Origin of the sequence: Micromonospora sp. NPDC053740 (assembly GCF_040677775.1) — a bacterium.
GTDB lineage: Bacteria > Actinomycetota > Actinomycetes > Mycobacteriales > Micromonosporaceae > Micromonospora > Micromonospora alfalfae.
In genome coordinates this window covers 150,408-206,015 of sequence record NZ_JBFASO010000014.1, presented here as the reverse complement: position 1 = coordinate 206,015, position 55,608 = coordinate 150,408, and the positions used below count along the sequence as shown (strand labels likewise).

54 protein-coding genes, 1 tRNA gene and 1 pseudogene (2 of these 56 running past the window's edge) are annotated in these 55,608 nt (G+C 71.4%); 23 read left to right on the top strand and 33 right to left on the bottom strand.

Annotated features, from left to right (window positions below; all coding sequences use genetic code 11):
• The 6 genes in view from AB0K35_RS31140 to AB0K35_RS31115 are tightly spaced (at most 23 nt apart) and all read right to left on the bottom strand, a layout consistent with a single transcriptional unit that may run on beyond the window.
• Nucleotides 1-187, bottom strand: the 5' end (the start) of a protein-coding gene (locus tag AB0K35_RS31140; RefSeq protein WP_238669050.1) for an acetaldehyde dehydrogenase (acetylating). It extends 749 nt beyond the left edge of the window; the window shows 187 of its 936 coding nt (coding positions 1-187); its start codon is at nucleotides 185-187; the stop codon falls past the left edge of the window.
• The gene (locus tag AB0K35_RS31135) at nucleotides 184-981 is read right to left on the bottom strand and encodes a fumarylacetoacetate hydrolase family protein (RefSeq protein WP_238669051.1); all 798 of its coding nucleotides are present in this window, start codon (nucleotides 979-981) and stop codon (nucleotides 184-186) included. Before AB0K35_RS31135 ends, AB0K35_RS31140 begins: the two co-directional genes overlap by 4 nt.
• A 20-nt stretch (nucleotides 982-1,001) precedes the next feature.
• Nucleotides 1,002-2,483: a 2-hydroxymuconic semialdehyde dehydrogenase gene (locus tag AB0K35_RS31130; protein WP_363889978.1), complete on the bottom strand. Its 1,482-nt coding sequence runs from the start codon at nucleotides 2,481-2,483 to the stop codon at nucleotides 1,002-1,004.
• Between the two features lie 23 nt (nucleotides 2,484-2,506).
• Nucleotides 2,507-3,844 carry an NAD(P)/FAD-dependent oxidoreductase gene (locus AB0K35_RS31125; protein WP_238669052.1) on the bottom strand — a complete coding sequence of 446 codons (1,338 nt, stop codon included), beginning with the start codon at nucleotides 3,842-3,844 and terminating at the stop codon, nucleotides 2,507-2,509.
• A complete protein-coding gene (gene kynU / locus AB0K35_RS31120) occupies nucleotides 3,841-5,238 on the bottom strand; it encodes a kynureninase (protein ID WP_363889919.1) in 1,398 nt (465 codons plus the stop codon). Before kynU ends, AB0K35_RS31125 begins: the two co-directional genes overlap by 4 nt.
• Before the next feature lie 20 nt (nucleotides 5,239-5,258).
• A complete protein-coding gene (locus AB0K35_RS31115; RefSeq protein ID WP_238669080.1) occupies nucleotides 5,259-6,161 on the bottom strand; it encodes a tryptophan 2,3-dioxygenase family protein in 903 nt (300 codons plus the stop codon).
• A 148-nt stretch (nucleotides 6,162-6,309) separates the two neighbouring features.
• Between AB0K35_RS31115 and AB0K35_RS31110 the strand changes: the two genes are divergently transcribed.
• From AB0K35_RS31110 to AB0K35_RS31100, 3 genes are all read left to right on the top strand, one after another.
• Nucleotides 6,310-6,774 carry an Lrp/AsnC family transcriptional regulator gene (locus AB0K35_RS31110; protein WP_238669054.1) on the top strand — a complete coding sequence of 155 codons (465 nt, stop codon included), beginning with the start codon at nucleotides 6,310-6,312 and terminating at the stop codon, nucleotides 6,772-6,774.
• 291 nt (nucleotides 6,775-7,065) lie between these two features.
• Complete coding sequence (locus tag AB0K35_RS31105; protein ID WP_363889917.1) at nucleotides 7,066-7,587, top strand: hypothetical protein; 522 nt, start codon at nucleotides 7,066-7,068, stop codon at nucleotides 7,585-7,587.
• 12 nt (nucleotides 7,588-7,599) lie between these two features.
• Nucleotides 7,600-8,436 (top strand): class F sortase, encoded by an 837-nt coding sequence (locus AB0K35_RS31100; protein ID WP_238669056.1) that lies wholly within the window; start codon nucleotides 7,600-7,602, stop codon nucleotides 8,434-8,436.
• A 23-nt stretch (nucleotides 8,437-8,459) separates the two neighbouring features.
• Here AB0K35_RS31100 and AB0K35_RS31095 read toward each other — a convergent pair whose 3' ends face one another.
• From AB0K35_RS31095 to AB0K35_RS31085, 3 genes are all read right to left on the bottom strand, one after another.
• Nucleotides 8,460-8,870 carry a type II toxin-antitoxin system VapC family toxin gene (locus tag AB0K35_RS31095; RefSeq protein WP_363889914.1) on the bottom strand — a complete coding sequence of 137 codons (411 nt, stop codon included), beginning with the start codon at nucleotides 8,868-8,870 and terminating at the stop codon, nucleotides 8,460-8,462.
• Entirely contained in the window at nucleotides 8,867-9,145 is a 279-nt protein-coding gene (locus AB0K35_RS31090; RefSeq protein ID WP_363889911.1) for a type II toxin-antitoxin system prevent-host-death family antitoxin, read from the bottom strand. The genes AB0K35_RS31095 and AB0K35_RS31090 overlap by 4 nt, the downstream gene beginning before the upstream one ends.
• 76 nt (nucleotides 9,146-9,221) lie before the next feature.
• The gene (locus tag AB0K35_RS31085) at nucleotides 9,222-9,995 is read right to left on the bottom strand and encodes a MerR family transcriptional regulator (RefSeq protein ID WP_363889909.1); all 774 of its coding nucleotides are present in this window, start codon (nucleotides 9,993-9,995) and stop codon (nucleotides 9,222-9,224) included.
• Between the two features lie 54 nt (nucleotides 9,996-10,049).
• On the opposite strand from AB0K35_RS31085, the gene AB0K35_RS31080 reads away from it, so the two are divergent.
• Entirely contained in the window at nucleotides 10,050-11,645 is a 1,596-nt protein-coding gene (locus AB0K35_RS31080) for a DUF6194 family protein (protein WP_363889906.1), read from the top strand.
• Between the two features lie 15 nt (nucleotides 11,646-11,660).
• Here AB0K35_RS31080 and AB0K35_RS31075 read toward each other — a convergent pair whose 3' ends face one another.
• Entirely contained in the window at nucleotides 11,661-12,197 is a 537-nt protein-coding gene (locus AB0K35_RS31075) for an HNH endonuclease (RefSeq protein WP_238669061.1), read from the bottom strand.
• Between the two features lie 370 nt (nucleotides 12,198-12,567).
• On the opposite strand from AB0K35_RS31075, the gene AB0K35_RS31070 reads away from it, so the two are divergent.
• The 4 genes from AB0K35_RS31070 (at nucleotide 12,568) to AB0K35_RS31055 (ending at nucleotide 16,597) form a co-directional block, all read left to right on the top strand.
• Nucleotides 12,568-13,290: a hypothetical protein gene (locus AB0K35_RS31070; RefSeq protein WP_363889903.1), complete on the top strand. Its 723-nt coding sequence runs from the start codon at nucleotides 12,568-12,570 to the stop codon at nucleotides 13,288-13,290.
• 125 nt (nucleotides 13,291-13,415) lie between these two features.
• Nucleotides 13,416-14,426: a mechanosensitive ion channel family protein gene (locus AB0K35_RS31065; protein ID WP_363889975.1), complete on the top strand. Its 1,011-nt coding sequence runs from the start codon at nucleotides 13,416-13,418 to the stop codon at nucleotides 14,424-14,426.
• Between the two features lie 233 nt (nucleotides 14,427-14,659).
• Nucleotides 14,660-16,045, top strand: a complete 1,386-nt coding sequence (locus tag AB0K35_RS31060) for an MFS transporter (protein WP_363889900.1) — start codon at nucleotides 14,660-14,662, stop codon at nucleotides 16,043-16,045.
• 162 nt (nucleotides 16,046-16,207) lie between these two features.
• The gene (locus AB0K35_RS31055; protein WP_357282046.1) at nucleotides 16,208-16,597 is read left to right on the top strand and encodes a globin; all 390 of its coding nucleotides are present in this window, start codon (nucleotides 16,208-16,210) and stop codon (nucleotides 16,595-16,597) included.
• Nucleotides 16,598-16,618: 21 nt separating this feature from the next.
• On the opposite strand, the gene AB0K35_RS31050 is transcribed toward AB0K35_RS31055, so the two are convergent.
• The 4 genes from AB0K35_RS31050 to ettA form a co-directional block, all read right to left on the bottom strand.
• Nucleotides 16,619-17,203 carry a YbjN domain-containing protein gene (locus AB0K35_RS31050; RefSeq protein ID WP_238669065.1) on the bottom strand — a complete coding sequence of 195 codons (585 nt, stop codon included), beginning with the start codon at nucleotides 17,201-17,203 and terminating at the stop codon, nucleotides 16,619-16,621.
• A 131-nt stretch (nucleotides 17,204-17,334) separates the two neighbouring features.
• On the bottom strand, nucleotides 17,335-18,072 hold the full coding sequence (locus AB0K35_RS31045) for a hypothetical protein (protein WP_363889896.1): 738 nt from the start codon (nucleotides 18,070-18,072) through the stop codon (nucleotides 17,335-17,337).
• Nucleotides 18,069-18,515 (bottom strand): thioesterase family protein, encoded by a 447-nt coding sequence (locus AB0K35_RS31040; RefSeq protein ID WP_112584127.1) that lies wholly within the window; start codon nucleotides 18,513-18,515, stop codon nucleotides 18,069-18,071. The genes AB0K35_RS31045 and AB0K35_RS31040 overlap by 4 nt, the downstream gene beginning before the upstream one ends.
• A 12-nt stretch (nucleotides 18,516-18,527) precedes the next feature.
• Nucleotides 18,528-20,204: an energy-dependent translational throttle protein EttA gene (ettA, locus tag AB0K35_RS31035; RefSeq protein ID WP_179783536.1), complete on the bottom strand. Its 1,677-nt coding sequence runs from the start codon at nucleotides 20,202-20,204 to the stop codon at nucleotides 18,528-18,530.
• A gap of 209 nt (nucleotides 20,205-20,413) precedes the next feature.
• Between ettA and AB0K35_RS31030 the strand changes: the two genes are divergently transcribed.
• The 4 genes from AB0K35_RS31030 (at nucleotide 20,414) to otsB (ending at nucleotide 25,236) form a co-directional block, all read left to right on the top strand.
• Entirely contained in the window at nucleotides 20,414-20,698 is a 285-nt protein-coding gene (locus tag AB0K35_RS31030; protein ID WP_363889893.1) for a hypothetical protein, read from the top strand.
• Between the two features lie 17 nt (nucleotides 20,699-20,715).
• A complete protein-coding gene (locus tag AB0K35_RS31025; RefSeq protein WP_363889890.1) occupies nucleotides 20,716-21,117 on the top strand; it encodes a hypothetical protein in 402 nt (133 codons plus the stop codon).
• A 112-nt stretch (nucleotides 21,118-21,229) separates the two neighbouring features.
• A complete protein-coding gene (locus AB0K35_RS31020; protein ID WP_030333449.1) occupies nucleotides 21,230-22,630 on the top strand; it encodes a trehalose-6-phosphate synthase in 1,401 nt (466 codons plus the stop codon).
• 41 nt (nucleotides 22,631-22,671) lie between these two features.
• Nucleotides 22,672-25,236, top strand: coding sequence for a trehalose-phosphatase (gene otsB, locus AB0K35_RS31015; RefSeq protein ID WP_238669082.1), 2,565 nt, complete (start codon nucleotides 22,672-22,674; stop codon nucleotides 25,234-25,236).
• A gap of 160 nt (nucleotides 25,237-25,396) precedes the next feature.
• Here the strand turns inward: otsB and cobA are convergent, their stop codons facing one another.
• Genes cobA through cobC form a run of 3 tightly spaced genes read right to left on the bottom strand, consistent with a single transcriptional unit; the run spans nucleotide 25,397 to nucleotide 28,849 of the window.
• A complete protein-coding gene (gene cobA / locus AB0K35_RS31010) occupies nucleotides 25,397-26,638 on the bottom strand; it encodes a uroporphyrinogen-III C-methyltransferase (protein ID WP_238669069.1) in 1,242 nt (413 codons plus the stop codon).
• Nucleotides 26,639-26,678: 40 nt separating this feature from the next.
• Nucleotides 26,679-27,764, bottom strand: coding sequence for a nicotinate-nucleotide--dimethylbenzimidazole phosphoribosyltransferase (gene cobT / locus AB0K35_RS31005; protein WP_363889973.1), 1,086 nt, complete (start codon nucleotides 27,762-27,764; stop codon nucleotides 26,679-26,681).
• Nucleotides 27,764-28,849, bottom strand: coding sequence for an Rv2231c family pyridoxal phosphate-dependent protein CobC (cobC, locus tag AB0K35_RS31000; RefSeq protein ID WP_238669070.1), 1,086 nt, complete (start codon nucleotides 28,847-28,849; stop codon nucleotides 27,764-27,766). Before cobC ends, cobT begins: the two co-directional genes overlap by 1 nt.
• A gap of 121 nt (nucleotides 28,850-28,970) precedes the next feature.
• On the opposite strand from cobC, the gene AB0K35_RS30995 reads away from it, so the two are divergent.
• Nucleotides 28,971-31,100, top strand: a complete 2,130-nt coding sequence (locus tag AB0K35_RS30995) for a transglycosylase domain-containing protein (protein WP_238669071.1) — start codon at nucleotides 28,971-28,973, stop codon at nucleotides 31,098-31,100.
• A gap of 12 nt (nucleotides 31,101-31,112) precedes the next feature.
• Here AB0K35_RS30995 and AB0K35_RS30990 read toward each other — a convergent pair whose 3' ends face one another.
• Nucleotides 31,113-31,682: a GNAT family protein gene (locus tag AB0K35_RS30990; protein ID WP_091405515.1), complete on the bottom strand. Its 570-nt coding sequence runs from the start codon at nucleotides 31,680-31,682 to the stop codon at nucleotides 31,113-31,115.
• Nucleotides 31,679-33,082 (bottom strand): cobyrinate a,c-diamide synthase, encoded by a 1,404-nt coding sequence (locus tag AB0K35_RS30985; protein ID WP_238669072.1) that lies wholly within the window; start codon nucleotides 33,080-33,082, stop codon nucleotides 31,679-31,681. Before AB0K35_RS30985 ends, AB0K35_RS30990 begins: the two co-directional genes overlap by 4 nt.
• 205 nt (nucleotides 33,083-33,287) lie before the next feature.
• Here AB0K35_RS30985 and AB0K35_RS30980 point away from each other — a divergent pair, with 205 nt between their 5' ends.
• Nucleotides 33,288-34,109 (top strand): SURF1 family protein, encoded by an 822-nt coding sequence (locus AB0K35_RS30980; RefSeq protein WP_238669073.1) that lies wholly within the window; start codon nucleotides 33,288-33,290, stop codon nucleotides 34,107-34,109.
• Between the two features lie 10 nt (nucleotides 34,110-34,119).
• On the opposite strand, the gene AB0K35_RS30975 is transcribed toward AB0K35_RS30980, so the two are convergent.
• From AB0K35_RS30975 to AB0K35_RS30955, 5 genes are all read right to left on the bottom strand, one after another.
• On the bottom strand, nucleotides 34,120-35,712 hold the full coding sequence (locus tag AB0K35_RS30975; protein WP_238669074.1) for an ATP-dependent DNA ligase: 1,593 nt from the start codon (nucleotides 35,710-35,712) through the stop codon (nucleotides 34,120-34,122).
• 69 nt (nucleotides 35,713-35,781) lie between these two features.
• Nucleotides 35,782-35,988, bottom strand: coding sequence for a hypothetical protein (locus AB0K35_RS30970; protein ID WP_030333429.1), 207 nt, complete (start codon nucleotides 35,986-35,988; stop codon nucleotides 35,782-35,784).
• A gap of 77 nt (nucleotides 35,989-36,065) precedes the next feature.
• On the bottom strand, nucleotides 36,066-37,409 hold the full coding sequence (locus tag AB0K35_RS30965; RefSeq protein WP_363889971.1) for a dipeptidase: 1,344 nt from the start codon (nucleotides 37,407-37,409) through the stop codon (nucleotides 36,066-36,068).
• A gap of 36 nt (nucleotides 37,410-37,445) precedes the next feature.
• Nucleotides 37,446-38,591 (bottom strand): M48 family metallopeptidase, encoded by a 1,146-nt coding sequence (locus AB0K35_RS30960; protein ID WP_363889884.1) that lies wholly within the window; start codon nucleotides 38,589-38,591, stop codon nucleotides 37,446-37,448.
• Between the two features lie 67 nt (nucleotides 38,592-38,658).
• On the bottom strand, nucleotides 38,659-39,300 hold the full coding sequence (locus AB0K35_RS30955; protein WP_363889968.1) for a hypothetical protein: 642 nt from the start codon (nucleotides 39,298-39,300) through the stop codon (nucleotides 38,659-38,661).
• A gap of 285 nt (nucleotides 39,301-39,585) precedes the next feature.
• Here AB0K35_RS30955 and AB0K35_RS30950 point away from each other — a divergent pair, with 285 nt between their 5' ends.
• Nucleotides 39,586-39,987, top strand: a complete 402-nt coding sequence (locus AB0K35_RS30950; RefSeq protein WP_363889965.1) for a rhodanese-like domain-containing protein — start codon at nucleotides 39,586-39,588, stop codon at nucleotides 39,985-39,987.
• 279 nt (nucleotides 39,988-40,266) lie between these two features.
• Here AB0K35_RS30950 and AB0K35_RS30945 read toward each other — a convergent pair whose 3' ends face one another.
• The 3 genes and pseudogenes from AB0K35_RS30945 to AB0K35_RS30935 form a co-directional block, all read right to left on the bottom strand.
• Nucleotides 40,267-41,805, bottom strand: a complete 1,539-nt coding sequence (locus tag AB0K35_RS30945; protein ID WP_363889883.1) for a cobyric acid synthase — start codon at nucleotides 41,803-41,805, stop codon at nucleotides 40,267-40,269.
• A gap of 191 nt (nucleotides 41,806-41,996) precedes the next feature.
• A pseudogene (locus tag AB0K35_RS30940) lies at nucleotides 41,997-42,935 on the bottom strand (cobalamin biosynthesis protein); the annotation flags it as partial.
• 345 nt (nucleotides 42,936-43,280) lie between these two features.
• Nucleotides 43,281-44,069: a single-stranded DNA-binding protein gene (locus tag AB0K35_RS30935; RefSeq protein ID WP_363889881.1), complete on the bottom strand. Its 789-nt coding sequence runs from the start codon at nucleotides 44,067-44,069 to the stop codon at nucleotides 43,281-43,283.
• 304 nt (nucleotides 44,070-44,373) lie between these two features.
• Between AB0K35_RS30935 and AB0K35_RS30930 the strand changes: the two genes are divergently transcribed.
• Nucleotides 44,374-44,793 (top strand): HPF/RaiA family ribosome-associated protein, encoded by a 420-nt coding sequence (locus tag AB0K35_RS30930; protein WP_238670420.1) that lies wholly within the window; start codon nucleotides 44,374-44,376, stop codon nucleotides 44,791-44,793.
• Nucleotides 44,794-44,966: 173 nt separating this feature from the next.
• The gene (locus AB0K35_RS30925; protein WP_238670577.1) at nucleotides 44,967-45,977 is read left to right on the top strand and encodes an alpha/beta hydrolase; all 1,011 of its coding nucleotides are present in this window, start codon (nucleotides 44,967-44,969) and stop codon (nucleotides 45,975-45,977) included.
• Nucleotides 45,978-45,998: 21 nt separating this feature from the next.
• Here AB0K35_RS30925 and AB0K35_RS30920 read toward each other — a convergent pair whose 3' ends face one another.
• A complete protein-coding gene (locus tag AB0K35_RS30920) occupies nucleotides 45,999-46,694 on the bottom strand; it encodes a hypothetical protein (protein WP_238670421.1) in 696 nt (231 codons plus the stop codon).
• A 160-nt stretch (nucleotides 46,695-46,854) separates the two neighbouring features.
• Here AB0K35_RS30920 and AB0K35_RS30915 point away from each other — a divergent pair.
• Nucleotides 46,855-46,927 (top strand) — tRNA-Arg (locus AB0K35_RS30915).
• 83 nt (nucleotides 46,928-47,010) lie between these two features.
• On the opposite strand, the gene AB0K35_RS30910 is transcribed toward AB0K35_RS30915, so the two are convergent.
• Nucleotides 47,011-47,217 (bottom strand): hypothetical protein, encoded by a 207-nt coding sequence (locus tag AB0K35_RS30910; protein WP_363889878.1) that lies wholly within the window; start codon nucleotides 47,215-47,217, stop codon nucleotides 47,011-47,013.
• 225 nt (nucleotides 47,218-47,442) lie between these two features.
• On the opposite strand from AB0K35_RS30910, the gene AB0K35_RS30905 reads away from it, so the two are divergent.
• Both AB0K35_RS30905 and AB0K35_RS30900 read left to right on the top strand, forming a co-directional pair.
• Nucleotides 47,443-48,177, top strand: a complete 735-nt coding sequence (locus tag AB0K35_RS30905) for an ALF repeat-containing protein (protein ID WP_238670423.1) — start codon at nucleotides 47,443-47,445, stop codon at nucleotides 48,175-48,177.
• 167 nt (nucleotides 48,178-48,344) lie between these two features.
• Nucleotides 48,345-48,725 carry a VOC family protein gene (locus AB0K35_RS30900; RefSeq protein WP_238670578.1) on the top strand — a complete coding sequence of 127 codons (381 nt, stop codon included), beginning with the start codon at nucleotides 48,345-48,347 and terminating at the stop codon, nucleotides 48,723-48,725.
• Between the two features lie 147 nt (nucleotides 48,726-48,872).
• On the opposite strand, the gene AB0K35_RS30895 is transcribed toward AB0K35_RS30900, so the two are convergent.
• A complete protein-coding gene (locus AB0K35_RS30895; protein WP_238670424.1) occupies nucleotides 48,873-49,175 on the bottom strand; it encodes a MerR family transcriptional regulator in 303 nt (100 codons plus the stop codon).
• An 819-nt stretch (nucleotides 49,176-49,994) separates the two neighbouring features.
• Between AB0K35_RS30895 and AB0K35_RS30890 the strand changes: the two genes are divergently transcribed.
• Both AB0K35_RS30890 and AB0K35_RS30885 read left to right on the top strand, forming a co-directional pair.
• Nucleotides 49,995-50,501 carry a SigE family RNA polymerase sigma factor gene (locus AB0K35_RS30890; RefSeq protein ID WP_238670425.1) on the top strand — a complete coding sequence of 169 codons (507 nt, stop codon included), beginning with the start codon at nucleotides 49,995-49,997 and terminating at the stop codon, nucleotides 50,499-50,501.
• A complete protein-coding gene (locus AB0K35_RS30885; protein ID WP_363889872.1) occupies nucleotides 50,491-51,534 on the top strand; it encodes a hypothetical protein in 1,044 nt (347 codons plus the stop codon). Before AB0K35_RS30890 ends, AB0K35_RS30885 begins: the two co-directional genes overlap by 11 nt.
• Nucleotides 51,535-51,573: 39 nt before the next feature.
• Here the strand turns inward: AB0K35_RS30885 and AB0K35_RS30880 are convergent, their stop codons facing one another.
• The 3 genes from AB0K35_RS30880 to AB0K35_RS30870 all read right to left on the bottom strand — a co-directional run bounded on the left by AB0K35_RS30880 (nucleotide 51,574) and on the right by AB0K35_RS30870 (nucleotide 54,246).
• Nucleotides 51,574-52,071, bottom strand: a complete 498-nt coding sequence (locus AB0K35_RS30880) for an STAS domain-containing protein (RefSeq protein ID WP_238670427.1) — start codon at nucleotides 52,069-52,071, stop codon at nucleotides 51,574-51,576.
• A gap of 177 nt (nucleotides 52,072-52,248) precedes the next feature.
• Nucleotides 52,249-52,995, bottom strand: a complete 747-nt coding sequence (locus tag AB0K35_RS30875; protein WP_238670428.1) for a GAF and ANTAR domain-containing protein — start codon at nucleotides 52,993-52,995, stop codon at nucleotides 52,249-52,251.
• Nucleotides 52,996-53,247: 252 nt separating this feature from the next.
• Nucleotides 53,248-54,246: a hypothetical protein gene (locus AB0K35_RS30870; RefSeq protein ID WP_363889869.1), complete on the bottom strand. Its 999-nt coding sequence runs from the start codon at nucleotides 54,244-54,246 to the stop codon at nucleotides 53,248-53,250.
• Nucleotides 54,247-54,563: 317 nt separating this feature from the next.
• Here AB0K35_RS30870 and AB0K35_RS30865 point away from each other — a divergent pair, with 317 nt between their 5' ends.
• On the top strand, nucleotides 54,564-55,608 hold the 5' portion of the coding sequence (locus tag AB0K35_RS30865; protein WP_308193538.1) for an ATP-binding protein. It continues 134 nt past the right edge of the window; only the first 1,045 of its 1,179 coding nucleotides appear in the window; the start codon lies at nucleotides 54,564-54,566; the stop codon falls past the right edge of the window.

Here is a 55,608-nt window from a genome sequence, read left to right as displayed (position 1 = left end):
CGACGAGCCCGTCCACTCCCTCGGCGGTGGTGGCGACGCCGAGCCGGCGAGCGCGCGCCAGGCCGTCGGAGGCCGGGTCGATGCCGGCCATCGCCACCATGCGCAGGCTGTCACTCAGCCGCAGCACCTTGATCATCAGGTCGGTGCCGATGTTTCCCGATCCCAGCACCGCCACGTTAGTGGTCACTGACCGCCCCTGTCGCTGAAGGATGTCCGTACCGAACCAAGACCGGAGATCCGGGCCTCGTACGCGGCACCCGGGGTGACCGGCACCATCGGACCGAGCGCCCCGGAGAGCACCACGTCCCCGGCGCGCAGCGGGTCACCGGCGCGGGCGAGGGTGCCGGCCAACCACTGCAGGGCGTGCAGCGGGTTGCCCAGGCAGGCGGCGCCCGCGCCCACCGAGACCGGCTCGCCGGCGTGCTCCAGCACCATCCCGCACAGCCGCAGGTCCACGTCGGCGAGCCGGCGCGGCGTGGTGCCAAGCACGAAGAGCCCGCTGGAGGCGTTGTCGGCAACGGTGTCCACTATGGAGATGTCCCAGGCGGCGATCCGGGAGTCGACGATCTCGATCGCCGGCAGCACGTGGTCGACCGCGCGGATCAGGTCGACGGTGGTGAGCTGGGGGTTCGGGAGATCCTTGTCGAGCACGAAGGCGATCTCCGCCTCCACGCGGGGCTGGAGCAGCCGGTCGATGGGAACCTCGACCCCGTCACCCACCGCCATGGCGTCGGTCAGCATGCCGAAGTCCGGTTGGAACACCCCGAAGGTCTCCTGCACGGCCCGGGAGGTCAACCCGATCTTTGCGCCGACCCGGCGTTCGCCGCGGCCCTGCCAGGCCCGCGACTGGAGTTGCTGCACCCGGTACGCGGCCTCGACGTCGCCCTCCGGCAAAAGCCGGCCCCGAAGCGGCGCGCACGGCTTACCGGTGCTGCGGGCATCGGCCAACTCCCGGTTGGCGGCCTCGATGTCAGCTTCCATGCCCGCTCCCTCGCTACGGCTCACGACAGGTCCACGCAGACGTTAGTGAGTTCGGAGTAGAAGTTCAGCGAGTGCACGCCGCCCTCGCGACCGATCCCGGACGCCTTCACCCCGCCGAACGGGGTCCGCAGGTCACGCAGGAACCACGTGTTGACCCAGACGATGCCGGCGTCGAGCCGAGCGCCGGCCCGGTGCGCGACGCCCACGTCCCGGGTCCACACGGTCGCCGCCAGGCCGTACTCGGTGCCGTTGGCGAGGGCGTACGCCTCGTCCTCGGTGTCGAAGGGCGCGATGTGCACCACCGGGCCGAAGATCTCCTCCCGATTGGTGCGGGCGTCCGGGCCGAGCCCGGTGAGGACCGTCGGCTGCACGTACGACCCGCCGTCGCGGGTGTCGCCGAAGGTGGGCGTGCCGCCGCCGGTGAGCACCTCGGCGCCCTCCGAGCGGGCCAGCTCGTACGCGCCGAGCACCTTCGCCCGGTGCTGGTGGGAGATCAGCGGCATGGTGGCGGTGGCCTCGTCGGTCGGCCAGCCGTACGCCAGCTCGCCGGCCCGCTTCGCCAGCCGGGCGGTGAACTCCTCGAAGACCGGACGCTGCACGTAGATGCGCTCGGTGCAGAGGCACACCTGCCCGCCGTTTGTGAAGCTGGACCGCACCGAGCCGGCCACCGCGGCGTCCAGGTCGGCGTCGGCGAAGACCAGGCCGGCGTTCTTGCCGCCGAGTTCGAAGCTCACCGCCTTCACCCCGTCGGCGGCAGCCCGCATGATCGCGCCGCCGGTGGCCGACTCGCCGGTGAAGGTGATCGCGTCGACGCCCGGGTGACGGGTGAGGAACTCACCCGCCGAGTCCGGCCCGAAGCCGTGCACCAGGTTGAACACCCCGGCCGGCACGCCAGCGGCGGCCATCACCTCGGCGAGCACCGTCGCCGAGGCGGGAGTCTCCTCGCTGGGCTTGACCACGACGGTGTTGCCGCAGGCCAGCGCCGGAGCCACCTTCCAGGTGAGCAGCAGCAGCGGCAGGTTCCACGGCACGATGACCGCGACCACGCCGACCGGCTTGCGCAGCGCGTAGTTGAGTGCCCGGCCGCCGGTCGGGGTGACAGTCGTGAACGACTCGGTGGGGGCGGTCGCCACGATCTCCGCGAACGCGCGGAAGTTCGCCGCGCCGCGCGGGATGTCCAGGGTGCGGGCCTGGGCGATGGACTTGCCGGTGTCGGCGACCTCGGCGGTGACCAGGTCGTCGAAGCGGCGCTCCAGCTCGTCGGCGACGCGCCGCAGCACCTCGGCGCGCTCGCGCTCCCCCATCCGGCCCCACGGCCCCCGCAGCGCCGCCCGGGCGGCGGCCACCGCGTCATCCACAGTGGACTGCGACGCCTCGTCCACCTCGAAGACCTGCTCCCCGGTGACCGGGCTGGCCTTGGCGAACGTGTCCCCGCCGTCGACGAACTCGCCGGCGACGAAGTTACGCAACCGCTGCGGGCCACTCGGCGCGTGGCCGGCCATCAGCAGCGGATCCCAGTTGCCGGTCATGCCCGCCCCCCTCGGCTCAGTGCCGCACCGACCGCGCCGACCAGCAGCAGCGCGGCCCCGCCGACGACCGCCCCGAGCACCCGGTGCTGTCGGCGCACCCGGCGGCGCACCTCCGCGTACGGGGTGGTGGAGAACGACACCAGCTCGTACTGGGAAACGTACCGGCCGGGCAGGGCCCGTTCCAGTGCGTGCTCCACCCGCCGCCGGGTCTGGAAGACCGGGGAGGCGACCTTGTCCCGCATCTCCACGAAGTTCGTCAGCGCCATCGTCGCGATGGCCTCGGCGTTCTCCTGTCGGCGCCGCTGGAACAGCGGCAGCGCCGCCAACCAGTCGTCGGCGCACTCGTCCAGGCAGCGGTCCAGCTCGACCACGTCCTCGAAGGCGCAGTTGGCGCCCTGGCCGTAGAACGGCACTATCGCGTGCGCCGCGTCGCCGAGCAGGCCGACCTTTCCGTTGACCTGCCACGGGGTGCAGCGCACAGTGCCGAGCACGCCCACCGGGTTGTGCTGGTAGTCGTCGACAAGGTTCGGGGCCAGCGGGACCACGTCCGGGTAGTGCTCGGTGAAGTGCCGTTCGATCTCCGCTGGGCTGGTCAGCGAGGCGAAGCTGCCGGCACCGTCGTTGGGCCAGAACAGCGTGCAGGTGAAGGAGCGGTCCGGGTTCGGCAGCGCGATCATCATCGAGGTGCCCCGGGGCCAGATGTGCAGCGCGTCCGGGTCCAGGGCGAAGTCCCCGCCCAGCGGCGGAATCGTCAGCTCCTTGTAGCCGTAGTCGAGGAAGTCCACGCTCTCGTCCAGCAGCCCGTACGCCAGCAGTTGCCCGCGCACCGCGGAGCCGGCGCCGTCGGCACCGAGCACTACCGACGCCTTCGCCGCGACCGTGCCCTGCGGGGTCTCGAAGCTCAGGGCGCCGTCGGTCGGGTCGAGCCCGACCAGCCGGTGGTCGAAGACGACCCGCACGCCCGGCAGCGCTGCGGCCTCGTCCAGCAGGGCGTTGTTCAGCGCACCCCGGCTGATCGAGTTGATCGCCCGGTCGCCGGCCGCGCTGTACGACTGGAACTGCTGCTCGCCCTCGACCGGGTGGATCATCCGGCCGCGCATCGGCAGCGCGTCGGTCATCACCTGCTCGGCCAGCCCGATGCGGCGCAACGCGTCCAGGCCGCGCTCGGAGAGCGCCAGGTTGATCGACCGACCGCGTTCGGCGGTGCCGACACGCGGGTCGGAGCGGCGCTCGTAGAGGGCCACCGGGTAGCCACGCCGGGCCAGGAAGCAGGCAGCCAGACAGCCGGCCAGCCCGGCACCGATGATCGCGATCTCGTCGCGCCGCGCTGTCATGAGGTCGCCCCCACCGTCGCGGCGAGCGCGGCAGCCGCACGCCAACAATCGAGATACGTGGAGTAGAGCGGCACCGGAGCGAACCGCACGACGTCGGGTTCGCGGGCGTCGGCGATGACCCCGTGTTCGTACCGCAGGCGTTTGGTCAGCTCGGCGGCGCTGCCCGAACCGATGCGCACGGAGAGCTGGCAGCCTCGGCGGGCCGGGTCGCGCGGGGTGACCACCCGCAGCGGCCGGCCGACTGTCACCTCGTCGAGCAGTGACTCCAGCCAGCCGGTGAGGCGCTGACTGCGCGCGCGAAGCGCGGTCATCCCCACCGCGTCGAACAGCTCCAGCGAGGTACGCACCGGGCCCATCGCGAAGATCGGCGGGTTGGAGATCTGCCAGGCCTCCACAGTGGCTGGTGGCCGGGACACCGGCGTCATCTCGAACCGGGTCGCCGCCGCGGTGCTCCACCACCCCTCGAACCGGGGCAGGTTCTCGTCGCCGAGGTGCCGCTCGTGCACGAAGACGCCCGCCAGCGCACCAGGGCCGGAGTTCAGGTACTTGTAGGAGCACCACGCGGCGAAATCGACGTCCCAGTCGTGCAGGGCCAGCGGCACGTTGCCCACCGCGTGGGCCAGGTCCCAACCGACCACCGCGCCGGCGGCCCGGCCGGCAGCCGTGATCGCCGGGATGTCCAGCAGCTCACCGGTGAGGTAGTTGACCCCGCCGAGCAGCAGCAACGCCACCCGGTCCCCCTCAGCGGCCAGGTAGTCGGTCACGTCCTCGGTACGCAGGGCGTCCTCACCCGCGCGCGGACGCAACCGGACCACTGCGTCGTCCGGGTCCAGGCCGTGGAACCGGGCCTGGCTGCGCACGGCGTAACTGTCCGAGGGGAACGCGGCGTCCTCGATGACGATGCGGGTGCGCGCGCCGGCCGGTCGGTAGAAACTCACCATCAGCAGGTGCAGGTTGACGGTGAGCGAGTTCATCACCACGGCCTCCGCGGGCCGGGCGCCGACCAGTCGCGCGGCCGGCCCGGTCAACAACTCGTGGTACGGCAGCCAGGGGCGCTCCGCCTCCAGGTGACCCTCCACGCCGAGCCGCCCCCACGCCTCCAGGTCGGCCAGAAGTTCGTCGCGGGTGGCCCGAGGTTGCAGGCCGAGCGAGTTGCCGGCCAGGTACGCCGACTCGCTGTGGTCGCCGCCGTCGGCCGGCGGCACGTGGAACAGGTGCCGGTGACCGGGGTCGGCCTCGTCACGGCGGCGCGCCTCCGCTTCGCCAACGGAAAGGCGGTGCGACTCGGCGTCGCCAGGGGCGAGGCGGTGCGACTCGGCGTCGCCAGGGGCGAGGCGGTGCGACTCGGCGTCGCCAGGGGCGAGGCGGTGCGACTCGGCTTCAGGGGTAGTCATTGCTTGTTCTCGCTCTCCGGTCACATCGCGGTGCGGGCCGACCACAGCTCCGGGAAGACCACCCGGGCCATGCTGCGTTGCAACCACGCCAGGCCGGCGGAGCCTCCGCTGCCGACCTTGGCGCCCATCGTCCGCTGCACCGCCTTGACGTGGTTCCAGCGCCAGTCGCCGAACTCCTCGGCGACAGCGCTCAGCGCCTCGCCGAGCAGCCGCAGGTGATTATCCGGGCTCGCGTCGTCGTAGATCCGTACCCAGGCCGCCTCGACCAACGGGTGCGGGTCGTGTTCGACGGCCACGTCCCGGTCGAGCAGGTCGGCGGGGAGGTCGAAGCCGCGCCGGGCGAGCAGCGCGAGCACGTCGTCCCAGAGGCTCGGGGTGGACAGCGCGGCGCTCAGCTCGGCATGCACCTCGGCCTGCCGGCGGAACGGACGGATCAACGTCGGGTCACGCAGGCCGAGCAGGAACTCCAACTGCCGGTACATCGCCGACTGGAAGCCGGAGGCTTCACCGAGCAGGTTGCGGAACCGGTTGAAGTCGGCCGGGCTCATCCAGCGCAGGCCCTGCCAGGCGGCGTTGAGCCCCTCCAGGTGCAGCTTGGCTCGGCCCAGCGGGGCCAACGCCTCCCAGATCTGATCGGCGCGGATCAGCCGCTGGGTCTCCCGCAGCTCGTGGCAGGTCAGCCCGAAGTACAGCTCCATGATCTGGCTGACCATCAGGAAGGACATCTCGCCCGGATCGCTGCTGAGCGGGTGCTGCATCTTGTGCAGGGCGCTGGCCTGCACGTACGCGTCGTACGGCACCATGTCGGCGAACTCCAGGGTCGGCTCACCGCCGGTGCGCTCCGCCTGCGCGACGCGCTGTCCGGGGGTCACCGGCTGCACCGTGGCACGGCGGTTCGGCGCCCGCCGCTCCGTCTGATCCACCATCTCGTCTCCCTCCCCCGGACTAGCCGACGTCATGATCTCGCGGTCGGATCGGCCTGCGGAATGCCGAATCAACGGCTCTCGCCGCCTTCTCCTGGCAAACCAAAGGCAACTAGGCGAAGTCGGTTCACGAAAGTAAGGTCTGAGCGTGGACGACATGGACTGGGCGCTGCTGCGCGAGTTGCAGGCCGACGCGCGGCTCTCCTTCAGCGAGTTGTCCCGCCGGGTGCACCTGTCGCCACCGTCCGTCGCGGAGCGGGTCCGCCGGCTGGAGGAGGCCGGGATCATCACCGGCTACCACGCCCACGTCGACCTGGCCCGCGCCGGCCGTACCGTTGTCGCGCTGATCCGAATGTCCTGCTACGGCGCGCGGTGCATCCTGCACGACCCGGCGGTGGCCGACTGGCCGGAGATCCTGGAGATCCACCGGATCACCGGGGACGCATGCAGCGTGCTGAAGGTGGCGGCCGGCTCGATCGGCGCGTTCGAGGGAGTCATCGACCGCCTGGCCCCGTACGGCCAACCGTCGAGCACGATGGTCCTCTCCTCCCCACTGAACTGGCATCCCGTCACCCCCCTGCCCACCACCGGACCAATCCCCCGCCCCCGCTAACCCCACCCCGCCCCCACCCCACCCCACCGCCCCCACCCCACCCCCCCCCCCCCCCGCCCCCGCCCCCGCCCCCGCCCCCGCCCCCGCGATCTTGCAGTTTCTGTTGGCGAAATGTCGTCTAAGAGACGCTTCGTCGGCGCAGAAAGTGCAAGATCGCGAGCGTGGGTGGGGCGAGGGGCGAGGGGCGAGGGGTGGGGTGGGGGTGGGGCGGGTTTGCCTCCGGGCCAGCGGGAAAGCAGCGCGCGTGCCCAGGGGAGGGTTCCGGCGGTCGTCGCCGGTTGGGGGGAAATCATGCAGGCAATCCGCACGATCAACCGCGCGCTCTCGTCCGCACTGACACTGGTGGGGCTGGTCGGGGCGTTCGTCCTGTTGTCGGTCGCGCCGGCACGAGCTGGCGAGAACGTCTTCGTCGAGGTGACACCGAACAGCGCCCAGGCAGGCAGCCGGGTCAACATCAAGGCGAGCTGCGACAACGACAACAACCGGCAGTCCAACGTGCACTCCGACGCGTTCGGGCACGTGATGCTCAAACCCGACAAGGGCTTCCTGACCGGGCAGGTAACCATTCCGAGCGACAAGGCGGCCGGTGACTACCCGGTCGACCTGCAATGCGAGAACGGCCAGACGGCCTCGACCACGTTGACAGTGTTGAACATGGCCTCACCCAGCAAGGGCCCGGCGACCGGCGGCGGTGGGATGGCCGGCGGGCGTGGCACCGGCTCGCTGCTGGTGCTCGGTGGCGTGGCGTTGGTGGCCACCGCGATAGTGCTCGGGATGGCCGGCGGCCGACGTCGACCGGGAGCCGGCTCCTGAGCCGGATCACCAATGACCCGCAGATCCGCGCGTGCGCGGCGGGACCGCCGCGCCCGCCTCCGGGCCGGGCCGGCGCTACGCGCGTCCGGCCGGCTGGTGGCCCGCGTCTCCGGGCGGCTGCGCCGGGTCGCCGGGCAGGCCGTGTCGGCCAGCGTCACCACCACCGATCCGGCCGCCGGCCCGCTGCCGCCGCAGCGTCCGGCCGGGCCGTCGTCGGCCCGACACCGGTTCGGTACGAGCCCCGGTTTCCCGGTGCTGGCCATCGCCGCGCTGATGGTGCTGATCGTGGCGATGCTCGGCGTCGAGCAGGTGACCGGAATGAGCCTGCTGCCGGACCGGCTCAGCGCCGGCCTGCGACCGCCTCCGAAGAAGTTCCCGGTACTGCCGGCCAGCCATCCCACCAGCCTCACCATCGAGAAGATCGACGTGCAGGCGCCTGTACACGACGTGGGCATCGCCCCGGACGGCACGATCGCCGTGCCGGACGCGGCCCGCGCCCAGGAGGCCGGCTGGTACGACCAGGGGCCCACCCCGGGCCAGTACGGCCCAGCCGTGATCGTCGGGCACGTCGACACCACCAGCGGGCCGGCGGTCTTCCACAAACTCCGCGAGCTGCGCTCCGGTGACGAGATCGAGGTCACCCGCACCGATCAGCGCGTGGCGGTCTTCGAGGTCAACTCGGTGGAGAAGTTCGACAAGGGCGGGCTGCCGGTGGACGAGGTGTACGGCGACTTCAGTCGCCCGAGCCTCCGACTGATCACCTGCGGCGGCCAGTGGGTAGGCGGCGAGACCGGCTACGCGGACAACGTGGTGGTCTTCGCCTCGCTGGTCAAGGCGCGTGGTGGTTGAGGCAGTCAGATCGGGACTACGAGTCAGTTCTGGCCCGGACTGGCCACAGGCAACCCGACGGCCTTGGCACAGTCGAGCAGTCGCCGGTCGTAGCTGACGAAGGCGACAAGTGCCACCCCGGACTCGTTTGTCAGGACCTGGGCAGTGGCAAGGTGGATGGCGTCGAGGCTGCGTAGCGTCGGCTCGGCGAACGCGGCGGCGGTCGCGCGGATAGTGCCGTCGATCTCCAGCCGGAAGAGGCGCCCGACAGTTGCCGGCACTCCGATCAACGCTTGCGGGGCTGACCGGCGCAACGCTCTGGGCACCTCAACCTCGACGAGAGCTGAGGAGACCAGCGGAACGTCGCCCTGAGCGTTGATCCAGGAAACAAGGTCAGCGCTGCACGCCTCCTGCCGAACCAACTTCACGACGGCGGCGGAGTCGAGGTAGATCACCAGCGCTCCTCGTCCCGCATCTCGGCGAGCGCGGCAGCCACGTCCACGTCCTCGGCACCGAGCGTTGGCGGAAGCGGGACAGGACCGCTCCCGGTTGGCGGAACGGCCCGCCCTGCCACTACGAGCTTGGCCAGCATCGACCTGTCGTCAGTGACCGGAACCAGTCGGGCGATGGGACGCCCACGATCGGTGATCTCGACGGTCTCGCCACCACTCACCCGAGCCAGGACCTGACTCGTGTTCTGGTTCAGCTCCCGGACCCCGATACGCTCCATGGGACAGAGTGTAGAACTAAATGTTCTACAGTGCGATCCAGCTCGGCATGTATCGAAAAGACGGCAGCGAGACCGGCTACGCGGACAACGTGGTGGTCTTCGCCTCGCTGGTCAATTCGGGTTCAGGCGGCTGACCGGCGTCGACGTACTCGGCGAGCCGGGCGGCCCCGGTGAGCATGGCCCGGCCTCGCTCGGTGAGCCGTTGCCGCCACTGGCGCAGCGACGCGGCGAGCGGTTCGGCACCGCCAGCCTCGCGCACTCGACGCAGCACGCCGGCGATGTGGTCGAGCCGGTACCCGCCGCGGCGCAACAGGTGCGCCAGTTCGGCGTCCCGGACGTCGTCGGGACGGTAGAGCCGGTAGTGGGTCACCGGATCACGTACCGGTCGCAGCACCCCGGCCCGCTCCCATTTGCGCAGCGTGGCCGGTTGGAGACCGAGCCGGTGGGCCAGCACGCTGATCGGCACGGCTTTCTGGCTCTGCGGCTGCGGTCTCGTTCCGGTGAGCGTCGCCACCGCCGTCTCGACCGCGTCCAGGGTTTCCCGATCGCGCTGGAGCAGGGCATGGCCCTCGTCGATGACGCGCAACGCCGTGTCGATCTCACCCCGGTTGACGGCCCGCATGATCTCGCCACTGGCCGCATAGCCGTGGCCCGTGATCAACGCGAGGTAGGCACGCAATGCCTTGGCGTGCTGCTCGGTGAAGCGACGGTAGCCGTTCGGGGTGCGCTGGGCCGGCGGCAGGACGCCGTCTCGTTCGTAGTTGCGTACTGCCTGCGCGGAGAGACCGTGGGCGCGCGCGAGGTCGACCGGCCTGCGTACCCCCGTGTTTGAAGGTTTTGTGGCTGTCACCGCGCTCCAAGGCTCGTGAGTTTCAAACGCTGGTTCAACGATACGGTTCATGGAATGCCACAATTTCTCGACCTGCTGGCGGTATCCCCGGACCTGCTCGCGCTCGGCGAACCGACGCACGGTGAGTCCGCCTTCCTCCAGCTCCGCAACGAGGCCTTTCTGTCACTGGCGGAGCACGGTTACCGCTCGATCGCCGTGGAGAGCGACCGGGCGGCCGGGCTGATCGCCGACGACTTCGTGCAGGGCGTCGCCGCCGTGACGCTCGACCGGGCGCTCGCCGAAGGGTTCAGCCACGGATTCGGTGCGGCCCCGGCCAACCGCGACCTCCTGCTGAGGATGCGGGAGTGGAACGCCGGACGGCCGGTCGCCGAGCGCCTGACGTTCCACGGCTTCGACGCCCCGGTGGAGTTGGAGAGCGCCCCGAGCCCGCGCCGTCACCTCTCCCAGGTCTGCCAGTTCCTGAACCTGGACCGGGCTACCGAGATCGACGACCTGATCGGGGACGACGCGCGGTGGAGCGACACGGCCGCGATCTGGGAACCGGGCCGATCGGTCGGGCGCTCGGCCGACGCCCAGCGACTGCGGGTGCTCGCCGACGACCTGCTGACCGAGCTGTATTTGCGGGCGCCGTGGAGGTCAGCGGGCTGGCCGGCGGCGTTCGTGCACGCCACGGCCGCTGTCGCGTTGCTGCGTTACCACGCCGCAGCCGCCGCACCACTGGCCCAGGAGGAACGCTTCGCCCGCCTGGCCGCGGTCCGGGACGCGCTGATGGCCGAGAACCTGCTCGCGATCCGATCGGCCGAGGCACACCGCGGGCCCACGCTTGTCTTCGCGCACAACACGCACCTGCAGCGACACCTGAGCACTATGACGCTCGCCGACACCCAGGTGTCCTGGGCCGGCGCCGGCGCGATCGTCGCGTCGCTGCTGGGCGACCGGTACGCGGTGATCGCCGGCAGCCTCGGCGCGAGCCCGGCGCTCGGCATCGGACCACCCGCCGCCTCGACCTACGAGGGCCGACTCCAGCAGGAGACCAACCTTCCCCGGTACCTGCCGACGTCCGACATCGCAGCGGCCGAGCAGCGGACGCACGACTACCGCTACTTCCCGCTGGACCAGGCCGCCATCGAACACGCCGACGTGGTCCTGCACGTGCCGACCGGTGTCGACCCGGCAGTGCTCGCCGATCGGATCGTCGCGCTGGGCGGCGTCGAGCAGTTGGTGGCGAGCGAGGAGAACGGATCACCCGAGCCGGCCTGGGGCGACCGGTTCTTCTTCGTCGGCCCGGACCGCCGCCAGCCGTTCGCCACCATCGTCGAGCATGACGTGCCCGGCTTCGACGAGGCCGCACAGCTTGACCGCCCCGGCGTCTTCCGCCTCAACCTGGACGTGGGCCGGGCCGAGTTCGAGCGGCTGTTCGGCTTCCCGCCCAAGGCATTCGATGAGCACCGGCACGAGTTCGACTTCGCCCGACTGGACACCCTCGTACCGCACCCGGGCTACGCACAGTACGGCTTCGCCAGCATCGTCATGCCCGGTCCGCAACTGCTGCCCGAGATCGACCGGCTACTCGATATCGCGTACCGCCGAGCGGTCGACCGCCACGAACGCGCAGCGCGCCGGGCGATCCGCCCCCAATCCGGAACCTGACGAAGCCGTGCGGGGTCAGGCGGCTGCCTCGGGCTCCCGCAGGTCCAGCCAGTCGGCCCAGCGGGGGTCGGGGGCCCGGTGGCCCAGCACCCGCCAGGCGGTGCCCTTCGGGGCGGTCGGCAACGCGTGTAACCGCCACCCCATCTCGGCAGGGGTCTTGTCGCCCTTCGTGTGGTTGCACCTGGCACACGCGGCGACCACGTTCTCCCAGGCGTGCCGGCCACCCCGGCTGCGCGGAAAGACGTGGTCGATGGTCTCGGCCGGGCCTCGGCAGTAGGCGCACCGCCACCCGTCCCGCGCGAAGATCGCCCGGCGGGACAGCCCGACATGCGTTCGGTACGGCACCCGGACAAAGCGCGTCAGCCGGACCACCGATGGCACCGGGAGCGCGTCCCGGGCGCTGTGCAGGATGCCGTCACCGTCGGCGACGCAGACCGCCTTGGCGGTGAGGACGAGAATCGCGGCGCGACGCACCGACACGACACACAGCGGCTCGTAGGTGGCGTTGAGGACCAACGCGCCGGAGCCCACAGTGGGTCGTATGTCAGGCATCGCGCTCACCCTCCCGGTTCAGCGGCTGCTGGGGACCGCCGCCGACCGGGGCCGGGCACAAGGGCCCACACGGTCGACGCCGGGCCGATCACCGACGTCCGTTGCGCCAATAGTCCCTGATCGGACCCCGGATTGCACGTACTAATCTCTCTTCTGGTAAGCGGATCACCCACGCCGGGACGGGCAACTGCTCCAGCCTGGGCGGACGCTGACGTGTGACACCCCCGCCGCCGGTCCCACCGGTGCCGGGCCTGCACCGGCCGCCTGATCGCCACCGGTCTCACCAGCCACCTCGGTACGACGCTCCAGTGCTCAGCCTCGACCGATCGGCCGACAGGTCCAGCAGCCATCCACCCCTATGGTCAGCGGCATGATCGACAAGCTTGCCGACGCGATAGTGCGCCACCGGCACGTCGTCCTGGCACTTGGGCTTCTCCTGGTCGGCGTGAACGCCGTAGCCTCGGGGGCCGCCTCCGTCGTGGGGCAGCGCCTGTTGATCCTCATCTCCCTGGCGGCGCTGATCCTGGCGATCGTCATCATGGGGGTCCGTCCGGCCTACTTCGTGGTGTGGCCGCAGATCCCGGCCTTCGCCACACCCGGGCCCGCCTGGACGGTGCTCTTCGCCCTGGGTTACCTCGGGCCCGCGTCCACCCGCGTCGACGCACTGCTGCGCTCGTCCAGACAGGGCACCCTGTCGACGTTCGACGTGGTTCTCGATGTTCTCTGGATCGTCCTGGCCGCGCTGCTGGTGACATGGGCGTGGCGGGGTCACGGGGTGCGGCTGCATCCGTCCGGGGTACGGCAGACCTGGCCGCTGGGCTCGCTCACCGTGCCGTGGGAGGCCCTCCTGGCCCCGCACATCCCCCCGGCTGCTGACCGCCGCCAGTGGCTCCCGATGAGGATCACAGAACCCCGGCTGGTTCGGCGACGCGGCATTCCGCGGAGCCGGGGGGCGTTGCGGACGGACATCGTCGACGCGGGGTTCCTCGCCGCGGTCATCGGGCACTACGTCGCGCACCCCGAACACCGGGCGGCGATCGGTAGTCAGGCCGAGTACGAACGGTTGCGCGCCGCGTTGCCCGGGAGAGGGTGAGCAACAGGCAGCGGACATCCTGCCCTCGGCGGGAGGTCTCACCCGGCCGGTGGGTCGGCGGCGGGCGCTCGGGCCCCTTGCGGTACGAAGACAGGGTGAGTGCCCCCAGCGTGACGCCCCTAGCCCTGTCCGACGCCGTCTCGGTGAGCTGCCAGGGCAGCACCTCCTGCGAGTGGATCTACCGGATCACCGGGTCGGCCTGGTTCGCCGAGGGAAGCTACTGGATCCTGCTCAAACCGCTTCGGGTGCTGCTGATCCTGGCACTGGCGATGGTGGCCCGCTGGGCGCTGCACCGGACGATCGACCGGTTGGTTCGAACGACCACCGACGGTGCGGTGCCGACGATGCTGCGGCCGCTGCGCGAGCGGGTACCCACCGCCGCTGTCGACCCGGCCGAGTTCGTGCCCGAGCGACGGAGGCAGCGGGCCGAGGCGATCGGGTCGGTGCTGCGCAGCCTGACCACCGCGTTCGTCTTCGGCATCGCGCTGCTGATGATCCTGCGGGAGTTCAGCTTCGACCTGGCTCCGCTGCTGGCCAGCGCGGGGATCGCCGGCGTCGCGCTGGGCTTCGGCGCGCAGAGCCTGGTGAAGGACCTGATCGCCGGCCTGTTCATGCTGATCGAGGACCAGTACGGCGTAGGTGACAACGTCGACCTGGGTGAGGCGATGGGCGTGGTCGAGTCGGTCGGCCTGCGGGTCACCAATGTGCGCGACGGCCGCGGCGTGCTCTGGTACATCCGCAACGGCGAGATCATCCGGGTGGGTAACAAGAGCCAGGGTTGGGCCCTCGTGGTGGTGGACCTGCCCATCGGTTTCAACAGCACCGAGGAGGCCACGGCGGTGCTACGGACAGCGGCCGCCTCGGTCGCAATGGACCCGGAGCTGTCACCGGAGATCGTGGAGGCGCCCGAGGTGCTGGGTGTCGAGCAGGTGACGGTGGACGGCGCGGTCATCCGCACGGTGGTGAAGACGACAGCGGACGGACAGTTCGCGGTGGGCCGGGAACTGCGTCGGCGTCTCGCCGAGGCGCTGGAAAACTCGGGGATCACCGCGCAGATCGCTGCGGCCCGCATCTATCCCGGTCTGTCGACCCGGCCGTTGTCCGAGGGCGAGACCGGTCAGGGCGGCGCCACCTGACACCGTCGACAATGTCCGGCAATTCAGGGGTCGCGGGCCGGCCGGCCCCTCGGGTATCGTCCGTTCGTTCAGTCGGGGAGGCGACGAACGGCCCGTTCGACCTAGCTAGTTGTCAGACGATCGGGCAGAATCCGGAGCACGCGTTCCCACCAAAGCGTGATCACATCCTCGCTGATCCGTAGATCTGACGAGCGCTTCCGGCCGGGCTGCCACGAGCGGCTGAGCCGGGGCCGATGGAGGCGACGGTGCCTGACGAGCGACCTTCTGCGGAAGGCCCCGCCACATTCCGCGAAGTCTTCGCCCAGCACGAGTTTCGTGCTGTGTTCGTGGCTGGCGCTCTCTCCTGGATCGGCGACTATGTCGCGAAGGCCGCCGTCACCCTGCTCGTCTATCAGCAGACCCGGTCCGTCGCGCTGTCCGCGGCTGCCTTCGCGGTCAGCTTCCTGCCCTGGCTGCTCGGCGGTCCCGTGCTCGCCGCACTCGCTGAGCGGTACCCGTTCCGTCGGGTGATGGTGGCGTGCGACCTCATCCGGATGGCGCTGATGCTGCTCATCGCCATTCCGGGCCTGCCGTACCAGGCGGTGCTGGTGCTCATCTTCGCCGCCACGCTCGCGAACCCGCCAAGCCAGGCGGCGAAGTCCGCGCTGATCCCGCAGTTGCTCACCGGGGACCGACTGGTGCTGGGGCTGTCGCTGAACAGCAGCGTCGGGCAGGCCGCCCAGGTCGTGGGGTACGTCTTCGGCGCCGCTGTCGCCGCTGTCGACCCGGAGGCGGCGCTGCTGTTCAACGCGGTCACGTTCGGTCTCTCGGCTCTGCTGGTTCGCCTCGGTGTGCGCCACCGCCCGCCGGTGATGCACCCGGAGCACCGCAGCCACCTGCTGCAGGAGACTCGGCAGGGGTTCGGCATCGTGTTCCGCACACCGGTGCTGCGGGCCATCGCGGTGCTGGTGTTCAGTTCGATGCTCTTCTCGATCGTTCCCGAGGGCCTGGCCGCAGCCTGGGCCAACGAGGAGGGCCGTGGCGCGGTGAGCGCGGGCACCGCACAAGCGGCGATCATGGTGGCCAACCCGATCGGCTTCATCCTCGGTGGGTTGCTGGTGAGTCGGCTGTTCGGGCCGGCTCGCCGGCTGAAGCTGATGCGGCCGCTCGCGGTGCTCGCCCCGCTGGTGCTCGTGCCGGTGCTACTCGACCCCCCGCCGCTGGTGGTCGCGCTGCTCGCCGCGCTCTGCGGGTTCGCTGTCGCCGGCATGATGCCGATGGCCAACGGATTGTTCGTCCAGGCGCTGCCCAACGGCTTCCGCGCTCGCGCCTTCGGGGTGATGGCCACTGGCATACAGGTCATCCAGGGCCTCTCGGTGCTGGTCACCGGGCTGCTCGCCGAACGGTTCCCCATTCCGATCGTGGTGGGGGTCTGGAGCGCAGCCGGGGTGGTGCTGATGGCGGTGGCCACGCTGCGTTGGCCGGATCGGCAGACGGTGGACGACGCGATCACTGCCGCCGCGTTGGCCAACGCCGACCCGCCGCCTTCCGGGCTCGGCGACCCGGCCGGCGGGCGCCCGGTGGCGGGCGCGTCCGACCCGCGTGCCGGTGACGGCCACCGCCGGCACGCTGTCACCTGAGCGTCGAACCGACCGCCAGCCGTGCAGGCCGGGTGACCGATATTCGGGGTCGTCGACGCGGCGTGATCCGACGCACGTCGTGCGGGTCGGGTCGGCGCCTGACGCACCTGGCAGGATGGAACTGTGACTTCCGCAGGTGAATCCGACCGTCCCGGTGCGTCGATGACCCTCTTCGAAGCGGTCGGCGGCGAACCCACCTTCCGCAAGCTGGTCGACGAGTTCTACGCCGGCATCGCGAACGACCCCCTGCTGCGACCCATGTACCCGGAGGAGGACCTGGGCCCGGCCGCGGACCGGATGACCCTGTTCCTGATGCAGTACTGGGGCGGGCCGAACACGTACTCCGCTCAGCGCGGGCACCCACGGCTGCGGATGCGCCACGCGCCGTTCCGGATCGGCGCGGCCGAACGGGACGCCTGGCTGCGGAACATGCGCCGCGCCGTGGACCGGCTCGACCTTGAGCCGGAGATCGCAGGCACCCTCTGGGACTACCTGGAGCGGGCCGCGTACTTCATGGTCAACGTCGAGGACGACCCGGCCAACGGCGGCTGACCCAGCCCACCCGGAGCGGCGTCAGAGCAGCGCGCCCTCGTCGTGCAGCCAGTCCACGAAGCTGGTGGCTACCGCCGCGCCGCAGTCGAGCATCTCGACCAGGAGCGCGTCGTGGGTGCCGGCGCCCAGGGGCACCTGAAGCTCGGCGTAGATCGGTAGCTGACCGCGTTCGGTCGGGTCACCGATGTACGCCTTGCAGAACCGGCGGGTGTGGTTCCACTCGTTGACCACCCGGTACGCCCGGTCGGCCCAGTCCGGCGGGACCGTGGCGTGCGGGCGTGCCCGCATGACCAGGATCTCGTCCTCCGGCCCTTCGAGGGTGACCAGCACCGCGTGCCGCTCCCACATCGCCAGCAGGTTGCCGTCGCCGTCGGCCAGGTAACGCACGTCGAGCAGATCGAGCGCGTCACAGACCCGGCGCAGACTCACCGGCTCGACGGTGGCGGGCATCTCGGTCAGCACGGGCCGCTCGTTGGACGGGCAGTCGTCCCCCGGCTGACGAGGGCTGGGCGGCCCGATCCGGACCGCGCTATCGACTGTGACCCCGCTTCGGGTTTCCGGATCGCCGCCGTCGGCGGGACCGGGGCGCCATGACCACCACGGCATCGCTCGCGCACCTCACTCCCCAGCGGATCCAGTCGCCTACGGTGCGTTGGATCCGAGGATGGACGGTACCCGGACAGCCGGGTTGAAGCACCCCCCCAACGACCGCCCCTGACCAGAAGAATGATCCGGGGTCATCCGTTCGGACGAGCGCTCAGGGGTGTCACGGCAAGATCCGTGGCCTTCTGCAACCACGCCGCTCCGTGCGGTCCCACCAGGCCGACCCAACGACCGGCCACCCGCACCTGAACGGCGTTTCCGCCCTCGCCAGCCGACGAGCCGTGGGGGGCACCGAGGAAGCCCATCCGGACCACCCCCTGCACGAGCCGCTGCGGCACCTCGACCGGCGCGGCGGGCGTCCCGTCCGGGGTGATCAGCACCGCCACGTGGTCGAGCAGCGCGTCGCGCAAGACCCGCTGGCCCACGGCACGGCCGGCCACACCCTGCTCGCTCGCCGTCCGCAGAGTGCCCGCCGCCGCGTCGGCGATCCGCCGCAACTCGGCGACGGGCAGCGCCTCCACCTGGCGGCTCCCCGTCGGCGGCAGCGGCCACCGCCACTGGGCGTCCCGGCGGGTCGGCAGGCTCGCGCCGCCCCGCTCCAGCTCGCCGAGCAGCTCCGAGGCGGCCACCGTGACGTCCTCAGCGACGCCGTCGGTCGGCCCACCGGCAACAGTGCGGACCACCAGGACCTGCCACGGCAGCCGGGCCCACAGGGCGACCCGGCCCGGTGCGCCGGCCGGCCGCAGCCGGACCAGCGCGACCGGATCCAACCGGACCAGCCGGGCCAGGAAGGCGCCCGCGTCCGCCACCCCGGCGACACCGTGGGTGGACGCCGCCGTCCGGCCCGGCTCGGCGGTGCCCGGCCGGGTCACGCCACACCACCCTGCGGCGCGTACGTGAGCAGGAAGTCGCGTTCCTCGGTGGTGATCCGCCGGGGCACCTGGCGGGTCAGGTCGAACGGCACCAGCACCGAGCGGGCCCGGCTGGCCAGCACCTCACCGTCGTACAACTCGTAGGCGACGGTGAACCGGGAGGCCCGGATCTCCTCCACCCACAGCTCGATCCGCACTGTGGGTGCCGCCTCCGCGGTGGCGCGGCCGAGCGCGTAGTCGACCGGGCGCAGGTAGTCGACCTCGTGCCGGCGGATCACCACCCCGTCGGCGAACGAGCCGACGCCCCAGGCCCGGCCACCGGCGAACATCAACGCCACCCGCGCCTCCTCGTACAGGGTGAGGAAGCGCGAGTTGTTGACGTGGCCGTACGCGTCCAGGTCGGACCAGCGCAGGGTGCAGTGGTAGACGAAGCGGTCAGACACCTTCTCGGCCGGTCAGTCGCGGGTCAGCTTGCGGTAGGTCACCCGGTGCGGCCGGGCAGCCTCCGCGCCGAGGCGGTCGATCTTGTTCTTCTCGTACGCCTCGAAGTTGCCCTCGAACCAGAACCACCGGGACGGGTCCTGGTCGTCGCCCTCCCAGGCCAGGATGTGCGTGGCGACCCGGTCCAGGAACATCCGGTCGTGCGAGATGACCACGGCGCAGCCGGGGAACTCCAGCAGCGCGTTCTCCAAGCTGGACAGCGTCTCCACGTCCAGGTCGTTCGTCGGCTCGTCGAGCAGGATGACGTTGCCGCCGATCTTCAGGGTCAGCGCCAGGTTGAGCCGGTTGCGCTCACCGCCGGAGAGCACCTTCGTCGGCTTCTGCTGGTCCGGTCCCTTGAAGCCGAACGCGGCGATGTACGCCCGCGACGGCATCTCGACCTTGCCCACCATCAGGTAGTCCAGCCCGTCGGAGACGACCTCCCAGACGGTCTTGTCGCCGTTGAGGCCTTCGCGGTTCTGGTCGACGTACGACAGCGAGACGGTGGGGCCGACCCGGACCTGGCCGCCGGTCGGCTCTTCCAGCCCGACGATGGTCTTGAACAGGGTGGTCTTGCCGACGCCGTTGGGGCCGATGATGCCGACGATGCCGTTGCGCGGCAGCGAGAACGACAGGTTGTCGATCAACAGCCGGTCGCCGAAGCCCTTGCTGAGGTTGACCGCCTCGATCACAGTGCTGCCCAGGCGCGGGCCCGGCGGGATCTGGATCTCCTCGAAGTCGAGCTTGCGGGTCTTCTCCGCCTCGTTGGCCATCTCGTCGTACCGGTCCAGGCGGGCCTTGGACTTGGTCTGCCGGGCCTTGGCGTTGGAGCGGACCCACTCCAGTTCCTCGGTGAGGCGCTTCTTCATCTTGGCGTCGCGGCGACCCTCGACGGCCAGCCGGGCGGCCTTCTTCTCCAGGTAGGTGGAGTAGTTGCCCTCGTAGCCGATGGCCCGGCCGCGGTCGAGCTCCAGGATCCAGCCGGCCACGTTGTCGAGGAAGTACCGGTCGTGGGTGATCGCCATGACGGTGCCGGCGTACTTCGCCAGGTGCTGCTCCAGCCAGGAGACGCTCTCCGCGTCCAGGTGGTTGGTCGGCTCGTCGAGCAGCAGCAGGTCGGGCGCCTCCAGCAGCAGCTTGCAGAGCGCGACCCGGCGACGCTCACCGCCGGAGAGCTGGGTCACGTCGGCGTCCGGAGGCGGGCAGCGCAGCGCGTCCATGGCCAGTTCGAGCTTGGAGTCGACGTCCCAGGCGTCGAGGTGGTCGAGCTCCTCCTGGAGCTTGCCCATCTCCTCCATCAGCTCGTCGGAGTAGTCGGTGGCCATCTGCTCGGCGATCTTGTTGAACCGCTCCAGCTTGGCCTTGGTCTCGGCGACCGCCTCCTCGACGTTGCCGAGCACGGTCTTGGCCTCGTTGAGCGGGGGCTCCTGGGCGAGCATGCCGACGGTGTAGCCGGGCATGAGTCGGGCCTCGCCGTTGCTCGGCTTGTCCAGCCCTGCCATGATCTTGAGCAGGCTGGACTTACCGGCGCCGTTCGGACCGAGCACACCGATCTTGGCTCCCGGCAGGAAGCTCAACGTGACGTTGTCGAGCACGACCTTGTCGCCGTGCGCTTTGCGCGCCTTTTCCAGAACGTAGATGTACTGGGCCACGGTGCGGGCTACCTCCGTCGGTTGCTGTCGCTGATCGGCGGCGCGGCGCGGGCTGCGAGGACCGCCCGCCGCCGCCGGCCGGGAGCCGGCCGCGCGCACGCCATCGTCAATCCTGACAGGTACGACGCGCTTCGCCCACATCACCCCGCCCCAGGAGTACGCGGGCGAGCCTCCTTACCAGAGCCGGTAAGGCAAATTACGGTTTCGGTATGACCAAGAAGATCACCATCAGCCTGCCCGATGATCTTGCAGATCGGCTGACTGACGAGCCGAACGCCTCTGCCTATGTCGCCGAGTCTCTCCGACGGCGGGTGGCCGGGGAGAAGACGCGCGAAATCCTTCGGCAGGTCGGTTTCGAGATCACTGATGAGGGTGTAGCGCGGGTTCACGCCGAGATGGAGCAGTTGAGGGCCAGCATCACCCCCGAACTGCGCGAACAGGCGGCCCAACTCCAGGCCGAGGTCTTGGCAGCACGCGCGAGAGCCAACCGGTGACGGGCTACGGCTTGGCGTTGGACGCGACCGCCCTGCTGGCCTATTCGTCGTCGGAACGGGATGTCGGTCACCGCATCGCGGAGGCCGCCGACTATGGCGTTCACGTGCTGGTGCCGGCACTCTGCCTCGTCCGCGCGCAGCAGGAGGCCACTCCCGGCCAGTGGGAAATGCTCGAAGTGCTCGCCGCGTTGCCGCACATCCGGGTAACCCCGGTCGAGCCGAACATGTGCTCGCTTCTCGGCGGATGGTCACGCCGAATGGCCGGGCACACGGACCTGGCCCAGCTGGCGATGGACGCCGCCGCCCACCCCCTCGTACCGATCATGACGGATCGGCGGGAGCTGCTCGGCGAGGTACTGCCGAAGGAATGGCCGATCATCGACCTCTGGCCGGCGAGCTGTCGACAAGATCACCTTTAGGATTCGGTCGCGCCGAGGCGGGTAGGAGACTCCGGCACGGGGCACAAGACGCCGCAGCTACGCTCAGTACGCTCATCGCGGTGGACCCGTCAGTACCCGGAGGTAGCCGATCGTGACCGTCCGTAGCTCCTTTGTCGTAGTGGCGAACCGTCTGCCGGTCGACGAGGTGAGCACACCCGAGGGTCGGCAGTGGCGACGCAGCCCTGGCGGGCTGGTCACCGCGCTGCATCCCGTACTCGCCGAACACAAGGGCACCTGGGTCGGCTGGGCCGGTGGCACCGGCGCGGCCCCCGAGCCGTTCGACCTGGAGGGGATCCGGCTGCACCCGGTCCCGCTCAGCGCCGAGGAGTTGGAGCGCTACTACGAGGGCCAGTCCAACGCCACGATCTGGCCGCTCTACCACGACGCTGTGGAGACGCCGGCCTACAAGCGCCGGTGGCGGGAGGCGTACCGCCTGGTCAACGCCCGGTTCGCGGAGGCCGCAGCCGATGTGGCGGCCGAGGGCGCGACGGTCTGGGTCCAGGACTACCAGCTCCAGTTGGTGCCGGCGATGCTCCGCGAGCTTCGTCCGGACCTGCGGATCGGGTTCTTCCTGCACATCCCGTTCCCGCCGATCGAGCTGTTCATGCAGATGCCGTTCCGTACCGAGATCCTGCGCGGTCTGCTCGGCGCCGACCTTGTCGGTTTCCAGCAGCGGCTGGCCGCGCAGAACTTCGTCCGGCTGGCCCGGCACCTGCTCGGGCTGCGCTACGAGGGGCAGATGATCCAGGTCGACGGTCGACAGGTGAAGGCGGGCGCCTTCCCCATCTCGATCGACACCCAGGAGATGGAACGGATGGCCGCCGATCCGGCGATCCAGGCCCGGGCCAAGCAGATTCGCGCCGAGTTGGGCGACCCGAAGACGATAATCCTGGGCGTCGACCGGCTGGACTACACAAAGGGCATCGAGTTGCGACTCAAGGCCTTCCGGGAGCTGCTGGCTGACGGAAAGTTGACAGTTCCCGACGCGGTCATGGTTCAGGTCGCCACACCCAGCCGCGAGCGCGTGGAGCACTACCAGGCACTACGGGTGAAGGTGGAGCGCGAGGTCGGTCGGATCAACGGCGAGTTCGGCAGGGTCGGCGTGCCGGCGGTCCATTACCTCCATCAGTCGTACAGTCGCAGTGAGCTGGCGGCGATGTACGTTGCTGCCGACGTGATGATGGTGACCCCGCTGCGAGACGGAATGAACCTCGTGGCGAAGGAATACGTAGCATCACGTGCCGACCAGGGTGGCGCGCTCGTACTCAGTGAGTTCGCCGGTGCCGCCACCGAGCTTCGCCAGGCATTTTTGTGTAACCCGCACGACCCGGACGCGGTCAAGGACGCCCTCCTCCGGGCAGTGCACGTGGAGAAAACCGAGGCACGCCGCCGGATGCGGACAATGCAACGTCACCTGCGTACCCACGACGTGGGCCACTGGGCCAAGTCTTTCCTCTCGGAGCTCGGAGTTCCCGAGGCGGAGGCCGAGTGAACACGTCCGTCAATGATGGGGCGGCAAACGCCACCGGGGTCATGGACCCTGAGTTGCGTTCCGCCATCGGCCGGATCGCCCGGGTCCCCCAGCTCCTGGTCGCCTGCGACTATGACGGCACCCTGGCGCCGATCGTGGAAGACCCGAGCACTGCCGTCCCGCTACCCGAGTCGGTGGCAGCGGTCCGCGCGCTCGCCGCGCTGCCGCAGACCACAGTGGCTGTGGTTTCCGGTCGGGCGCTGCGCGACCTGGCCGCGCTCTCGCGGCTGCCCAGCGAGGTGCACCTCGTCGGCAGCCACGGCTCCGAGTTCGACATCGGCTTCGTCGAGCGACTCTCCCCCGAGCTGGTCGCCGTGCGGACCCAGGTCCGCAACGCGCTGCGTGAGATCGCCGCCCAGCACCCGGGCATCAGGCTGGAACGCAAACCGGCGAGCGTCGCGATGCACACCCGTGGGGTCGACCCGCAGATCGCCGCCGCCGCCATCGAGGCGGTCCGCAACGGTCCGGCCACCTTCGACGGCGTCACGGTGACCCAGGGCAAGGAGGTCATCGAACTCTCCGTGGTGGCCACCCACAAGGGCACCGCGCTCGACCAGCTGCGGACCCAGCTCGCCTCCAGCGCGGTGCTGTTCATCGGCGACGACATCACCGACGAGAACGGGTTCGCTCACCTGCACGGCCCCGACCTCGGCATCAAGATCGGCCCCGGCGACACCCAGGCCAGCTACCGGGTGGCCGACCCGCTGGAGGCCGCCCGCGCGCTGGCGCTGCTCCTGGAGACACGGCGGCACTGGCTGTTCGGTGAGCGGGCGGTGCCGATCGAACGGCACTCCATGCTGGCCAACGGTCGTACCGTCGCGCTGCTCACCCCCGAGGCCAAGGTGAGCTGGCTCTGCCACCCCAAGCCGGACTCGGCGGCGATCTTCGCCGACCTGGTCGGTGGCAGCCCGGCCGGCCACTTCAGCGTCGCACCGGAACGTGGCGGCATCCCGCTGGGCCAGCGCTACCGCTCCGGCACGATGACAGTGGAGACCCGCTGGTCCGGGCTCACCGTCACCGACTGGCTGGACAAGCCCGCCCGGGAGACCACCCCGGACGACAGCCCGGCGGTCATCACCGGCGACTCGACACTGGTCCGGGTGCTCACCGGCAGCGGCAAGGCCAAGGTGGAGTTCGCGCCGAGGCCCGAGTTCGGCCAGGTGGCCGTCCAGTTGCAGCCGCTCGGCGACGGTCTGCTGGTGCTCGGCTCCAACGAACCGGTGGCGCTCTACGCCCCCGGTGTGCAGTGGGAGGTCGGCAACGACGGAGGGTACGAGACCGCCAAGGCGATCGTCGACCTCTCCGCCGCCGGTGGGCAGGTCGTGCTGGAGCTGCGCTTCGGCACGCACAGCCTGGAGCACCACCGGGTGCCGATCCACGAGCGGCAGGCCGCCGCCGAGCAGCCGTGGAAGGACTGGGTCGCCTCGCTGCGGCTGCCGTCCACCGCCCGTGACCTGGTCGCGCGCAGCGCCCTCACCCTGCGCGGGCTCTGCCACGAAGCCACCGGTTCGATCCTGGCCGCAGCGACCACCTCGCTCCCCGAGGAGCTGGGCGGCGTCCGCAACTGGGACTACCGCTACTGCTGGCTGCGCGACGCGGCGCTGACCGCCCGCGCACTTGTCGACCTGGGTTCCGTCGAGGAGGCCGAGGCGCTGCTGCGCTGGGTGGACGGCTGCATCGAGCGCACCGGCGGGCACCCGGAGCGTCTGCACCCGCTCTACACCATCGACGGCTACGAGCTGGGCGCCGAGGCGGTCATCGACACGCTGCCCGGGTACGCCGGCTCCCGGCCGGTCCGGGTCGGCAACCTCGCCAACCACCAGTTGCAGCTGGACGTCTTCGGCCCGATCGCCGACCTGATCGCGGCCGTCGCCGACGCTCGCGGTTCGGTCCGCGACGACGAGTGGCGGGTCCTGGAGAACATGGTCGAGGCGGTCCGCCGCCGCTGGCACGAGCCCGACCACGGCATCTGGGAGGCCCGGCTGCCACCTCGGCACCACGTCTTCTCCAAGGTGATGTGCTGGATGACGGTCGACCGCGCGCTGCACGTGATGCGCGAGCACGGCGGCGAGGACCGGCCCGAGTGGAAGGACCTGCGCGACCGGATCGGCGCCAACGTGCTGGAGCACGGCTGGCACTCCGACGTCGAGGCGTACAGCGTCGCGTACGGGGACGAGGACATGGACGCCTCGTCGCTCTGGATCGGCCTCTCCGGCCTGCTCCCGGGCGACGACCCGCGCTTCCTGTCCACCGTCCTGCGGATCGAGGCGGACCTGCGCAGCGGCCCGGTCGTCTACCGCTACCACTGGGACGACGGCCTGCCCGGCCGCGAGGGCGGTTTCCACATCTGCACGGCGTGGCTGATCGAGGCGTACCTGCGCACCGGCCGCCGCACCGACGCCGAGGAGCTGTTCGCGCAGATGGTGCTGACCGCCGGCCCGACCGGGCTGCTCCCCGAGCAGTACGACCCGCTCGCGGAGCGCGGCCTCGGCAACCACCCGCAGGCGTACAGCCACCTCGGGCTGATCCGCTGTGCCCTGCTGCTGGACAACATGCTCAAGCAGTAGTCGACGGACAGACCACGACGGGCCGGAGCAGCGCTGCTCCGGCCCGTCGTCTGTGCCGGCACCTCTAGGCGGTTTCGGGGACACCGACCCGCTTCCTCGGGCCACACCGCCAATGTTCTGACCGGCGCGTCGCCGGAGTTCACCGCCGCGCTCCGTCGCCTCAGCCGTCGAGCGCGCCCACCACGTCGCCCACCACCACGACGGCGGGCGGGCGCAGGTCGGCCGTGAGCGCGTCGGCGGCCACCTCGCCCAGCGTGGAGCGCAGCACCCGCTGGGTGCCCGTCGTGGCTTCCTGGACGACGGCGGCCGGTGTCTGCGGCGACCGACCGTGGGCGATCAGGGTGGCAGTGATGGCGGCCAGGTTCTTCAACCCCATCAGGATCACCAGGGTGCCGTGCAGACCGGCGAGGGCGTCCCAGCGCACCAGCGAAGCTGGAGCGTCGGGTGCCAGGTGCCCGGAGACCACAGTGAACTCGTGCGCCACCCCCCGATGGGTGACCGGGATGCCGGCCGCGGCCGGCGCGGCGATCGAGCTGGTCACGCCGGGCACCACTGTCACCGGCACTCCGGCGGCGGCGCAGGCCAGCAACTCCTCACCGCCGCGCCCGAAGACGTACGGGTCACCGCCCTTGAGCCGCACCACGAAGGCGCCGGCGAGGGCCCGGTCGACAAGGATCTGGTTGATCTCCTCCTGGGCCCGGGACGGGCCGTAGGGAATCTTCGAGGCATCCACCAGCTCGACGTCCGGGCGCAGCTCGTCGAGGAGCAGCCCGGGTACCAGCCGGTCGGCGACCACCACGTCGGCCTCGGTGAGCAGCCGCCAGCCCTTCACTGTGATCAGTTCCGGGTCCCCCGGCCCCGCCCCGACCAGCGCCACCCGCCCGGCCTGCCGTCCGCCGGTCGTCCCGGTGGAAGCGTCGGGCCGGCCAGCGATCCCGTCCGGTGCCACGCGCACGGCGAGGAGGTCGCGGATGGCGTCGCGGACCGTCATCGCCCGGCGCGGGTCGCCGCCGCCGAGCACCGCCACGGTGACCGGGCCGTGCCGGGTCACGGCCGGGGTCCAGGCGGTGGCGGCCGTCCGGTCGTCGGCCCGGACGCAGAAGATCCGCCGCTCGGCGGCGACGGCGCTCACCGAGGCCGCCGCCATCGGGTCGTCGACAGCGACCTGGACCAGCCAGGCGCCGTCCAGGTCCTCGGGCACGAACCGGCGCGGCACCCAGTGCAGCCGACCCGCGTCGGCCCGGGCGCGCAACGCCGGAGTCAGCTCCGGGGCCACCAGCAGGACGTCCGCACCGGCGTCCAGCAGCGCGGGTACGCGCCGGGTGGCGACCGCGCCGCCACCCACCACGACCACCCGCCGCCCGTGCAGCCGCAAACCCAGGGGGTACGGATTGGAGCTCACGCCGCACCACCGAGGCGCACGGCTCGTTCGCTGCACGTGCTCACTTCTCGACCACCCCGGCCGAGTCGAAGGTGGCCACCTCGTGCAGCACCCGGACCGCGCCGGTGACCACTGGCAACGCCAGCAGCGCGCCGGTGCCCTCGCCGAGGCGCAGCCCCAGGTCGATCAGCGGGTCGAGGCCGAGGTGGCGCAGCGCGACGGTGGCACCGGGCTCGGCCGAGCGGTGGCCGGCGACCATGGCACAGACCGCTTCCGGGGCGAACGCGGCGGCGGCGAGCGCTGCCGAGACCGCGATCACGCCGTCCAGCAGCACCGGCGTGCGGCGTGCGGCAGCCCCCAGGATCAGCCCGGCCAGGGCGGCGTGCTCCAGACCACCGACGGCGGCCAGCACGCCCAGCGGGTCGGCCGGGTCGGGGGTGTGCCGGGCCAGCGCGGCCCGCACCACGGCCACCTTGCGCGCGTACGTCGGGTCGTCGATCCCGGTGCCCCGACCGGTGGTGTCGAGCGGGTCGGCGCCGGTGAACGCGGCGATCAGCACGGCGGCCGGGGTGGTGTTGCCGATGCCCATGTCCCCGGTGAGCAGGATGCCGGCGCCGGCGTCGATCAGCTCGTCGGCGATCCGGATGCCGGTCTGCACCGCCGCCAGCGCCTCGTCCCGGGTCAGCGCGGCGGTCGCGGTGAGGTCGCGGGTGCCCCGGCGGACGGACGCGGCAACCAGCCGAGGCACGGCCGGGTCGCGCACCGCCGGCTCGGCGGCAGGTTCGGTGGGCAGCGGGGTGGCCACGCCGACGTCGACCACTGTCACCGAGGCGCCGGCCTGTCGGGCGAACGCGTTGACCACCGCTCCACCGGCCAGGAAGTTGCCGATCATCTGCGCGGTGACCTCCTGCGGCCAGGGGCTCACCCCCTGGGCGTGCACGCCATGGTCGCCGGCGAAGATCGCCACTGCGGCCGGTTCGGGCAGCGGTGGTGGGCAGACCCCGGCCAGGCCGGCGAGGCGTACCGAAAGCTCCTCCAGCGCGCCCAGCGATCCCGCCGGCTTGGTCAGCCGGCCGTGCAGCTCCCGGGCGGCGGCCATGGCCGCTTCGTCGGCCGGGCGGATCGCCGCGACAGTGGTCTCCAGCATCATGCCTCCATGGTCTCGCGCAGCACGTCGATGAACGCGTCGGTGGTGTTTCGGTCGCGTACCGCCACCCGCAGCCAGTCCGGGCCGAGGCCGGGGAACGTGTCGCCTCGGCGCACCGCCCAGCCGCGCTCGCGCAGGGCGGCCCGGATCGCTGTCGCGCCCGGCAGGTGCAGCAGGACGAACGCGCTGGCGGGCCGGCCGACGACGCGTACACCGGGCAGTTCGGCGAGGCGCGCGACCAGGTGCTCGCGGTCGGCGGCAAGGTCGGCGGCGATCGCGCGTTCGGCCTGGACCGCGACGGCGCTGGCGCAGGCCGACGCTGCCGCCAGCGCGGGCGTGGAGACGGCCCAGAGCGGTTGGACGGCGGCCAGCCGGGACAGCAGCTCCGCGTCGCCGAGCAGGTAGCCGATCCGCAGCCCGGCCAGGCCCCACGTCTTGGTGAGGCTGCGCACCACGAGCAGCCCGGGCAGGTCGCGGCGTTCGGCCAGCGACTCCGGTTCGCCGGGTTGCCCGGAGGCGATTGTGGTGTCGGCGAACGCCTCGTCGACCACCAGCACCCGGCCGGGGCGGGCCAGCGCGGCCACCGTCTGGGCGGGATGCAGCACCGACGTCGGATTCGTCGGGTTGCCGATCATCACGAGGTCGGCGTCGGCGGGCACCCGGGACGGGTCGAGCCGGAAGTCGTCGGCGGCGTCGAGCAGGACCCGCTCGACCGGGTGTCCGGCGGCCCGCAGCGCCGCCTCCGGCTCGGTGAACTGAGGGTGCACCACAACGGGGCGACGAACGCCGCGCAGCGCCTGGGCGATCAGCACGAACCCCTCGGCGGCGCCGGCGGTGAGCAGCACCTCGTTCGGGTGACGGCGGTGCCGGGCGGCGACCGCCGCCCGGGCCGGTGCCGGGTCCGGATAGCGGGCCAGGTCGGTCAGGGTCGCGGCGATCGGGTCGGCCAGCCAGGCGGGCGGTCGCGCCCGACGGACATTGACGGCGAGGTCGATCAGACCGGCTGTCGCCTCCGCGTCGCCGTGGTGGGCGAGGTCCGGATCGCCCTCAGCGGGTGGGGCGACAGCGCTCGGCTGATCAGACATGTCCGCGATCCTGCCGGGAAGGTGGCCGGCGGGACAGTCCATCCCAGCGTAAGCCGCGTCACCACTCGCCGGTTTAAGAGTTCTTCTCATGTACGAATCGGAAATGTCATAACTTGACCAGGTGAGCAACCGACCCCTTGCTGCCGCTGGTCGACTCGTCCCTCTCCTCCGCGCCGGACTGATCGCCGGAATCGTGATCGCCGCCGCCGCCTATCCACTGGTCGCCCTCACCGGGCTCGGCGCGAAGGCCACCGCGCACGCCGTGGACCAGAAGACCCGGGTGCTGAAGACCGCCCTGCCCGCCGAGACCTCGTACGTCTACGGCCCGGACGGCAAGACCGTGCTGACCATGTTCTACGAGGAGTACCGGCAGTACACCAAGCTGTCGGACATGTCGCCGAACATCCAGCAGGCGATCGTCGCCGCCGAGGACTCCCGCTTCTACCAGCACCACGGCGTCGACCCGAAGGGCGTGGCCCGGGCCTTCGTCTCCAACGCCCGCTCCGGCGGCTCCCAGGGCGCCTCGACGCTGACCATGCAGTACGTCCGGATGGCCCTGCGGGACAGCGCGACCACGCCCAAGGAGGTCCAGGAAGCCACCCAGCAGACCAGCCTGCGCAAGGTCAAGGAGATGCGGATGGCGCTGGACCTGGAGAAGGAGATCAGCAAGGAACAGATCATGGAGCGCTACCTGAACTCGGCGTACTTCGGGCACCGGGCGTACGGCATCTACGCCGCCAGCGAGATCTTCTTCTCCAAGACCCCGAAGGACCTCACCCCGGTCGAGGCCGCCACCCTCGCCGGACTGGTCAAGTCCCCCTCGGAGTACGACCCGGCCGACTCCGACCAGAAGGAGGCCACCGGGCGGCGCAACTACGTGCTGGACCGGATGAGCCAACTCGGCTATCTCTCCCCCGACTCGGCCGCCGCCGCCAAGTCCGAACCGATCCGGCTCAAGCTGACCACCCCACCGCACGACTGCGCCGCAGTGGCGGAAAAGTACAACAGCTGGGGCTTCGCCTGCGACTACCTGAAGAACTGGTGGAGCGCGCAGCCCGCGTTCGGGGCGAACCGGCTGGAACGGATGGACAACCTGCGCCGGGGCGGCTACCGCATCGTGCTCAGCCTCGACCCGAAGATCCAGGAGGCCGCGGAGAAGAGCGTGGGCGCCAAGGAGGCCACCGGCAGCCCGTTCGCCAACGGCATCGTGGTGTCCGAGCCGGGCACCGGGCGGGTGAAGGCCATGGCGGTGAACCGGACATACTCGCTGGACCTGGCCGAGAACCCGCAGAGCTCCAACCCGGAGGCCGGGCCGAAGGTGAAGGCCAACTACCCGAACACCGTGGCACCACTGCTCGGCGGCGGTGACCTGGCCGGCTACCAGGCCGGGTCGACGTTCAAGATGTTCCCGATGCTGGCCGCGCTGGACTCGGGGATGACCCTCTCCACCTCGTTCAACGCCCCATACCGCTACCGCTCCGAGGTCTACGACGGCTGGGCGCCCTCCAACGCCAGCGGCGCCATGACCGGTCAGCAGACCATGTGGTCCGGCTTCGGCAAATCGGTGAACACGTACTTCGTCTGGCTGGAGGAGAAGGTCGGCGCGGACCGGGCGGTCCGGTTGGCCGAACAGCTCGGGCTGCGGTGGCGCACCGACGTCGACCGGGACCACGCCTCCCCGGACAAGGCGAAGAAGTGGGGTGCCTTCACCCTGGGCGTCTCTGACGCCACCCCACTGGAGATGGCGAACGCGTACGCCGCCATCGCCGCCGACGGGCGCTACTGCGAGTCCATCCCCGTACAAGCGATCATGAACCGGGACGGCACGCCCGCCACCTACGCCACCCCGGGCGGCCTGCACCGTGAGGTGGCCAAGCCACGCTGCCGGCAGGTGGTGAGCGCGGACGCAGCACGGGCGGCCACCGACGCGGCCCGCTGCCCGACCGGAGACACCCCGGCGCGCGGCAGCTGCGGCGGCTGGTCCACCGCCGACAGCGTGCGGGGCACCGTCGGACGCCCGGTGGCCGGCAAGACCGGTACGACCGACAGCACCCGGTCGGCCTGGTTCGTGGGCTACACCCCGGAGTTGGCAGCGGCGAGCTTCATCTCCGACCCGGACAACCCGTTCAACGCTGTCGGTGACGGGCAGTCCCAGATCCCGATCAAGGCGGTTTCGGAGACCCTGCGCGACGGCCTGAAAGGCACCCCGACCCGCCAGTTCACCCCACCGTCGGACGCCATCGTCGGCTGACCGGCGCAGGGCTCAGCGCAGGTCGGCCGCGACGAACGACCACAGCTCCAGATCCACCCGGCCGCCACTGACGAACCCGGCGTTGCGCAGCAGACCCTCGTAGCTGAACCCGGCCTTCTCGGCGACCCTGCGCGAGGCCAGGTTGCCGGGAGCCACCCGCAACTCGACCCGCTGGAAGCCGTGCTCCAGGATCAGCGCGATGGCCACCGCGTCGACCGCCTCGGCGGCGAAGCCGAAGCCCCGCGCGTGCGCCGCCATCGCGTAGGAGATCTCGGTGAGGCGGGCGCCCCAGTCGGTGCGCCGGGTCCACAGCGAGCCCACCACCTGGTCGTCCTCCCGCCGGAGCACCGCGTAGTGGTCACCCTCCCCACTGTCGCGCCGCTGCCGGGCCAGATCGGTGCACCAGGCCAGCCCGTCGATCGGGCCGGAGTCGTCGGGCAGCGGCAGCCACCGCCGGGTCAGCTTGTCGGCGAAGATCTCCCCGGCCGCCGCCGCGTCAGCCGCCGTGAGCTGACGCACCTCGGTACGCGGAGTGGAGACGGTCAACGCCGGGAATCGGCGCACCGCCACCTGACCGATCACACCGACACCTCGCCCGACTGCGCGGGCACCACCTCGCTCGTCGGGTCGGCCGCCGCGGCGGCGACCAACCGAGCCGCCGTCTCCGGATGGCTCGCCCAGTGCAGTGTGAGCTGCGAGGCGTGCACGTTGCGCCAGACGAAGCCCTCCGGCGCGCCGCCGTCCCAGCTCCAGGCCGGGCGCTGACCGGCGCGGGGAGTGAGCACCGCACGGTGTGCCTTGTGCCCGACCAGCACCGTGCCGGTGGCGGCGACCACGCTGTCGGTCTGGGCGGTCGCCTCCCGGTAGCCGGCCACCACACCGTCGCGGCTGACGCCGACAGCGTCCAGGACACCGCACATCGGCAGCCCGTCCAACTCCCGGGCCAGCCAGAGCAACCCGGCGCCCTCGGCGATCACCGGACGCCCGGTCCGCGCCAACTCGGCCACCGCGATGCAGAGCCGCCGGTTGGCAGACAACTGCTCGGCGTATGCCTCGGGCAGCGCGCCGCCGACGACCAGCGCGCGGGTGCCGACCGGCAGCGCCTCGTCGCGCAGCGGGTCGACGACGACGACCTCGGCGCCGGCGGCCCGGAGCAACTCGGTGGTCTCCGGGTGGCTGAAGCTGCCGCCCGGCCCACCGGCCACCGCCACCAGTGGGCGGTTCGCCGGGGGTGTGAACGTGCCGAGGGCCTCCTCGGGAGACCAGGCCGGCGTCGGCAGCGGCGGGGCGGAGCGGGCCAGCCCGAGCAGCCGTTCCAGGTCGACAGTGGCAGCGACGGCCTCGCCCAGCCGGCGGACCGCACGGACGGCGTCGGCCGAGTCGTCGACCACCGGCGCCACCCCGTGGCGCCGCGACGGCAGCACAGCTGGCAAATCCTGTCGACGCAGCGCGCCGTAGACCGGCACCCCCACGTCGTCCAGCGCCTCGCGCAGCATCCCCTCGTGCCGCGACGACGCCACCCGGTTGAGGATCACCCCGCCGAGCCACAACTGCTCGTCGTACGAGCGGAAACCGTGCACCAGGGCCGCCACCGACTGACCCATCGCGGCCACGTCGACAACGAGCACCACAGGGCTGCGCAGCGCGGCGGCCGCAGCGGCGGTGGACTCCTGCTCGGGGCGGCCACCGACCGAGTCGTACAACCCCATGCTGCCCTGCACCACTGCCAGCCCGGCACCGGCGGCACCGTGCGCCACCAGCGGGGCGAGCCGGTCGAGGCCGACCAGTCGGGGGTCGATCACCCGACCCGGCCGACCGGAGGCGAGACCGAGGTAGGCGGCGTCGACGTGGTCCGGCCCGAGCTTGAACCCGGCGACGTCGACCCCTCGCTCGGCCAGGGCGGCGAGCAGCCCGATCGCCAGCGCGTTCTTACCGTGCCCGGAGGACGGCGCGCTGAGCACCAGGCGCGGCACGACGGTCATCATCGACTCCTCGCGAGCGGCGGCGGGTACGCGACGGGACGACCAAGGCCGATCCGTCGGCGTGACGATACCCGCCCGGCTCAAGGCGCGAGCACCGCCAACCGGGGTGGGCGACCCGGCCCTGGCAGCGCCCCGGAGCATCCGCCCGGCCCGGTCCGGCCCGGTCCAGGTCAGTGGCGCCGGTCATACGAGTAGCCTCGGTCCCGTGTACCGGTTCCTGCTGAGCCCACGCTGGCTGGGCGCCCTCGCGCTGACCCTGGTCGCGGCCGCCGTCATGGTGTTCCTCGGCAACTGGCAGCTGGACCGCTACCGGGGGCGCACCGAGGTCAACGAACGGATCGACGCGGGCCAGCGGATGGCTCCCGTGCCGATCGCCGACGCGCTGCGCGCCCCCACCGGCGGCGGGGGGACGGCCGGTCCGGCCCCCGCCGAGGACAAGGTCTGGACCCGGGTCACAGTCACCGGCCGGTACGACCCCACGAACACAGTGCTGGTCCGTGGCCGGACGGTGGACAGCCGGGTCGGTTTCGAGGTGCTCACCCCGCTGGTGCTCGCCGACGGCACGGCGCTGCTGGTGGACCGGGGCTGGATCCCGCCGGCACCCGGTGGGGCGACCGCTAAGCCGTCGGTCCCGGCCGCGCCGACCGGCGACGTGACTGTGGTCGGCCGGGTGCATGAGACCGAGAGCGGCGCCGGCGCGGTGACCCGACGCGACGGGCTGTTGGAGATCCGGCGGATCGGGGTGTCGCGGCTGGCCGGCGAGCTTCCCTACCCGGTCTACGGTGCGTATCTGCTGCTCGACGAACAGACCCCGGCAGCAGATCCGGTGTTCAAGGCGGTCCCGGTCGGGCACGCCAACAACTGGCAGAACTTCGGCTACGTCGTGCAGTGGTGGCTGTTCGCGGTGATGGCCCTCTTCGGTTACGGCTGGGTGGCCCGTCGGGAGGCCCGCCGGGCCGCCGGCATCGGCACCACCCCGGCTCCCCTGGACCGGGCCGCCGAGCCGACGCCGACCGCTTCCGCCTGACCCCGCCCGGTCAGCCGGTCACGCGGCCGGCGTGGATGGCGCGGACCGCGTCGATGGTGTCCGCCTCCGCTGCGGACTTGTCGTCGCGATAGCGCACCACCCGGGCGAACCGCAGCGCCATCCCACCGGGATAGCGCGAACTCGTCTGCACCCCGTCGAAGGCGATCTCCACCACCTGCTCGGGCCGGACCCGGACCACCCAGTCGCCGCGTTCCACGGCGAGGCCGAGGAACCGTTCGGTCTGCCACCGCAGCAGCTCGTCGGTGAGCCCCTTGAACGTCTTGCCGAGCATCACGAAGTCACCGGTGCGCGCGTCACGCGCACCCAGGTGCAGGTTGGACAGCCAGCCCTTGCGTCGGCCGCTGCCCCACTCGACGGCGAGCACCACCAGGTCGAGGGTGTGCCGCGGTTTCACCTTGACCCAGGCGGCACCGCGCCGGCCGGCGTCGTAGGGGGCGTCCGGCGCCTTGACCACCACGCCCTCCTGCCCGGCGTCGAGCGCTGCGGCGAACGCGGCGGCGGCCTGCTCCGGGCCGTCGACCTCCATCCGACCGACAAGCAGCGACGAATCCACCGAACCGGCGAGGGCGGCCCACCGCTCCCGGCCGGGGCTGTCGATCAGATCCTGGCCGTCGAGGTGCAGCAGGTCGAAGAAGTACGGGGTGAGCACCGTCGCGCCGGTGCTGGCAGCCGCCGCGAGCACCGCCGGAGCGACAGGTGTGCGCCCGGTGGTGCTGGGGGTGGTGCGTCGGGCGGCCCGGCTCGACGTCTGCTGGAATGGCAGTGGGCGACCGGTCTCGTCCAGGCCGATGGCCTCGCCGTCGAGGACCAACTCCCGGCCCGGCAGGGCACGGACCGCGGCGACCACCTCGGGCACCCGGGTGGTGATCTCGTCGAGGCTGCGGGTGAACACGGCGATGTCGGTGCCGGAGCGGTGCACCTGGATGCGGATGCCGTCGAGCTTCACGTCGACCACCGCCGGCGTGCCGGTAGCGGCCAGCGCCTCGTCGACCGAGGGGGCGCTCTGCGCGAGCATCGGCGCCAGCGGGCGGCCGACCTGGAGACCGAACCCGGCCAACTCGGCGGCCCCTCCGGCCAGCGCGGCCACCGCCACGGCCCGGAGATCACCGGCGAGCAGCAGCGCCCGGCGGACCGCCGCCACCGGCACCTCGGCGGCCCGGGCCACCGCGTCCGCGAGGAGACCGGCCTGGGCGCCCTGCCGTAGCTCGCCACTGAACAGGCCGGTGAGCAGCCGCTGCTCGTCGGCCGTCGCCGCCGCGTAGAGGGCGCCGAGCAACGCCCGACGCCGAGCCTGTGAACCCGAGCCGTGCACCGCGGCGATCTGCGCGATCGCCGCGTCAACGGCGGCCACCGTCAACGTCGGCTCGGCGGCCGGTGGCGGCAGGTCACGCAGGCTCGCGTAGCCGACCCCGGTCTGCCGTTGGCGCAGCTCACCGGCGAGATAGCCGGCACCGGGCTCGACCTCGCCGGGGTCGAGCCGACGCAGCGCGTCAGCGAGCAGCTCCACCTTGGCCCGTCGGCCGCTGGTGGCGCCGACGGCGGCGGAGGTGGCTGCCAGATCGAGGAACCGCACGCAGCTCATCCTGCCAGTCACCTCCGACACCGCCCGGGCGGTGTCGGCAGGGTGCCGCCCACTCACGCGGACGACGGTTCAGGCGGAGACGGGTTCCTCGATGCGCAGACCTCGGGCGCGGACCTCGCCGGCGACCCGGGAGAGCACCGAGTCGAGGGCGACCAGTGCGGCGGAGAGCTCACCGAGCTGTTCGTTGAGCGTGTCCTCGGACCACGCGGAGACATCGACATCTCCCAGCGCGCTGACAGCGGCCCCCAACCGGGCCATCACCTCGTTCGTACTCATGTACGAAAGGCTATAACAGCTGACCATCCGACACGCCGTAAACTCCCAGATCAGGCCCAAAGTTGCCGTTCTGACACCTAACTGCTCACCGCCGCCACGTTGCGCAGAAGCAGCGCCTCGGCGAGGCAGACCCTGGCGAACTCACCAAGGTGCAGGCTCTCGTTCGGGCCGTGCGCACGGGCGTGCGGGTCCTCCACGCCGGTCACCAGGATCGCCGCCTTCGGGAACATCTCCTGGAAGGTGGCGATGAACGGAATCGAACCGCCGATGCCGACGTCCACCGGGTCGGTGCCGTCCCAGGCGGTCCGGAAGGCCGAACGGGCGGCGTCGAACATCGGCCCGGACGTGTCGATCACGCACGGGTCACCGTCGTGTTCGACGGTGACAGTCACCTGCGCGCCCCACGGCGCGTGCTGCTCCAGGTGCGCACGCACCGCCGCGTACGCCCGCTTGGGGTCGTCGCCCGGAGCGAGGCGGATGCTGAGCTTCGCCTTCGCGGCCGGAACCAGGGCGTTCGGCGCCTCGCCGGTGGACGGCGCGTCGACACCGAGAATGGCCAGCGCTGGCTTGGTCCAGAGTCGGTCGGTGATCCGGCCGGTGCCGATGAGCTGCACGCCGTCGGCGAGCCCGGCCTCGGCCCGGAATCGGTCCTCCGGATAGTCGACCGTGGCGCCCTCCCGGCCGACCAGGCCGTCCACCGCCACGTCACCGGCGTCGTCGTGCAGCGTCGCCAACAGCCTGACCAGCGCGGTGAGCGCGTCCGGCACGGCGCCGCCGAACATGCCGCTGTGCACCGCGTGGTCCAGCGTGCGCACCTCGACGAAGCAGTTGACGATGCCCCGCAGCGAGGTGGTCAACGCCGGTACGCCGATGTCCCAGTTGGCGGAGTCGGCGATCACGATGACGTCAGAGGTGATCTCGTCGCGGTGCTCGACCAGCAGTTGCTCCAGCGAGTCGGAGCCATACTCCTCCTCGCCCTCGATGAAGAGGACCACGCCGACCGGCAGCGCGTCACCGTACGCGCGCAGCGCCGCCACGTGCGCCATGACGCCGGCCTTGTCGTCGGCCGCGCCCCGGGCGTAGAGCCGGCCGTCGCGTTCCACCGGCTCGAACGGGTCGGACTCCCACAGCGACCGGTCGCCGACCGGCTGGACGTCGTGGTGGGCGTAGAGCAGCACGGTGGGCGCGCCGGGCGGGGCGGCCCGACGGCCGATCACCGCCGGCTGGCCGCCGGATCGCACGATGTCGACGTCCAGGCCACAGCCGCGCAGCAGCTCGGCGACCGCCTCGGCCGAGCGCTCCACGTGCGAGTGGTCGAAGCCCTCGAAGGCGATGCCGGGGATGCGGACGAGGCGCTCCAGGTCGGCCCGGACGCCGGGCATCTCCCGCTCGACGGCGGCCCGCACCTCGGACTCGGACATGATCGGTGAGGTCATGACCGGCATCGTATGCCGGCCTTACCGGGGCGTGTCGGCGGAGCCCGTGCCGTCACCGCTGTCAGTGGGGCCGGTGCCGGCCCGCGCGCCCGGGGCGGCCCGCCCGGCGCGGTGTGCGCGGCCCGCCGCCTCGGTGGCGGCGTCCATCCAGGAACGGGCCCGACCGGCGGTGCCGCCCACCCACTCGCCGACGTCACTCGCGCCGTCGCCGAGGCGGCGCAGCAACCCGACCAGCGGGTCGGTCGACCGGCTGAACTCCTCCCGGTACGACTCGGCAGCCGCCTTGATCTCCTCCGACACGCTTGTCGAGCTGTCATCCTCGCGGCGCGGATAGTCCCCCGCCAGCACCCGCCCGTACTCCCCGGAGTCGATCCACTGGCGCAGCGACGCCGCCCGCGCAACCGGCACCGGGTGGGTGCTCCACGCTGTCATCCGGATCTTGTGCAGGCTGTCGCGCAGGTCGCCGCCACCGGCGTACTCGGCGGCCTGCTCCAGGAAGGCGGTGGTGTCGACCTGGGACAGGTCACCGCCGCCGGCGAGCTTCATCAGCAGCCGCAGCGCGGCGCCCGGGTCCTGCCCGGCGAGCAGGCCGGCCCGGTCGGCGGAGAGTTCCGCCTTGCGCCACCACTCCAGCATTGCCGCGATGATGGCGCGCAGCGCGATCGCGCCGACCGGCAACCAGCTCAGGTTGGCCGCCCACCGGGTGAGAATCATGAGCATGGTCTTGTAGACCGCGTGCCCGCTGCCCACGTGCCCCAACTCGTGGCCGAGCAGGCAGCGCAGCTCATCCTCGTCGAGTTGCTGCACGCAGGCGGAGTTCAGCACGATGAACGGCCGCTCCAGCCCGACCGCCTCGGCGCCCAACCAGGGCGACTGCGTCACGTACAGCTCGGGCAGTTCGGCCACGTCGAGCGCCGCCGCGGCCTCGGTGTAGCGCTGCCACACCGCCGGGTACTGCCTGTGGTCGACCCGGATGCCGGAGGCCAGCACGGACAGCCGGAAACCCCGCTCGTTCCACATCCCGAAGAACGCCCGCAGCACGTCGTCGAAACCGCGCAGTTCCCGCAGCGCGACCAGGGCACCCCGGTCGGCCGGATGCTCCCAGGCCCGCGAGCTGATGCCGGTGAGGGTGATCCGACGCCGCGCTGGCGCGTCCGCTGCCGTCATTGTGGCTCCCCGTTCGCCGTAGCTCTCCGCATCGTGCCGCAGTCGGTGGCCCACGTCCATGCCCCGCTCATCGGAGCCGCACGTAGTACCGATCCGCGTCGTACGGCAGTGTCGGCGCGCCATCCACCACCAGGTCGGCGTGGACAGCTGTCTCGTCGACGGCGAAGTGCGCCCGCTCCCCGTCATGCCAGCGGCGCAGCTCGGGCAGGATCTCCGGGCCGTCCCGGGCGACAGCGCGAGCCAGCCGCAGCGACGCGGGCGCGGTGACGAACACGGCCAGCGTCAGCTCCGGCCGGACGACCGCCCGGGCGGCGCTGACCCCCTCGACCACCAGCACCGGAGCCACCGGCACCGGAACCGGCCGGGGCAGGAAGCACCGCCGGACCCAGCTGTACCGCCGGTAGGCGCCCGGCTCTCCGTTACGCAGCGGGCCGAGCACCCCCTCGTCGAGCCGGGGCCAGAAGGTGACCTGGTCGTCCCACCCGTCGAGCAGGTCGTCGGTGTGCACCACCGGCGGTCGGCCGCCGAGCGGCCCCGTCAGGACATCCGCGAGCTGCGCGGCGAACCGGCTCTTACCAGCGCCACTCGGCCCGTCGACAGCGACGAGCCGGGTCCGCCCCAACCGCGCCGGGCCCGCGAGCACCCGACGAGCCAGTTCGGCGTACGCCTCGACGACCGCCACCGTCGGTCCGACAGTTCCCGGGTTCAGCGCAGCCTCCCGTGGTGCATGACCGAAGTATGCCGCCACCGCTGGTGGGCAGGGTGATCGACTCAGGTTCGTCGACGCCCCTGTCGGCGGGACCACAGTTGTCTGCGACCGTGTCGATCATGCCGATTGGTGGGCCGGAGTTGGTCAGCCTGACACGTCCGGCTGACCGCCCCGGCCGGCCACCGTCACGTCCGGGGGAATTGGGGCGGCGACGGGTGACGGGCGGCCCGTTCGCCGCCCGGGGTGCCAGCGAATCGGCATGATCGGGTGGTGCTCCGAGACGTGATGAGCCCCGGTATAGACGCCCTACTCGAACAGGCCCGCGCCGGGCTGCACCGACTGACTCCGCAGCAGACCGTCGAGGCGGTCCGCGGCGGCGCGTTGCTGGTCGACACCCGTACCGAACTGCAGCGCCGCGAACAGGGCGACCTGCCCGGCGCGGTCGTCATCGACCGGACCGTACTCGAGTGGCGCCTCGATCCGGCCAGCGCCTGGCGGATCCCGGAAGCCAACGGGTACGACCGGGAGATCATCCTGGTGTGCCGACAGGGCTACAGCTCCAGCCTGGCCGCAGCCAGCCTGCAGACCCTCGGGCTGCGCCGGGCCACCGACATGATCGGCGGCGTGGACGCCTGGCTCGCCGCCGGCCTGCCCACCACCGACCGTCCCGCCGACATCCGCCCCTGACTCCTCCCGACCTCGCCCCGCAGGTTCCGCTCCGGGGCGGTTGGTCTGCGCAAGATCGTGCTCGAACCAGGAAACAGGCCTCTCCTCGCGCGGACAAGGCCCCTGAAACAAGGATCGAGCACGATCATGCGAAAGCGGTGGCCCCGGCGGACCCCAACAGACGGCCCAACAGGCGGCCCGACAGGCGGCCCAACAGGCGCGCGGTAAAGAGCACCCTCGCTGCCCGTGGCGCGGCCTCCGCACCACGCTCCGCATGGGACGGTGGACCGGCCAAGAGGGTCAGGTCGGGGCGCCGGGTGGGATGAAGGGGAGGTCGGCGGGTGGACCGGCTTCGATGAGACGCCAGAGGGCATCGGTGTCCAGGTGTTCCTCGACCAGGTCGCCGAGCAGGTCGAGTGAGCGTTCCCGGGCGGCGGCGAAGCTGGTGGCCGGTGCCACCCGGAACCCACTGCGACCGGCCAGGCGAGCCGCCTCGGTGAGGAACCACCGGCGGAACTCGTCGGACTCGAACGCCCCGTGCCAGTGCGTGCCGTGCACCACGCCGAGCACGGCACCCTCTCCGACACCGTCATCGCTGGTCAGCAACGGGGTCAGGTTCGGGTCGGCCTGTGAGACGTACCCGTGGTGGATCTCGTAGCCCCGCACCGGGAGGCCACCGTGGCCGGTGCCCACCGACTGGCGGACGGTCTTGCGCGGGTCGAAGGTGATGTCCATGGGCAGCAGACCGAGCCCCGGCACGCTGCCCTGCCGGCTCTCCACCGGATCGTGGATGGCGCGGCCGAGCATCTGGAAGCCGCCGCAGAGGCCGAGCAGGGGCTTGCCGGCCGCCACATGGGTGGCTACCGCGTCGGCGAGACCCGTTTCGCGCAGCCATCCGAGGTCGGCGACCGTGGATTTGGAGCCGGGTAGGACGACCAGGTCGGCGGCGGCCAGTTCGGCTGGTTCGATGGTGAGGCGTACCCGGACGCCCGGCTCGGTGGCGAGCGCCTCCACGTCGGTGGCGTTGCTGATCCGGGGTAGGCGGACGACCGCCACGTCCAGCCATTCACTGCCGTGCGGGGCGGCGGGCCGGCCGAGCACCCGACCGTAGGCGAGCGAGTCCTCCGCGTCGAGCCACAGGTCCAGTGCCCAGGGCAGCACCCCGTACGTGGGGCGGCCGGTGACCTGACGCAGCATGTCCAGACCCGGCTGGAGCAGCCCGAGGTCGCCCCGGAACTTGTTGATCACGAATCCGGCGATCAGCGCCTGGTCGGCCGGGTCGAGCAGGGCCACGGTGCCGAACATCGAGGCGAAGACACCACCCCGGTCGATGTCGCCGACGACGATGGTGGGCAGGTTGGCGTGCCGGGCCAACCCCATGTTGACGTAGTCAACGGCCCGAAGGTTGATCTCCGCAGGGCTGCCGGCACCCTCGCAGATCACCACGTCGTACGTCTCGCGTAGCTCGGCCAGTGCGGCGTACGCCGTCTCGGCGAGCCGGGGACGTAGCTGCCGGAAGGTGCCAGCGGTGATGGTGTCGACCGCCTCGCCCAGCAGCACCACCTGACTGGCCAGGTCGCTGCCCGGCTTGAGCAGCACCGGGTTGAACCGCAGGTCGGGTGCGATCCCGCACGCCGCGGCCTGCATGGCCTGGGCGCGCCCGATCTCGCCGCCGCGCCCGTCCGGCCCGACGACCACGGCCGAGTTGTTCGACATGTTCTGCGCCTTGTACGGCGCCACCTTCACGCCCTGCCGGTGCAGCCAACGACAGATGCCGGCGGTGAGCACGCTCTTGCCGGCATCGGACGTCGTACCGGCCACCAGCAGCCCGCCGCTCACCTCCCACTCCCCCGCCGCACCCCGACGCCCTCGGCCACCCCGGCAGCCCTGCCCATACCGACGCCCCGCAGCCCATGCTCACCGGCACTGCCCAGCCGCAGGGCCCCGGCCACGCCGCCCAGCCCGCGCCCGCCGGCCGCACCTGCCGGCCCTCGCCGGCCCACGGCACCGATCAGCGCACGCCTGCTCACCGCGCCAACCAGCCGGCCGAGTGTCACGGGGTACGCGGCGGCCAACCCGACGGCGGCCAACCCCACCGCGCCGGAGATCCGGGCCGCCCGCTTCAGGTGCCGCGCCTCCGGGCGGGGACCGTCGCCGAGGAACGGCCGCACCTCGGAGCGCCCGAAGTAGACGTTGCGACCACCGAGGCGGACCCCGAGCGCACCGGCCATCGCCGCCTCGCACTGACCGGCGTTGGGGCTCGGGTGGTCGTTGCGGTCCCGCCGCCACACCTGCCAGGCGCGCCGCCGGTCCCCGTGCGCGACCGGCGCGACGGCGATGGTGAGCAGCCCGGTCAGCCGGGACGGCACGAGGTTGAGCGCGTCGTCCAGCCGAGCGGCCGGCGTGCCGAACCGCGCGTAGCGCGTCGACCGGTGCCCGACCATCGCGTCGAGCGTGTTCGCCGCGCGGTAGCCCAGCAGCCCGGGCAGACCAGCGACCGCACCCCAGAGCAGCGGTGCGACCACCGCGTCGGAGGTGTTCTCCGCGACCGACTCGACTGTGGCACGGGCCAGCTCCGACTCGCCCAACGTCGACGGGTCCCGCCCGCAGAGGTGACCGAGGCGCCGCCGGGCAGCGGGCAGGTCGCCGTCACGCAGCGTACGACCCATGACGGTCGCCTCGTGCCGTAGCGTGCGGCCACCCAGCACGGCCCACGTGCCGGCCGCCACCAGCACCGCCCGGGTCACCGGCCGGTGCCGGGTAGCCACCGCGGCGGCCGCCCCGAGCAACACCGGCCCGCCCACGGCCAGCGCGGTGAATGCCGTGCCCGCCGTTCGGTCCGGGCGGTAGAGGCGGCGCTCCAGCGCGCCCGCTGCCTGCCCGAAACCGGCCACCGGGTGCCACCGGCGGGGGTCGCCGAGCGCCCTGTCCAGCGCATACCCGGCCAGCAGCCCCACCGCGTTCGCCATCGGCGCTGTCCGTCGCACCCGCACCACCTCCGGCCGGCCAGCCTAGACGAGCACGCCGTGAACCAGCCCAATCCACTGTCGCGCACCAGCAACGAGAATCCGTGGAGTGGACAGGTAGGCCAACCTGCTGACGCCCGTCACGCGGGGTGACGACGCTTGCCGCGCCGCCACCCCGCCCCCGTCGTGCCGCACCGCACCGCACCGCACCGGGCGGTGCCGGGCCGGGCGGTGCCGGGCCGGGCGGTGCCGGGCCGGGCGGTGCCGCTTCACCGCAGCACCCGTCGCCGAGGCGGTGCCTCGGCCGGGCTCGACCGTCGCTGGTTGGGCGGCGGTCGAGCCGGCCAGTCAGGCTGGTTGCGGGATCCGGCCCCGACCACGCCGCCCTCGACCGGGCTGCGCCGGCTGCGGCTGCCCCTCGTCGGGCACCGGCCCCAACTCGATGTCCAGGTCACCGTCGGCGTTGTCGTCGTCCGCCTCGGGCGGAGGGGCCAACTCGTCGTCGAGCTCCGGCGGAACGTCGGCCTGCCCGCTGCTCGCGAGCGCTCTGCCGTCACCGAGAACCTCGCCGCTCGGGGAGCTGTCGTCGTCCGCCGGGACGTTGCCGAACGGGCTTGTGCGCAGCTCCGCGTAATCGGGCAGCTCGAAGTCGTCGTCCAGCGGACCGTCGTCGGGCAGCACTGGCGCCTGCCCGGCCGGCACCGGCTCGGTGGGCTCGCCGTGCACCCGGCTTTCGGCCTCCGCGTCCTCCACGGTGCTGGTCGCCATGCTCGGCCGGTTGCGCAGGAAGCGGGCGCGACCCCGGGACAGGTCATGGCCGACGGCGACCGCCTCCAACTCGTAGAGCGTGCGGTGGTTACCGCCGTCGTCGGTCCAGTCGCGGGTGTAGAGCCGCCCGCAGACCACCACCGGATCGCCCACCATGACGGAGGCGGCCACCCCCTCGGCGAGCTTGCGCCAACAGTTGACGCGGACGCGGAGCGAATTGCCGTCAACCCACCGGCCGCTGTCCCGATCGAGTCGGCGGGCGGTGGAGGCGACCTTGAAGTTGGCCACCAGAGTGTTGCTCTGGGTCGTACGCCGCCACTCGGGCGTAGTCAGCACATTGCCGACGATTGTCACGTAAGTGTCGAACATCGTCCCTCCAGGGGGATCGGGGCCTGCCAGCGCGAGTCGACTCGACTCCGAGCATCGACACTGAGGACGCACTTCGTGAGCACCCATCCCCGACCTGTGGATGACGAACCGACCTGTGGACAAAGCCCTGATCAAGCCCAGATGTGGTACGCCCGACCCACCCGACCCGCCGTCCACGGTTTCCCAGGCCGCCCGAACTGGGTAAGGACTTGATCAACGCACCACCGACAGCTCCACGTCGACGAGAGGTCAGCGCCATGATGATCACTACCATCGGCTCCGCGAACGCTTCCGAGGCGCAGCGATGAGCGCCGTGGCGAACCCGGCCACAGTGGCTGAGTGCCTGCGGGTGGGCGCCGGGTTCTCGCAGGGCGACCGCAACTGGATCGCCGAGCAGTTCGGCACCCTCGACGCCCGGCTCGCCAGCTTCCACGCCGACGCCACCGAGCTGGAGGTGTCGGTGAAGGACCGGGAGGCGCGTGGTCAGAAGGTCACCCTGGAGTGCTGGATCGCCGGCCGGCAGAAGATCGTCACCACCTCCGCCGAGGAGGACCTGCACGCCGCGCTCAATGACGTCCGTGACGACCTGCGCCGGCGGCTCAACGACGCCAAGACCCGCCAGGAGCCCCGGCACAACAAGCACCTGCGCGACCTCCCCCAGCCGCAGTTGGAGGCCGACGAGTCGGACAACCCGGCCCCCCGCGCCGACGCGGAAACGGCCTGACCCACGCCCCATCCCCGCGATCTTGCACTTTCGGCTCCCCATCGGCGGCTATTGCCCCTATTTGTCGGGACAGGAAGTGCAAGATCGCGGGGGTGAGTGGGGCGGGTGAGGCCGGTGGGGCGGGCGGCGGCGTGGGCTACCGCTCGGTAGGTTGGCGGCGTAGCGTCGCGTTCGTGGAACCGGACGTGTTGGGGCCGCCGTACGAGCGGCAGACGATCGACCTGGGCACCGACGACGAAGGCCCCGTTGTCGCGACACTGGTCCGGCGGCGGGCCGAGCGCCCCACCGGGCGCGCCGTGCTCTACGTGCACGGCTTCGTCGACTACTTCTTCCAGACCCATCTGGCCGACTTCTTCGCCGAGCGAGGCTGGGACTTCTACGCGCTCGACCTGCGCAAATACGGTCGCAGTCTGCTCCCGGGTCAGACCCCGAACTTCTGCCGCGACATCAGCGACTACTTCCCCGAGCTGGACGCCGCCGCCGAGATCATCCGCAAGGACGACGGGCACGACACCCTGCTGACGATGGGCCACTCCACCGGCGGCCTGATCATCTCGCTCTGGGCACATGCCCGCCGCGACACCGACACCGTCGATGGCCTGGTGCTCAACAGCCCCTTCTTCGACCTGAACGCCCCCTGGGCGGTCCGCCGACCCCTCGCGGCCGCCGCGTCCCGGCTGGGCCGCAGGGCGCCGCACCGCATCCTCCCGTTCGGGTTGGGCACTGTGTACGGCGAGAGCCTCCACTCCGACCACCGCGGTGAGTGGACCTACGACCTGGCGTGGAAGCCGCTGGCCGGGTTCCCGGTCCGGGCCGGCTGGCTGAACGCGATCCGCACCGGGCAACGCCGGCTCCGCGCCGGGCTGGACATCCAGGTGCCGGTGCTGCTGGCCTGCTCGACCCGCTCCTTCCGTGGCACCAAGTGGCACGACAACGCGACACTGGCCGACGCCGTGCTGGACGTCGAGCACATGATCCGCTACGCGCCCCGCCTCGGCCGCCACGTCACGGTGGCCCGCTTCGACGGCGGGTTGCACGACCTCACGCTCTCCGGTCCCGCCGTACGGACAAAGGTCTTCGACGAGGTGGGCCGCTGGGCCGAGGCGTTCCTCGCCGCCGGCCCCACCGCCCCGGCCGACGCGCAGACCGCCGACACGGCCGGGGCAGCGACGCCCACCGGCTGACCTGGCCGGGCGGCGCGCGGTTCAGACGTCGCCTGGCGTTGCCGGGAGGACGGCACGGATCCGGTCGAAGGTCGCCACCGGGTGCGCGCCGACACCAGGTAGGACCAGGCCCAGGCAGTACGGGGCGACCTCACCGGTGGGCTCAGCCTGGACGATGAAGACCGGCGCGCCGACGTACCCCGGCGGCAGCTCGGTGGTGATCAGCACGGCGTCCCCGTCGCGGACCACCCGCTCGATCGCGACCTCCAACGGCCGCGACCCGTCTTCGCGTACCCCATGGGCCAGCACGAAAGCGGAACTGGCGTCGGCGCCGAGGCGTGCGATGACCTCGGGCCCGGCGGCGATCCCCGCCGGCACCGGCTGGACGCGCCAGCGCCAGCCGCCGTCGCCGGCGTACCGGTGCAGGCCGGCGGTCGGCAACACCGCGACCCCGTCGGCCGCGAAACGGGCCCAACCGGGCACGATCTCGGCCTCGGAAATGACGGCCGGGGCCACCCCCGCCGGCTCGGTGACGCTCGCCCGCAGGCCCAACTCACCACCCGAACCGCCCACCAGGTCGGCAGCCGTCAGCAGCGACTCCCCCACCGGGTCGTCGCCGCCCTGGAAGAAGAACGCGGTACCGAAGTCGCCCGAGGACCGGTACGGCAGGATGGCGCGACCGACGACCTGGCACAGCTCGTAGGCGACGTCGCTCTCGGCGTCGGAATCCAGCAACACCAGCCAAAGGTACGGTCCGAGGCGAGGCCGGTCCGCGGTAACCCGGATGCCCGCCACGAGGCGGACGTGAGACTCTGCTCGGCAACGTGGACGCGGGCACCCTTTTCGCCGTCGGGCAGTGGGACGGCGGTACCCTCTGGGCGCGACATCCACGCCACACGCGCCCGTAGCTCAGCGGATAGAGCAGGGGACTTCTAATCCCAAGGCCGCAGGTTCGAATCCTGCCGGGCGCACCCACTTCGCCGCAGGTCAGCGGGTTTCCGCTCCCGGTCGAGACGATCACCATGGCCTCCGGACAGCGATTCGTACGGCCAAGTCAGCCGAGGTCGGCCGTCGCCCGGATCTTGTGCCGGGTCCGGTCGATGTGGTCCGGGCCCACCGGCGGACCGACCTTGGACGGGAAGACCGGGCCGTGATCCTGCCACCGCTCCCCCACCGCCGGCGTGATGCCACCAGCGCCGCCCCTGGCGGTGAGCCATGGTCGGAAGTACCAGAACGCGTCGCCGCTACAGAGGCCGTCCATGGGTGGAGCTGGAAGTCTGCGATGTGATCAGGAGAGACGAGGCTGAGCCGGTACGCCAACCAGTCGTTTAGCCGCAGCCGTTACATCCCTTGTGGAGAGGTTTGAGTGGCCGTCCCGCGGCGGTCCTGCTCATTGCGCAGTCTTTGGACGTGCATCGCCTCTTGCTCTTCCGGCCACTGACGGTAGTATCTCCGTGTTTTTGCTTGCAACGGGGAGGAATACCACATGCGATGGAAGTTTCCGGCTGGCGCCCTATTGGCGCTGGCCTTTTTGATTCCGGCTACGCCGGCGGTGGCTCAAATCGAGTCGCCCGGGCTCAACGAGGCCTGTCAAACGGTCGAGCGCAAGGTGTACAAGGACATTCGCGAGCTTGTCACCATCGACCTGGATACCGCCACTGATCAGGAGATTCGGGTGTTGACCGCCCAGATCCTGGCTGCGGCGAACGCCGACTCGTTGCCCGTTCTGCCGGACGCCATTCAGGAGGCGCTGAAGGGGACTCCGGACGAGCTCCGCGCATTCCTCAAGACGGGCGTACAGAAAGCCTGGTCAACCGCTCTGCGGATCACTGTGGTTCGAACGTTGACTGACGCTGGCACCAACGTGGAGGCGGCAGCGCAGAAGGTGCTCGGCGAGGCTACAGTCGATGCCTACCTGGCTTACCTGAACGACGGTTTGTACACCGCCCGTGAGCTTGACTGCGCGTCGCAGCCCACACCGACGCCGACGTCTCAGCCCACACCGAGCGCGACGCCCAGCGCCACGGCGACCGCCGCACCGACTCCCACCGTCTCCGCCAGCCCGGGCGCCCCCGGCGACAGCGAGGATGGCAAGGGCGGTGGGCTGCCCGTGACCGGTGCCGGCACCACGACCGTGGCCGGCATTGGCGCTGTGCTCCTGCTCCTCGGCGGCGCGAGCTACCTGATCGGACGCCGACGCCGTTCCCGCTTCGTGGCGTAGCTCACCTGACGCGCCCGGCTCGATGCGTTGTCGAGCCGGGCGCGTCAACGCCGTACGTGGCCGTCGCGGGCGTAGCGGGGTCGCGCTGGGCGGACGCGCTAGCGGAAGTTCGGCGGACCTGCCCGCCTCGCGAGCAGTCGCTGCACTGATAGCGTCGAGCAGTGTCGATGTTCCGCAGCCCTCAGGTGATCCTCTTCAGCGAGGACGTCTCCCGCGCCGCCGAGTTCTACGCCGGTCTCGGTTTCACTGAGACTTTCCGGGTGCCGGCCGAGGGCGAGCCGATCCACATCGACCTCACGCTCGACCGCTACAAGATCGGCATCGCCTCGGTGGCCTCCACCCGCGACGATCACGGGCTCGACCCCGTACCCCAGGGGCAACGAGCCGCGGTGATCCTCTGGACGGACGACACCGCCGCCGCGTACGCCGAACTCACGGCGAACGGCGCCCCCGCTCTGGCCGCACCCCACCGGTGGCTCGATCGTCTGCTGATCGCCTGGACCGCCGACCCGGACGGCAACCCCGTTCAGATCGTCCAACAGCTCTGACGATCGCTCCTGCGGGGGCATCGCACGGCAGCTGCCACGCACCCAACCCGATCTGCGCTCAAGCCCGCCTCGTTCTCGAAGGGCAGCGGGAGGGACCATATGGGCGCTCGGCTTCACCTGGCGGGCAGGCCCGAGCGGAGGGTGTGCTCAGCCCTGCTGATGGCGCTCATTGCGCCGAAGGGCCTCTTCGAGTTGGTCCTCAAGAATGATGATCCGGCAGGCCGAGGTCATGTCGGTGCCCTGGTCGCACATCTCCCGGGCCCTCGCGGCAAGGCGCAGTTGGTAGCGGGAGTAGCGACGATGCCCTCCACTGGAGCGCTGCGGGTCGATCAGCTTCGCATCGCCGAGTCGGCGTAGAAAATCCTGCGAGCAACCGAGGATCTCGGCAGCACGGCCCATCGTGTAGGCGGGGTAGTCCTCATCGTCGAGCATGTCGTCGGGTTGAGCCATCGAACCTCCATCACGAGGGCCCCGGCGCTCGGAAGCGCCGGGGCCCAAGGGTTGTGGGTCAGGAACACCATCTACCGACAGAACGTCGGCTTGTCTTATCCGCACCGGCCGTCAGGGACGGCTTCGGGTGCGAGGATCGCATAAGCGTGACCGGAGACCACCTCTCGTTCGAGGAAAACTGCGGTGTCCGCGCCCAGCCCACGAATGCGACTGGCAGCGGGCGATCCAACGGTGTAATGCCCTCCCTTGCCTCTGTTTCTTCTGCCGTACTCCGTGCTGTCCGTCGGTGTCCGAGCCCCACGCGACTTCATGGCCTGAACACGTACGACGAACTTCCTTCACCTCGGGTGCGGCCCTGAACGAGCGTCGGCCCCACCCGCTGTCACACGCCTTGCTACGTACCAGACAACTACGGCAAATGTCTGCCGCCGAGCTGAGCAGGCCCTACAGGTTCCGGGGCCCCGCTCCTTCGCCCTCGTGCGGGGCGGCAACGTCAGCGTCTTTGTTTACTCTGTTCTCGACCCCAGGAACGTTAGCCGACACCCACGCGAATGTCTAGCGCTTCGCTCATAGATTTTCTCCGAGGACGGAGGTAGTCCTGCCGGTGCGAAGGGCTGCGGTGCTCCCCTGGACCGACCACACCGCCCGCCTGGACGGCCGACCCGGACCCAGATCGGATCAACAGCTCTGATGACGGTGCCGCAGCGGGGCACCTACGTCAGCGACAGGTGGGCGCGTCACGAGGTTGATCCGGGCAGGCTGGGCACAAAGTGCCCGGCAGGTGTCTACGGGCTGGCCGGCCTGCGGCGTTAATAGGGCGTGACGTTCGAGGAGTACGCGTTCGCTCGCACTTCGGCGCTGGTGCGGCTCGCCCGGTTGCTGACCGGTGACGAGCACCGAGCCGAGGATCTGGTTCAGGATGTCCTCGCGCGGGCGTACGCCCGGTGGGGGCGCATCTCGCGGACGGATCGTCCTGATGCCTATGTCCGGCGCATGCTCGTCAACACCCACAACTCGTGGTGGCGGCGGCTCAGCAGCCGGGAGATCTCGGTTGCCGCGGTGCTCGATCAGGCGGGCGAGGTGGACGAGGCCGCCGGGGTCGCCGAGCGCGACGCGCTGTGGCGGTTGGTCTGTGCTCTGCCGGCGCGTCAGCGCACCGTGATCGTCCTGCGCTACTACGAGGATCTGGACGACACGTCGATCGCCGAGATTCTCGCCTGTTCGACCGGGACGGTACGCACACACGCGAGGCGGGCCCTGGCGGCGCTGCGTCAGCGACAGGTTGCAGCAACCCACGCATGGCAGGAGAGCTCAGATGTTCGGTGACCTCGATGAGCAGCTCGCCACCGCGCTCAAGCATCGAGCGGGCGGCGACATCGATCCGACGCCGATCGTGCAACAGGCACGGCATCGCGGGCGGCGGTTGCGCCTGCGGCGACGGGGACTGATCGCCGGCGGTGTGGCAGCGGCGTGTGCCGCTCTCACCTCGGTGGTTCTGGTGATCCCGGGCGGCGGGACCAGCGATGATCCGCCAGTGCCGCCCGCGGCGCTGATGCTGCCGGAGGCACGGAGCGATGGGACCGTACGCCCCGAGGAGGTCGGTGCGGATCCCGCGACTGTGCACTTCTCCACCGACGCCCTGGTGAGCGATGCCGATTTCGTGTCGTGGCGCACCGGGCGCGGCATCGAGAGCGTCGAGTTTCGGGGCCCGCGCGGTCAGGCTCGTTTCGTGTTGGCGCGTACCGAGGTGTTGCTGGACGGGCTTCAGCAGACGTTGTCCTCGCAGGGGCGACCGCAGGGACGGACCGAGGTACGGGTCGGCGACCGGTCGGGGGTCGCCTGGTTCGATCCGTCCGGTGACGGGAAGTTGTGGTTCGTCCGCTGGCAACCCGTCGACGGGCTCTGGGCCCAGGTGGACACGTACGCGACCACCAGCGACGAGGCGGCCGGCACAGCCGGCCGGGTCCGGTTCGACGGTGCCCACCGCTGCGTCGTGCCGTTCCGCCTGGAGTCGCTGCCGCCCGACGGACGGCTGCTGGAGTGCTCGGTCACGCTCGGCCGGTCTGTGCGGGACTTTTTCGTCGAGGGCTCTCTGGTTGTCGGTGACGCATCCGGCCGGTGGCTGACCGTTCGGGCCCAACCCGCCCCGGCCGGCGACGACGCCCGCCGCGGGGATCTTGTCGCCGGGCCCTACCGGGCCCGCCGGCAAGGCAGTGACGTGCTGGAGATGGTGGTCGAGCCCTGCCACGTCGAGGCGTTCCGCAGGGGTTGGGGGAACGGTTACACCGAGGCGGAGGGCTTGGCGATCCTCGGCGGGTACCAGCCGGCCCGCGATCTCGACCGCCCAGACACCTGGTGAGGCCACCGCGTGGCGGAAGGGTGGTTCACGAGCGGCGGATCAGCCGAGCCACGCGGCTGGGCCGGTGTCCTGTTCGGGGCCCAGGAGCCGGCGCTCCACCCCGGTGATCCGCAGCACCCGCTGGGTGATTCCCCCGGCGCCCCGGATCGAGAAGCGGGAGCCGACCTGGTCCGCCCGGTCCCGCGCCAGCAGGAGGACGCGCACACCCGCGGCGCTGAAGAAGCCGACACCGGTCAGGTCGCAGCAGACTTCGGGATGGCTGTCGATCGCGTTCATCAGGGCCGTGGCCAGGCGTGGCGCGGTGTCCATGTCGACGTACCCCACCGGGGCGACGACCATCCGGTCGGCCGAGATGGTTGCGGACAGGTTCGTGGGCTCGGTGTAGCGAGTCACCCGGAACGGCGGCCCGGAGGAGTCGTCGTCGAAACGCCCGTCGCGCTGGCTGCCGGCGAGCGCCGCTGGCCTGACCTGCCCAAGGTCGACTGCCGTCGGAAATCTTTCGAAGTGGCTCTGGAAGAACCAGGAACGCTCAGGCATAGGAGCACACGCCTCCTGTGGAAATGCGAACAGGATTGGCGCATGGCTTGACCAACCCCGACGATAATCGGCTGCGCAGCCGGCCGCCAGTCGGCGCGTCCGCTTATGGCCGAGGTCAGCCGGCGCTGCGCTGGCGGGCCACCCTTCCCCGGCGAACGGCAGCCCGCTGCCGAACGCCTACGGCAGGTTGCCCAACCCACCGCGATCACGTTTGAGACCCGGCGGTTGGGTGGCCCTTTCCACAAGGGCGGCGGCGACCACCCGCAGTTTGCGGTTGGAGTCCTGGGAAACCTTCGCGAGGACGGCGAACGCCTCGTCGGGGGTGCAGCGGCGTTCGCCCATGATGATGCCCTTGGCCTGCTCGATGACGGCCCGGCTCTGCATTGCCAACTGCATCTGGGCGGCCAGGGTGGCGGTGGCGTCGTAGAGGTGGGCGTTGGCGAGGGCGACGGCGGCGTACCCCGCGAATGTCTGGGCGAGGGTGACAGCGTCGTCGTCGAAGGCACCCGCTTCGGCCCCGTAGATGTTCAGCGCACCGAGCACTGACTCCTGGATCGGGAACCCGATCGACAGTGAGCTGTGTGCGCCGCCCTGCACTGCTTCGGCCGCCCACTGCGGCCAGCGGGCCTCTTCGGACATGTCGGGGACGGACACGACAGCGGCGTCTCTGGCCGCCTGAAGACACGGACCCTCGCCATGCTCGTACTGCAGTTCGTCGAGTCGCAGCGCCATCTCACCGCTGAACGCGGCGGTGTGCGCACCCTCCCGCTTGATCAACGTCACCGACACCTCCTCGGCACCGGGGATCGTGCGCCGCGCCAGTTCGGAGACCTGGGTCAACACCCCAGACAGATCGGTCTCGCCAAGCTTGATCTGGCCAAGTTCGGAGATCGCCACATTGGGATCAATGGGCTGCTGTGCCATGACTTCAAGGTCCTCGTGCCCGGGGCGCGTACCGGTTGCAGGACGGCGACGGCAGCGCGCGTGGTGATGGCGCTCCGCGAGCACGGGGCGCCGCACGGACTCGCCAACGGAGCCCGGGCGCCCGCTGCTGGACGCTGACTGACCGACGCCCAAGCGTCGGCTGCGGCGACAACTATACGACGCCGAGGGCAACGTCCCCGAAGGGTTCCCCGCCCCGACAGGGCGGGACGTCGTGGATCCGCCGAACCCGGCTCAGACGGGCCCCAGCAGGGCGACCAGCGCGTCGTCGCCCTGGCCGAGCTGCGCAGCGCCGGTCGCTGGCGCGACCAGGAACCGGCGGCAGCCGTCGAGTTCCACGTACCGGTCGGGGCCCACGCCTTCGAGCGGACGCAGCACCGCGAAGCGGGTCGCCGGGGTGGCGCAGTCGACCACCGCCCGGCGGTTGTTCAGCGCCCGGAGCACGCCGGCCTGACGCTCGGTTGGCAGCGGACCGCCGTACACGAAATCGCCGGCCGGTTTCTCGCCTTCCTGAACCGACGCGGGCACCTGGTAGACGCAGAGGCGCAGCGGCCCGGCGGCCGGCGGCAGCACCGGCCCGGGCGGCCCGGGGCTACCGTTGCGGGTCTGCACCCACACCATGTCCGTCCACTGCTGCGCGCATCCGGCGGCCTCGGCCGCCGCGGATTCGATCTGCCCGATGGCACGGGTGTCCACAGTGGTCCACTGCGGCCCGGCCAACGCGGCGATCACCTCGGCGCGAGGCTTGCCGCAGGAGTCGGTGGGGATGTGGGGCCGCAGCCAGCGCCCCCGGTCGTCCAGCACTGCCAACCACGGCGGGATGACCATTTCGAGGGTGCAGGCGGCCTCCCCGCCGGTCTGCTCGCTGGGCAGACGCAGCGCGGTGAGCAGCGGTGCGATCTGCTCGGCGCGGCGCTCGGTGGCGATCTGCTCCTGGCCGCCGTTGGGGCCAGGCCGAATCTCGCGCCCGCAGATCACTGCCGCGACCGGGGTGAACGCCGGGTCGATGCGACCGACGGTCGGCTCTTTGACGGCCGGCGGCGACGTCTCAGTGGTCGGCGCCATGATGATCTCGCCGGCCCGGGGTGCGGCCTTGGCACAGGAGGTCCACCCGTCGACGATCTGTGCCGCGCCGGGCTCCCTGGGATCGCCCGGCCCGACCACCGTGCCACCGCAGCCACCCAGCGCCATGCCGAGCAGTGCCACCGCCAGTACCGTCCGGGACGAGCGCATCCGGCTCACCACCCTTCCACCCGAGGATGAGACGGACGACAGACGCGTCCGGTTCCGGCCGGGACCATGCCTGGATGGTGGCGGCTGAGGGTGCGTTTTCTGGAGGAACCGCGGCACGAGGCGTACGGTTCGGTAGCGGTGTTCGTCGATATCTACGGCAACCGCCGGGGCCTCCCTCAGCCCCGCAGCACAGAGTGACACATTGGCGACACTCCGCACACAAAGGATCACCCCGTCACAGTCCGCCATGCTATTGTCCGATGTCGATCTACGCCGTGTGGACCCGGACCGGGTCGTTGTCGGAAGGACACTTCCCGATGCCGGCCGTTGCCACCCCGACCGTGCCGCCGCCCACGCTGGACAATCCGGCCGGCGGGGCCCTGGGCCTCATCTTCACCACGTTGCCAGCGCTGCTGCGGCTGAGCTGCGGGCTGTTCGGCGCGGCGGTGGCCGTGTCGGTGCAGACCCCGCCGGTGCGGCAGGCGGTGCTGCTGCCCGCTGTGGCAGTGCTGACCGGCTGGTCCCTCTGGTACGCACACCGCGCGTTGCGCCACGGCATCGGCCCCGCCCTCGTCGGCGGCGACGTGGCGGTCACCGCGCTGACCTGCCTGCTCATCCCGGTGTTGGTGGCGCCCGAGGTGCTGCCCGGCGAGGGCAGTTGGATCGCCGTGCTGGCCAGCACCACGGTGATCAACACACAGGCCACGACCTCGGCACGCTGGTCGATCCCGGCCGGGCTACTCGTGATAGCCACCTACGTGACCGGGGCGCAGGCCGCCGGCAACCCCACCGAGGCTCGGGCGCACGCGGCCACGCTACTGGCGCAGACCGCCTGCACGGCGATGATGGCGGCGGTCATGCGCCGACGCATCGGCCGGGCGGACCGCGCCTTCGTCGAACACCAGCGGCTGACCCGGGAGGCGTTGGTCGCGCGCGCCGCCCGCGAGGCCGAACGCCAGCAGAACCGCGACCTGCACGACACAGTGCTCGGGACGCTGACCATGGTGGGGCTGGGCGCGGTGGCTGGGCCTTCTGCCGTCTTCCGGGACCGTTGCGCGGCCGACCTGCGTACCCTCGTCACGCTCAGCGACGTCGGCCCGGTGGCCGGTGACGGCCCGGTGCCGCTCGACGGGCGGTTGCGGTTGGTGGTCGGCCGACTACCCGAGATTGAGGTACGGCTGGACCTGGCCTCCTGCGCCGTCCCGGTTGGCGTGGCGGACGCGATCAGCGAGAGCGCCTACGCGGCGCTGTCCAACGTGGTCCGCCACGCGCCCGGTGCCGGGGTCACGCTGCGGCTGGCCCGCGACGCCATCGGCGTCGTGGTCGAGGTCGCCGACGACGGTCCCGGCTTCGACCTGGCCA

Excerpts from the sequence above, each read along its gene's own strand:
- AB0K35_RS31135 (WP_238669051.1), bottom strand. The coding sequence starts at position 981 with ATGGAAGCTGACATCGAGGCCGCCAACCGGGAGTTGGCCGATGCCCGC.
- AB0K35_RS31130 (WP_363889978.1), bottom strand. The coding sequence starts at position 2,483 with ATGGCCGGCCACGCGCCGAGTGGCCCGCAGCGGTTGCGTAACTTCGTC.
- AB0K35_RS31125 (WP_238669052.1), bottom strand. The coding sequence starts at position 3,844 with ATGACAGCGCGGCGCGACGAGATCGCGATCATCGGTGCCGGGCTGGCC.
- kynU (WP_363889919.1), bottom strand. The coding sequence starts at position 5,238 with ATGACTACCCCTGAAGCCGAGTCGCACCGCCTCGCCCCTGGCGACGCC.
- AB0K35_RS31105 (WP_363889917.1), top strand. The coding sequence starts at position 7,066 with ATGCAGGCAATCCGCACGATCAACCGCGCGCTCTCGTCCGCACTGACA.
- AB0K35_RS31100 (WP_238669056.1), top strand. The coding sequence starts at position 7,600 with ATGACCCGCAGATCCGCGCGTGCGCGGCGGGACCGCCGCGCCCGCCTC.
- AB0K35_RS31090 (WP_363889911.1), bottom strand. The coding sequence starts at position 9,145 with ATGGAGCGTATCGGGGTCCGGGAGCTGAACCAGAACACGAGTCAGGTC.
- AB0K35_RS31080 (WP_363889906.1), top strand. The coding sequence starts at position 10,050 with ATGCCACAATTTCTCGACCTGCTGGCGGTATCCCCGGACCTGCTCGCG.
- AB0K35_RS31075 (WP_238669061.1), bottom strand. The coding sequence starts at position 12,197 with ATGCCTGACATACGACCCACTGTGGGCTCCGGCGCGTTGGTCCTCAAC.
- AB0K35_RS31070 (WP_363889903.1), top strand. The coding sequence starts at position 12,568 with ATGATCGACAAGCTTGCCGACGCGATAGTGCGCCACCGGCACGTCGTC.
- AB0K35_RS31060 (WP_363889900.1), top strand. The coding sequence starts at position 14,660 with ATGGAGGCGACGGTGCCTGACGAGCGACCTTCTGCGGAAGGCCCCGCC.
- AB0K35_RS31055 (WP_357282046.1), top strand. The coding sequence starts at position 16,208 with ATGACCCTCTTCGAAGCGGTCGGCGGCGAACCCACCTTCCGCAAGCTG.
- AB0K35_RS31050 (WP_238669065.1), bottom strand. The coding sequence starts at position 17,203 with ATGCCGTGGTGGTCATGGCGCCCCGGTCCCGCCGACGGCGGCGATCCG.
- AB0K35_RS31030 (WP_363889893.1), top strand. The coding sequence starts at position 20,414 with ATGACCAAGAAGATCACCATCAGCCTGCCCGATGATCTTGCAGATCGG.
- otsB (WP_238669082.1), top strand. The coding sequence starts at position 22,672 with ATGGACCCTGAGTTGCGTTCCGCCATCGGCCGGATCGCCCGGGTCCCC.
- cobT (WP_363889973.1), bottom strand. The coding sequence starts at position 27,764 with ATGCTGGAGACCACTGTCGCGGCGATCCGCCCGGCCGACGAAGCGGCC.
- cobC (WP_238669070.1), bottom strand. The coding sequence starts at position 28,849 with ATGTCTGATCAGCCGAGCGCTGTCGCCCCACCCGCTGAGGGCGATCCG.
- AB0K35_RS30985 (WP_238669072.1), bottom strand. The coding sequence starts at position 33,082 with ATGACCGTCGTGCCGCGCCTGGTGCTCAGCGCGCCGTCCTCCGGGCAC.
- AB0K35_RS30975 (WP_238669074.1), bottom strand. The coding sequence starts at position 35,712 with ATGAGCTGCGTGCGGTTCCTCGATCTGGCAGCCACCTCCGCCGCCGTC.
- AB0K35_RS30970 (WP_030333429.1), bottom strand. The coding sequence starts at position 35,988 with ATGAGTACGAACGAGGTGATGGCCCGGTTGGGGGCCGCTGTCAGCGCG.
- AB0K35_RS30965 (WP_363889971.1), bottom strand. The coding sequence starts at position 37,409 with ATGTCCGAGTCCGAGGTGCGGGCCGCCGTCGAGCGGGAGATGCCCGGC.
- AB0K35_RS30960 (WP_363889884.1), bottom strand. The coding sequence starts at position 38,591 with ATGACGGCAGCGGACGCGCCAGCGCGGCGTCGGATCACCCTCACCGGC.
- AB0K35_RS30950 (WP_363889965.1), top strand. The coding sequence starts at position 39,586 with ATGAGCCCCGGTATAGACGCCCTACTCGAACAGGCCCGCGCCGGGCTG.
- AB0K35_RS30935 (WP_363889881.1), bottom strand. The coding sequence starts at position 44,069 with ATGTTCGACACTTACGTGACAATCGTCGGCAATGTGCTGACTACGCCC.
- AB0K35_RS30930 (WP_238670420.1), top strand. The coding sequence starts at position 44,374 with ATGAGCGCCGTGGCGAACCCGGCCACAGTGGCTGAGTGCCTGCGGGTG.
- AB0K35_RS30910 (WP_363889878.1), bottom strand. The coding sequence starts at position 47,217 with ATGGACGGCCTCTGTAGCGGCGACGCGTTCTGGTACTTCCGACCATGG.
- AB0K35_RS30905 (WP_238670423.1), top strand. The coding sequence starts at position 47,443 with ATGCGATGGAAGTTTCCGGCTGGCGCCCTATTGGCGCTGGCCTTTTTG.
- AB0K35_RS30900 (WP_238670578.1), top strand. The coding sequence starts at position 48,345 with ATGTTCCGCAGCCCTCAGGTGATCCTCTTCAGCGAGGACGTCTCCCGC.
- AB0K35_RS30895 (WP_238670424.1), bottom strand. The coding sequence starts at position 49,175 with ATGGCTCAACCCGACGACATGCTCGACGATGAGGACTACCCCGCCTAC.
- AB0K35_RS30885 (WP_363889872.1), top strand. The coding sequence starts at position 50,491 with ATGTTCGGTGACCTCGATGAGCAGCTCGCCACCGCGCTCAAGCATCGA.
- AB0K35_RS30880 (WP_238670427.1), bottom strand. The coding sequence starts at position 52,071 with ATGCCTGAGCGTTCCTGGTTCTTCCAGAGCCACTTCGAAAGATTTCCG.
- AB0K35_RS30875 (WP_238670428.1), bottom strand. The coding sequence starts at position 52,995 with ATGGCACAGCAGCCCATTGATCCCAATGTGGCGATCTCCGAACTTGGC.
- AB0K35_RS30870 (WP_363889869.1), bottom strand. The coding sequence starts at position 54,246 with ATGCGCTCGTCCCGGACGGTACTGGCGGTGGCACTGCTCGGCATGGCG.